Below are 57,671 nucleotides of genomic sequence, written 5' to 3'. Positions count from 1 at the left end.
TAGGGTGAAATTCATTAAATGAAAACTTTAAACCTGCACCGATAAAATGAGATAAACCACCGGAATGGTCATTATCAAGGTGACTAATTACAGAATGAGTCACTGCAATATTATTTATATCAATAAAAGGTAACAAAATACTTTTAGCACGGCTAAAACGATTAAAGTAACTAGGTCCAAAATCATAAATAAACCCTTTATCATCTTTTTCAATAAGAGCCATAAGACCGTGCCCAACATCGAATACATGTAATTTCCATGTAGGCTTATCAGCAAGTAAATAATCAATATAGAGCATGGCTATAGGTAAAAAAGCGAGCCGCCTATATGGCGAAAAATAAAAATTAAAAGAGTAAGATAAGCATAAATAATGACACTTAGACCAATAATTCCTATGTTTAGCCAACCAAAACCTGCTGGTAATTTATTTAAACAGGTAAAAATAAAAGCTAGACCGCTATCGATAAAAATAATCACCATACTAATATCAAATACGGCACTTATAGCCGTTAATAAAATTAAACAAGGCATTAAAATAAATGAAAGAAATGGAATTGCGACTAAGTTTATGACTAAGCCAGCAACACTCACGCCATTAAAAAAGTAAAAAGACAGAGGCAGTAAACCAATAAATAGTGCAGCCTGAATAGTAATTAATGCAAAAAGTACCTTTAAAAATGAATTGGTAAAGTGAGGTACATTTTTAATAACTAAAAAAATAACCACGACTGCAAAAAATGAAAAATATAATCCAGGATTAAGGGTATTGAACGGATTAACAACGAGTACAATAACAAGCGCAAACAAAATACTGCGCCATCTCATTAGCTGCCTTTGAAAATAATATAGAAGTAAATAACAGCCAAGCATTATTAGTGCACGAGTCGCTGAAACCAAAAAGTTACTTAAATAAACATAAACAAACGCTGATACAAAACCAATCGCACTGTAAGCAATTGAAAAATTGATCGTTTGATTATTAAACAATTTAACGTGGATAAATACCCACTTTGTAATGAAGAAACCAAAACCGAACACCAACCCAATGTGTAAGCCTGAAATAGCAAGTAAATGGCTTAAACCCAGTGATTGCATCAGCTGCTTATCACTCGGTGTCATTAACGTCTTATCCCCTGTTAATAAAGCATAGTAAAGCCAATTTAGTGTTGTATTTTCGTATGTATTTTTAATGAAGCTTTTATAACTTTGAACACTATTTTGTTCTGAAGTGCTTTTGATTTTTAATTCTTTATTAAGAACTTTGCCTTTAAAGAAAATTCGCTGCTTAAATGCATACAGTTCGTTATCAAATACATTAAAGTTTTTATTACTTCTAAATTTTTTTAAATTAACACTTGCCACAAAACGATCATTAGCACGCATTGGCTGATCTAAATTAACGCTTAACATCGCGCTAGGTGCACTCAAATTAGAATAGTATTTACCATTAATACGCACTAATTTTGCTTTGACATATTGGGGAGCTTTGTTTGAGATGACTTCTTGGATTACAACTTCGACTGGATATGCGTACTTTTCATCATTAATTATGTGCTCAAAGTTATAAAAAATATGATAATGCGCTATAACGATACAAATTCCACAAATAAAGCCTAACAATAAAGACAAAAACGGCTTAAAATAAGCGCCTATTATTACAATGGACACTGTAATAATAATAAATTCGAGAGTTTCGTAATAAAACACGGTTGAAATACAGCCAATTACAAAACCAAGACTGATCAACACTGATGTAAATGGTTGCTTTAAATGGCTAAGAAAACTATCCAAAGATTTTTACCCGATCCGAATAAAATAAGACATCACAAATCGTTAAAAATTTTTGGTAAGCTTTTGCAAGATGCAAATCTTTGGCACTTAAACAGACGTTCGGCTCGAGGAGCCTTTGCGGTTGGTTTATTTTTTGCTTTCATCCCTGTTCCCTTTCAAATGGTTTTAGCCGCAGCGACTGCTATTTTATTTAGAGTTAACTTACCTATCTCAGCAACACTTGTTTGGCTTACTAATCCGTTAACCATGCCACCTATTTTTTATGGGTCTTACCTCGTTGGCACTCTTGTTTTAAATCAGCCAGAACAACACTTTGCCTTTGAGCTTAACTGGGCTTGGTTTGAACAGAGTATCGAAACCATTGGCCCTGCATTCTTAGTAGGCTCGCTTGTATGCGCCTCTATAGCATCAATCATAGGCTATTTTGGCATTGATATTTTATGGCGCCGCTCGGTTGTAAAGGCAAGAGCTGCACGCAAATAATATCGATCCTCTGAATAGTATAGACGAAAAAAAACCCAGCTAGAAAGACTGGGTTTTTTATTTAAAAATAATTAAAAACGAAATACCCGTCGAATACCAATTAATGGTAATAAAAATAACGCTAACCAAGAGATACTAGCTGAACTTCTTTCATAAATTTCAGCCTCTGGCGGTGCACAATTTTCAATTTCACCATTTTCTAATGGTGTTAGTTTAACTGCAACGGCGACGGTTTCAAATTCAATATTACCGTTAATATCTGTCACTACACCACCAAGTGTGTCACGCTTTTCTACTGTTTTAGTGGCAACACCAAACACTTCGTTATTCTCATTGATAACATTAGCTTCTACTACAGTATATGGATAATCAGTTTCACCGTCGGTTTCATAGCATGGTAATAAGTCATTGAGATTAGTTATTTTATCTTCACCAATTTTATAAATAAATGCGGCTTTATCTCGTGAACTATCCGATCCACCTACTTCCCCTTCGCCTACTATATAACCTTGGTTATTGATATCATTTGCTACAGAACTTGACCCCGTGAAATAGTCATTTGGAAAAACAGTATTTCCAGTCGCAACGTCATGATAGAAGAATTTGTTCCTAAAACTGCTTTCAATCACTTTAGTAGCATAACCTACCACTACGTCGTTATCATTTAGAGCAGATGCAATACCATTTTCCCAACCATCTTCTTGATCAATAAAATCTACAACTTCACCATTTTTAAAATATACAGGCATAGATATTATAGAATTATCATTCCTGTAATAGCGTGTGTTTGAGTAGCCAGCAATAGTACCTTTAGAATTAATAGCAAAGGCAGTACTCACAAAATTATCATCTTCCACTTCATCTTCATCGGGTGTTAAAGCTAAACCTAGGTTTTCAACTGAAACAACATTTAATGATTCATCTAATTCCCATTTAAATGCACTTTTATTAAACAAACCTTGAGATGAAGTTGAATTATTTAAATTAATACAAGCTGAAACTGGTGAATCTTCATTGTCACAACTTTCGTCGATATCTTCTTGTATTTCAATCGGAATACTTATTGAAGCGTTTCCTACAACAGTGTAGCCACTATTTGTTTTAATAATATCATTTGCTCGACTTGTGCCGCCATAATCGTCAAACTCAGGCGCTAATGAAACTTTTACACCATCTGCACTAATAACAATTGCTCGCTCTACAAATTCATTTGTAAACCAAGTTTCTGCATCATCTTCACCCTCTGGTGTAAAAGAAACCTTGTCATATGGAGCACTACCCCAACCAACAGATACACCGTCTTCACTAACAGCATTGTATAAATTAAATGTTGAACGAGTTAAACCATCGTAGTCGATAGCTGCTTCATCAAATAAAGTTTGCTCAACGACACCTGACTCTGTGAATCGAACGCCTATAAATTGATTTTGCTTCTGATACTCATAATTACTTGATCTACTACTAAGGAAAGAAACCATGAAGGAATGTGCGTCAGGGTTTGTTAGTACAGCTTCATTATTTTGTATATCATCTAGTGTAAACGTAATTACTTTATCAATCTGTTCATAGTTAGACTCAGTAGTGTCGTATGCACTTTTTATAAGGCTATCATCAAAGTCGATATAGCTAATATCTATAGGTAAGTTATAAAGTCCGTTAGCAAAACCAATTATGTGCCCGCTTTCACTTGCATCAGTAACGTAAGAAAATTTTGCATTATCGAGTGTGCCTAATTCACTTAATTGATATGTTGCACTAATAGCTGATGTACTCAATGTCGCTAGGATACTGGCAGCGAGTAATTTATATTTCATTTTAGTCCTTACTACTGATTCTGTAATTCTTCAAGTTCTTCCCATCGCTCAAAAGCGGCTTCAAGGTCAGACTCAAGTTGTGCTAAATGGTTCAATGCTTTGGTTGTTATGTCACTGTCTTGTTTAAAAAAGTCAGGATCGCCTACCACATTTTGCTGGGCTTCTACGTCAGCTTCAAGTTGCTCCATTTTATTAGGCAACTGCTCTAATTCAAGTTTTAATTTGTAAGAAAGCTTATTCGTTTTAGCGGCTGGCTTTGCAACAGGGGTCGGTTGCTTTTCCACTTTTTTTGCTGCTGGTTGAATAGCTTGTTTTTCTTGTTCTGCTAAATAACTTACATAAGCTTCATAGTCACTATAACCGCCGACTATATCTGTCACTTTTCCGTTACCTTCAAATGCCCATACACTAGAGCATGTATTATCGATAAATTCACGGTCATGGCTTACAATAATAACGGTACCTTGATACTGATTAATAATGTCTTCTAACAGCTCAAGTGTTTCAATGTCTAAATCATTGGTTGGCTCATCCAATACCAGGATATTCGATGGTTTTAAAAATAGCTTAGCAAGTAATAATCGGTTTTTTTCGCCGCCAGATAAGGCCTTAACTGGTGTTCTAGCGCGCGCAGGTGGAAACAAAAAGTCTTGTAAATAACCTAATACATGACGAGAGCGCCCACCCATCATGACTTCTTGCTTACCTTCTGCAACATTGTCTTGTACTGTTGCTTCTTCGTCTAACTTTTCACGGTATTGATCAAAGTAAGCAAATTCTAGATTAACACCCTGCTTAGTTTCACCGCTGTCAGGTGCTAAGTCACCAAACATTAGTTTTAATAGAGTTGTTTTACCCACACCATTAGGACCGACTAAACCGATACGGTCGCCACGCATAACTAAAGTAGAAAAATCGCTTACAATCGTTTTCTCTTTAAAAGCATGAGATAAATGCTTAGCTTCAAAAACTAATTTACCTGAGCGGTCTGCGGTTTCAATATTGAAGTCTGTTTTACCAACTTGATCAACTCGTTGCTTGCGCTCATTACGTAATTGTTTTAATTCACGAACACGGCCTTCATTACGAGTTCTCCGGGCTTTTACTCCCTGACGGATCCACGCTTCTTCTTCAGCTAATCGTTTATCAAAGAGTGCATTTTGACTTTCTTCTACTTTTAAGTCATGCGCTTTTTGTTCTAGATAAGTGGCGTAGTCACCTGGATATGAAATAAGTTTGCCGCGGTCTAAATCCAAAATACGTGTAGCAATTGCACGAATAAACGCACGATCGTGAGATATAAATACAATCCCACCTTTAAAGTCTTTTAAGAACTGCTCTAACCACATCACACTTGTCATATCTAAGTGGTTTGTTGGTTCGTCTAATAGCAACAAGTCTGGCTCACTAACTAATGCACGTGCCAGTGCAACCTTACGTAACCATCCACCTGAAAGCGATTCAAGTTTCGCATCAGGTGTCAGCTCAAGCTTAGTTAATACTAATTGAATACGGCTATCGAAGCGCCAGCCATCAGCGGCTTCTAGCTTATTAGATAAGCGCTCAAGTTTATTTAATAATTGATCGGTACATTCAGTTTGCAGTTCATTACTCACATGGTGATAATCGATAAGTAAATTAGCAATTTCTGGCATACCTTGGGCAACATAATCAAATACGGTACCGCTGGCCCCTTTAGGTGGATCTTGTTCAAGACGAGAGATCTTTAAACCACCGAGCTGGTTTATTTCACCATCATCCAATATTACTTGGCCGTCTAATACTTTTAACAGCGTTGATTTACCTGCGCCGTTACGCCCCACAATACAAACTCGCTCACCACTTTCAATAACAGCATCTGCGTTGTTAAGTAACGCATGTGTACCAAAGGCAAGCTGTGCTTTCGAAATTCTTATTAAATCCATAATTCTACAATGCTCTTAATCTGCCAGTGCTAAAAATATTTGCACTTGTTCTGCAGTAAAAGGCCAAAATAATTGTTGGCCATGTTCATTTTTTAAAACAGGAATACTTACCTGATATTGCGCAATAAGCTGTTTGTCAGTCATTATGTCTGTTAACAATAAACTGCCTTCGCTCATTAATAACGGTGTTATTAATGCGTGGGCTTGTTCACATAAATGACACCCTTCCGTATGGTATAAAGTCCACTTAGCCATGAGTAATTAACCAGCTGTTATGAATTTTTTTATTACGCTTAAAGTCTGGTGAGAGTGTTTTCTCAGAAATATTAACGGCTTTTAAACCTAAACCAATCAATCCAACTTCATCCATAACAAAGCCACGTTTGTTGTTAGAAAAAATCAATGTTCCAGACGGGCTAAGAATTTTTTTAACCCAAGTTAGTAACTTAATGTGATCGCTCTGAACATCAAACGCATCTTTCATTCGCTTTGAATTTGAAAATGTTGGAGGGTCAAGAAATATTAAGTCATATTGCGCAGTCGCATGCTCTAGCCATTTAAGGCAATCTGCTTGCTCAAAACGGTAACGCGTGTTGCTAATATTATTTAAATCAAAATTATCTTGGCCCCATTTTAAATAGGTTTTGGATAAATCAACTGTGGTTATAGCCTTTGCCTCACCAATGGCTGCATGAACTGATGCACTTCCTGTGTAGGCAAATAAATTTAAAAAACGTTTGTCCTTGGCATTTTCTTGAATGTAGCGACGAACCAAACGATGATCTAAAAATAAACCCGTGTCTAGATAATCAAATAAATTAACCTTAAATTTAGCACCAAACTCTTCAACAACCATCGTTCTATTTTGCTTAGCCATAGGGGTGTATTGCTCTTCACCTTTTTGCTTTTTGCGAACTTTTACGGCTATGTTTTCAGGTGCTATGTTTAGTTGTTGCGCTGTTAAGCTAATGACGTCCTGAAGGCGCTTATCAGATACTTTTTCATCTATTTCTTTCGGTGCCGCGTACTCAAAAATTACAGCGCTGTCGTTATATACATCAACCGCTACATTGTATTCTGGAATATCAGCATCATAAACGCGATACGCGTCAACTTTGTTTTGCTTTAACCAATTTTTAAGGCCTTGTTTATTTTTTTTAAGACGGTTAGCAAACGACATTGAACCTTCATAATTAAGGGCTTTTTTGTCATCAGTCGTCAAGCTGACTTGCTTGTCATCTAGTAGATATAAGTTAAGCTCTACATCTAATGGACCATTTTTAAATTTATAACGTTTTAATTTAACAAGCTTTAAAAGTTTAAATAAACTCTCATCCATGCCCAATAACGCCAGTTTCCAATGGTTAAAATGCTTTTTAAAGCCAACACCTAAATTACGGTGTAAATCAACTAACTCAGCCATAGAGCCAATACGTTCACCATAAGGCAAATTTGAAATAACCACACCTGGTAATTTAGCTACTGCGGTTAACTTGGTAGCGTCGCTTTGCTTAAATTTAATTATGTCATCAAGCTCTGCACGCTTTGCATTATCAATGGCTTTACTTAATACCTGAGCATCGTAGTCGTGGCCTATTAACCAAAGTTTCGGGTCGGTTATATTTGCAAGTAGTTCTTCTTTTAACGCTTTAAATTTTGCCACTCTAAAACTAGGTAAACGCTCAAAAGCAAAGCCTTCACGAAACAAACCTGGCGCTTCATTACGTGCCATACCTGCGGCTTCTATTAAAATAGTACCCGCACCACAACAAGGGTCAAACAGAGGTTGTTTAACGTTATCTAGCCATCCGCTGCGTTTAATAATTGCAGCCGCTAAATGCTCTTTTATTGGCGCTTTACCTTGTCCCTGTCTGTAGCCACGTTCAGATAGTCTTGGTCCTGAGTAGTCAATATATAAAGAAACACCGTGACGATTTAAACGTGCAACAACACGAACATTGGCATCCTGTTTATCAACATTAGGGCGTTGCTCATACAAATCATTAAAGTAGTCAACAATAGCATCTTTAATTACTAAACCAGAAAACTGTGTATTCTTTAACGAATCATTAGTACCGTTAAAATCTACAGCAAATGTTTGCGTTGGGCCAAACCATTCTTGCCAAGGTTGAAAACGAGCAAATTTATACAAGCTATCTTTATCATCAACACCTTCTTTTTCTTCGATAAGCATAAGCACACGCGTTGCAAAACGGCTTGATAAACAAACCTTTTGCGCCAGTAATGAGTCAGCCTCAAAACGAACAGAACCAACAGTTTGCTTAGACACAGCAGCGCCAAGTTCTGTTAACTCATCAACCAATAAATTTTCGATTCCAATAGAAGTAAGTGCGATAAATTGCAAAGTAGTAACCCTTAATAGCTAATTGCGCAGGATTATACCATAGGTTGAGGGACAAACACGCCATAACACATGCTTAATAGCGTAAATTACTTAGGCAGTTTTAAATTTAATTTGCTGAGGTAAGATGGGATGAACGCGATTATTTAAAATTTTGATAACTTCAAATTGAGCAAGAGATAAATTTTCGTCTAATTGAAAATTCTCGCTTAAATTTAAGCAAACCGAGGCATCACTACAGTGATCGACAATCAAAAAGTCGCCCGTTTGCGCCTTAGAGACTAATTTAACGACTGCTTCAACACTTGGTTGGCTGCCGGTATATTCATTAAAAAACCAGCTTTTTGCTAGCACAGGTTTTAAATGAAACTTAACCGCTGTAGCATTTAATGCTATTTGACATATTTGTGCACCAGACCAGATTTCAAACCCGTCCAGATAATTATAAACTTGTTCGTAAAATGCAGCATCTTCTAAACTAAAGTTAGGGTTTTTGATAACTAAATCTGTTAGCTGCCTTATTTTATAAGGTGTGCAAAGCTGCATTTCATCGTTCAAATCAAGTAATAAACGATTTTTATTAGGACAAGCAATCCACTGCCATTGCTTTGATGCTTGTAACATTTGCTCCTCCTTGTGGGCTTTATTAAAAATAGTATCAGTTCAAAGTATAACTGCTTTTGACCATTTTATACATAAATGCTTAGAACATTTATCGAACGATCAAAAGCTTAGATAACTGATCCTTATAAGCCGTTTACGATCGATTTTACCAATTCAGGGCCTTTATAAATAAAACCTGTATAAACTTGGACTAAACTAGCACCCGCATTAAGCTTCTCTTTAGCTGAATTAGCATCATCAATTCCGCCAACACCAATAATAGGTAACTGGCCTTTTGTTAATCGTTTTAATTCACTAACTACTTCTGTAGAGCGTGTTCTTACAGGGTGTCCTGATAAACCACCGGCTTCCTCAGCATACTGCTGACCGATCACATCACTTCGTTCTAGTGTTGTATTAGTTGCAATTACCCCGTCAATTTTATTGTTTAGCAGTGATTCACTTACCTGTTCGATTTGAATAGGATCAAGATCCGGCGCAATTTTAACAAGCATAGGAACTTGCTTATTATGTTTTGAAATTAAATCTAGCTGCTCATTTTTAAGACTTTGCAATAAATCATCAAGTGCAGCACCGTATTGTAAATCTCTCAGGCCGGGTGTGTTTGGTGAAGAAATATTCACGGTAATATAAGAGGCATGCTCAAAAACTTTTCTCATACAGTGTATGTAATCGTCTTTACCTTGCTCATTAGGGGTATCTTTATTTTTACCTATATTAATACCTAATATGCCGTTGTACTTTGCTGCTTTTACATTACTAATTAAATTATCAACACCTTTATTATTAAAACCCATACGATTAATAATAGCGTTTGATTCTGGCAATCTAAATATACGGGGTTTATCGTTACCTGCTTGCGGGCGAGGTGTAACAGTACCCACCTCTATAAAACCAAAACCCATTTGGCTAAATGCATCTATGCACTCTGCATTTTTATCTAAACCTGCAGCTAAGCCAACCGGATTTTTAAATTCAAGACCTAAAAAGTTAACGGGCTTATTTGCTACAGATTGCGACCATGCGGCACTCAAAGGCGTATTAGCAAAGCGGCTTAAATTATTAAGAGCAAATTCATGTGCCCACTCCGCATCACGGGTAAACATAAAACGGCGAGCTAAATCGTAAAACATGAATATATTCCTCTTTAAATTACAGACAAAAAAATACCTCAGTCAAGGCTGAGGTATTATATAACATTTTTAATAATTAGCTTATTACTTAGTTAATAAATAATAATGCGCAAAATTATTTATTTTGCTGGTGTATCACAATTGTGACTCAATAGCATTAGTTCACGCAATGCCACTGAGAACTTGGCAAAATCATGACTTTGCGACGTTTTAAATTCAGCCAGCATTTGCTTCCAACGGGTAAGTAATAACTCTTGCTTATCCATCCACTCATCAATTTGGTAATCAACGTCTTTTTCATCTGCTTCAAAGCTATTTAAAACAACCTGAGCCAATGTTCGTTGCTGCCAATCTAACTCTTCACGATAAGATGAACGGGCCAACGCTTGCCAATGGTTAGCAACAGGTTGGTTAGTTATTTGATCTAAGAACCAATGTAAGCCCATTCTTGCACCAAGCTTAAAGTAAGTATTAGACACCATAGCAATGCCTCTACGCGAATTATTTGCAATTTCTGCTAGGTCCATCACCGAGAACAAGCTAGATAATGAAACGATGCGCTTAGCTATATCTAATGGTACTCCACTATCTGTTAACTTAGTTGCAGCTTCATCTATGCGAGCACTTTCCTTTTCAACAATATAAGTGTTCAAGTTATCGCTCAAATCACTAAATGTTGGTGAGAAGTACTCAATACCTTGCTCAATCGTTTGTGATTTATTGCGATGACGCAAGAACCAACGAGTTGCTCTGCGAACAGTTCTACGAAGCTGATAAAGCATTTCTGTTTGTACAGCCGCTGGAATTTTATTATCTAAAGCGCTGATTGATGACCACGTATCACGCATTTCAAAAATTTCACTGGCTATTGAGTAACACATCGCAATTTCTGCTTCGCTTGCACCTGTTTCTTCGTGCATACGAACCATGAAATTTAAGCCCATGTCATTAACAATATTATTAGCAAGTTTAGTCGCTATAATTTCTTTACGAAGTGGGTGATTATTCATTGCGTCATTAAATTTCTCACGAAGTGGACGTGGGAATGATTTAACTAGTAATTGGCGATAATATGGATTCTCAGTAATATCATCCGTTACAAGCGAATCTTTTAACACCATTTTAGCGTATGAAACCAATACTGATAACTCAGGACGCGTTAGATCTTTGCCTGATGCTGCTCGCTCTGCTAACTCTTCATCACTTGGAATAAACTCTATAGCACGGTCTAATTTGCCATCTTTCTCAAGGGCATGAATAAAGCGAATTTTTTCCTTAAGTGTCGATGTACCACGAGATTGCGTGATTGAAATTGTATGTGTTTGACGATAACAGTCTTTCAATACCAGCTCTGACACTTCATCAGTCATAGAATAAAGCAGTTCATCACGTTGTTTAAGTGTTAAATCACCTTCAGCAACTAAACCATTAAGTAAAATTTTAATGTTTACTTCATTATCTGAACAAGCAACGCCGCCAACGTTATCAATAAAGTCAGTATTTACGCGTCCGCCTTGTTCAGCAAATTCTATGCGTCCAAGTTGCGTAGCACCTAAGTTACCACCCTCACCTAGCACTTTAGCACCCAGTTCTTTACCATTTATACGTAGCGCGTCGTTTGCACGGTCGCCAACGTCAGCATCGGTCTCTTTTGTGTGCTTGATGTATGTACCAATACCACCATTCCAGAGCAAATCAAACTCCATCATTAATGATGCTTTCATTAACTCGTTAGGTGTCATGCTTGCTTTTTTTGTACCCAGCATTTTTTTCATTTCTGGGCTAAGGGTAATCGATTTTGCAGCTCGAGAGAAAATACCACCGCCGGCTGAAATAAGATCTTTGTTGTAGTCTTCCCACGAAGAACGAGGCATATTAAATAAACGTTCACGCTCTACATACGATTTTGAGGCATCAGGATTAGGGTCTACAAATATATGCATATGGTTAAATGCAACTTGTAAACGAATGTGCTTAGACAGCAACATACCATTACCAAATACGTCTCCAGCCATATCGCCAATGGCAACTACTGTAAAATCAGTACTTTGACAGTCAATATCCATCTCACGGAAGTGACGCTTAACAGACTCCCATGCACCTTTAGCGGTTATGCCCATTTTTTTATGGTCGTAACCTACAGAACCACCCGATGCAAAGGCATCACCAAGCCAAAAGTTGTACTCATTTGCAATACCGTTAGCTATATCAGAAAACGTTGCTGTTCCTTTATCGGCAGCCACTACTAAATACGCATCATCTTCATCATGACGAACAACATTACTTGCTGGCACTATTTCACCACGTGCAATATTGTCAGTGATATCTAGCAAACCTCTAATAAAGATTTTATAACACTCTTGGCCTTCTTTAATGAAAGCATCGCGCTCTGATGGTAGCTGTTTACAAACAAATCCACCTTTAGAGCCAACAGGTACAATTACGGTATTTTTAACTTGTTGCGCTTTAACTAATCCCAAAACCTCTGTTCGGAAGTCTTCACGACGGTCCGACCAACGTAAGCCACCGCGAGCTACCTTACCAAAGCGTAAATGTACGCCTTCAACACGAGGCGAATAAACAAATATTTCAAAAGCAGGTAACGGTAACGGTACGTCAGGGATCAAACTAGGTTGTATTTTAAATGATACGTAAGATTTAAACTGGTTCTGAGCGTCTTTTTGGTAGTAGTTAGTGCGCAGCGTAGCCACAATCATATCTACGTATAAACGTATAATGCGGTCATCATCAAGGTTGGCTACGTTTTCAAGCTCAAGATAAATTTGTGCTATTAACTTGTCCAGTGTTTTAGAACTCGCAGGGCTCTTAACAGAAAAACGTTTAGCAAATAAGTTAACGATTTGAGACGCAATATGTGGGTAGTTAGCAAACGTACTTTCAATATATGTTTGAGAAAAAGTAACACCAATTTGGCGCATGTATTTAGCATAAGCACGCAAAATAGAGGCTTCACGACCCGTTAAGCCGCCCATTAGCACTAAACGGTTAAAACCGTCATTCTCTAAACGGTTATTCCATACATTGGTTAAAGCCGCACGAAAACGAGCAGACACTTTATCAAAATCATCCATCCCTTTACTGTCAATCAGCATAGAGAAATCCATGATCCAGTTGATTTTGCCATCGCTTGTTTTAACCGAGTAAGGTGTTTCACCTATTACACGTAAACCAAAGTTTTCTAGCATTGGCATTACATCTGATAAATGAATTGGCTCATCTTTATGAAATAAGCTCAAACGGACAATATTTGTATTCGCCTCTTCTTGAGGGCGATAAAAAAGCATCTCAAGCTTGTTTTCTTCACTTAATAGCTCTAGTTTTTCAATATCTACTACTGCGGCACTCGGTAACACTTCATCTTTGTATGAACGGGCAAACGCGTTACAATATTTACGGTTTAAATCATTTCCACGCGCTTCACCTGCAGACTCTAAAAGTGCAGATTGTAGTTTGTCTTCCCAAGTACGGGCAGCTTCTATTAAATTATTTTCGATGTCTTTCACATTAAATTCGATATTGTTGTCAGTCACACGAACAGTGTAATGAGTACGTGCTAGTGTTGACTCGGAGAAGTAAGTGGTAAATTCGACTTTTTCGTCAGAATTAAATGCATTGCCTAAAATATCTTGAGTTTCCCTGCGCAGGGCTGTGTTGTAGCGCTCGCGAGGAACATAAACCATACAAGAGAAAAAGCGACCATAGGCATCTTTTCGCACAAATAAGCGACACATATCACGCTCTTGCACTTGTAATACACCGGTTGCAACTTCAAGTAACTCATTTTCGCGTGCTTGTACTAACTCATCACGCGGGTAAGTTTCTAAAATATTTAATACCGCTTTGTAAGCGTGTGTGCCTTTTGCAAAATCACACATATCCATTATGCGAGTAATTTTGCTTTTTAAAACAGGAACATCAGCAGCACTATTATTATAAAAATTAGATGAAAATAAACCAATAAAACGGTCTTCACCAATAACATTCCCTTCATCATCAAAACGTTTTACACCAACATAATCGATATAAGCGGGACGATGAACACGAGACTGTGAATTAGTTTTAGTTAGGATCAATAAATTACTGCTGCGTGCTTCCTGGCGAGCCACCTCAGGTAACTCAGAAAGCAAGCGAGTATGCTCTTCAGTAGAGTTTTTTAACAACCCTAAACTTGTATCCATTTTACCTTTAAGCTGATAGTCCCCCTGAACAGGACTTAACTCGTATTCACGATAGCCCATAAGGGTGAAATTATCGCTAACTAGCCAATCTAAAAATTCAACGGTTTCTGCCACTTCACTTTTATTTTTGCCGTGGCGGCGCTTAGGTAGCTCTTTACTTACTTCAATTAGTTTTTTCTTATTGGCTGCCAGTCTTCAACAGCAACAGACACATCAACAAGTACGGATTCTAATTCTTTTTTGAAAGACTCAATGGCAGACGAATCTGTTTGGCGATCAATTTCTATGAAAAAAACTGTTTTTGTAGATGTAGATTCTTGCTCTGCTTTTAAATTAGATAAGCCTGAGATTTTAGCGTTGTCGTCGCGTTGAATTTTAAGAGGGCTATGAAGTAATAAGTGAGAGGCGATATTTTCACGAGTCATGGCCATACGAACAGAATCAACTAAAAACGGCATATCTTTAGCAATAATTTCTACGATGGTATGTGATGACTGCCAGCCATCTTTTGCCACTTCGGGATTGAAAACGCGAATAACGGCGTCGTCAGTAGTATTTTTTTCTAGCGAATTCCAAAGGCTGAGTGCAGCACCGTATAAGTCACTGTCGTTTCGATTTGCCAAATCCTCTTTAGACATATTGCTGTACAAGGCTTTGGCGAATTTCTCAACGAGTAACACATTATCAGCGTGAACTTTTTTCTGGATAAGCTTACAGACATTATCTAGGATAACCGAGGCTTGGCCTTCATTTCGTGTCATTGTATGTTCCTTAATCTATTACTGCTCAAGAGCAGGAATTTGTACAGCCATTTATTAGTGTGGAGTCAGATAAATTCTAACCCTTTTACAGCTAATAAACAGCTTTTTCGATGAAAACATTTCAAGCTTTTCAGCTATTTGGTCATCTATTCACAAATTATAGATATAAATGGCCAATAGTGGCCATTTAGGAGCAATATTATTCACATTATTTTTTCTGGTCGGTCCACAGAAGACTTCCAATTGCAGGTAATAACAGCACTGCACCTAACATATTCACTAAAAACATGAAGGTAAGAAGTATTCCCATATCAACTTGGAATTTCAAATCTGAAAAAATCCATGTGCTTACACCAATGGCGAGAGTAATACCGGTAAATAGTACCGCACTACCGCGTTCAATGAGTGCATTACGATAAGCAATCGACAATGGTACATTTTGTTTAAGCTGCCCCATCATCGACGAAAGTATATAAATACCGTAATCCACACCAATACCTACCCCTAGGGCAATAACTGGTAAGGTTGATACTGTTAGGCCAATTTCTAGCTGTACCATTAACGCTTGTGCAAGCGTTGATACTATATAAAGCGGTAACACCACAGCAATAGTCGCTTTTACGCTTCTAAAACTCAGTAAGCATAATGCAATAACAGCACCGTATACATATAGCATCATTGGTATTTGAGCCTCAGACACTGACTCGTTTGTAGCGGCCATTACGCCGACAGGACCAGACGCTAATTTAAAGGCAAGCTTTTCTGTCCCTTCTTCATTTGCGAACTGTTTAACGCTTGCAATAACGCGGTCGATAGTCTGCGCTTTGTGATCATCTAAAAAGATAATAACAGGCATCACAGAACAATCACCGTTCAGTAACCCTGTGCTTGTTTCAACACGCGCAGTTGACTGCACTAATGAAGCCGAATTACGCGGCAAGCTCTGCCATTTTAAATTACCTTCGTTGTAACCCGCATTAACAGACTGAGCAACCGAACTTAAACTAACTGCAGATTGAACACCTGCAACATTTTCAACTTTGTATTGAAAACGGCTAATGCGCTCCATTACATCATATTCTGTACATGCTGCTGGATAAGCTTCAACTATCACTTTTAAAATATCTGATGAAATAGTGTACCTGTCCGATATTAAAAAAGTATCCTGATTATAGCGAGCATCTTGATGAAGTGACGGAGCACCTGCATGCAAATCACCTATCCGCATTTTATCAGCTTGCCAGTAACCAAAAGCAAATAAAACAAGCGTAAAGCCAATAATGATTTTAGCTGCTTTAGGATCGGTTGCTTTTACCAATAAATCCCTAACTTTATCAAGCATATTTGGCTTGTTAGCGTCACCTGATTGAATATGAATGCTATTTTCAAATTGCATGTATGAAGCCCAAACAGGCAATAGAATTAAGTTAGTAAATATAATAACCGCAACACCTAAGCTAGCAGTAATTGCAAGCTCACGGATAATACCTATATCAATCGTCAACAAAGTTAAAAAGCCAACAGTGTCTGATAAAAGAGCAATACCACCTGGAATTAAAAGCGCTCTAAAACTTGATTGACAGCAAACTCGCGTACTTTTCCCTTCGCTTACTTTTTTACCTATCGCGTTTATCATTTGTACGCCATGGCTAACACCAATAGCAAATACTAAAAATGGAACTAATATCGACATTGGATCAAGTCCAAAGCCAAGGCTTGAAAGCAACCCTAACTGCCATGCAACCGCAATGATCGAGCATGCAATGGGTAAGATTGTAAGCTTTAAGCTTCCACAGAACAGCCAAACCATAATAAATGTGAAGGCTATGGCAATTGCAAAAAATAACACAACGCCTTTAGCCCCTTCTGCAATATCACCAGCCATCTTTGCAAAACCGATAATATGAATACTTACTTTGTCCGTACTCAGAGGCTCTCTTAACTCTGTTTCGAGCTTTTCTGCAAAGGCTAAGGTGTCTAACTTTTCTTGCGTTTGTGGGTCAGTTTCTAATAATTGCGCTGTTACCATTGCACACGAATAGTCGCTTGCAATCATACGACCAACAACTTTTGCTTTTTCTATATTTTCTTTAACAACGGCTAAGCCACGTTCGTTTGCCTTAAAGTTTGCAGGAATAATTGGGCCACCGGCAAAACCATCCTCAACCACTTCGACAAATCGGGCGCTAGGAGCAAATATAGAGTTTACGAGCGGTCTGTTTACACCGGGTATAAAATAAAGCTGATCATGAACAGCTTTTAACTGAGTAAAAAATTCTGGATTGAATATGTTACCACTGTCATCACACACTGAAATTAAAATACTATTCGCACCACCAAACTGCTTTTCATGCTTGGTATACACTTTCATGTATTCGTGATTTAAAGGGATATTTTTATTAAACGAAGCATCTAGTTGAATGTGCGTGGCTTTAAAAATAAGCAAACAAGTAATAATTGCAAAACTTATAAGCACAACTAAGCGATGTCTAAAAATCGCTTTTTCTATAAAATCTAAAATAGTATGCATTAAGGGGTCAACTCCTTCACTTTAATGCCATCTTCAGTAGCCATTACCAATTTATTATTTTTAATCACACCACCAAGTATCGCTTTACCATCGGCAAGTTGCTCATGAGTTAATAAACCATCCTGTAAGTGAAAAATCACCCCGCTATTTGCTAGCATTAACCACTGTTTGTTATTGTAATTAATAATACTGTTTACAGTAGCAGCTTTAGTACTCTCAAGGTGAAGCCACTCATCTTCATCACGCTGCTTGCTGAATACATTACCTCTAAGCCCTGCGACTACTTCTTGAGAATTATCTGAATTAAAAGCGAAGAAAGAACCTGGGTATATTTCTTCAAGACGCAGCCAAGTTTTACCGTTATCTGTGCTTCTCGCTAGTAAGCCCATCTCACCAACAAGCATTAAGCCTTCAGAAGTTTGTTCAATTCGATTAAAATGTGGCAGGATTGATGCTGTTTCGGCCTCGTATCCTTCAGGATCATTGTTTTTTAAGTCGTTTAAATAATCTCTGTCTTCACTGAACAATAGAGAATCTAAAAATCGTTTTTCCCACTGTTTACCACCATCGGTGGTATGGTAAAACATGCCATACGCACCCACGGCAAAGCCTTCTAATTTATCTTTAAATAAAATATCTAAACACGGCTTATCTAAAGAAGGCTTAGCCTGTTGTAATTGCCAATTATTACCACCATCAACAGTGTTAATAATTGTGGCATCGTGCCCACATGCCCAACCGTTGTTTTCATCACTAAAATCAACAGCGGTTAATAACACTTGCGTAGGCACTAATTCTGCTTGTTGCCACATTTCACCATTTGTACTTTTTATAACTGTTCCATGTTTACCTACAGCAACTAATTCATTGCCTGTATTGATAATGTCAGTTAATAGTGTTTTTTGTGCATTAGGCGCACTAATTGCGTTTTTTGGTGTATCTTGAGCAAAACTCGCACCGCTTATAATCAGGCTGGCACATACCAAATACTTCATAAATTTTAATCGCCTTGAACTGAAAGGAGTGTTTGTCTTTGTAAACGAGGAAAGTTTTTGCGTTGAAAGACAAACGCGATGAGAAAGGAAAAAGGCACCTAACTTAAAATTAGGTGCCTAGTTTTAATTTATCTACCTGCGCGACGTAAGGCGCTAGATGTAAATTCATTATCATTAAATGATTTTGAAAAATCGTACATTTTTTCTTGGTTATCTAAACCAATTGCTAAATAACGACGTGAATTCAAATCATGATAAACTTCTAACGTACTCCACTGAGTGGGTACTTCGTAGTAGTTAAGACCGTAAGCCATTGCTACACGATAAAGCTGATCACGGTTATCGTAAATGTCTGTTACCGTTACTTGCCAGCTATCTTCATCTATATAAAACACACGTTTTTTATAAATGTGACGCGTATCATCTTTAAGGTTAGCCTCTACTACCCAAACACGGTGCTTTTCATAACGAGTATGCTCAGGATTGATGTGGCCAGGCTTTAAAATGTCATCATACTCTAGCTTGTCACTGTGAAGCTTGTAGCTATTATATGGAACATAAAGCTCTTGCTTACCTTTAAGCGTCCAGTTGTAACGGTTTGGTGAGCCATTGAACATATCAAAGTCATCAGTAGTACGTAAGCTATCTGCTGCAGTACCCGGTGCGTCATAAGCAACGTTTGGTGCACGGCGAACACGTCGCTGACCAGAATTATATGTCCATGCTTGGCGTGGCGTTAATATTTGGTCCATTGTTTCATGTACTAGTAATGCAGTACCCGCAAGACGTGCCGGTTGAGTAACACTCTGTTTAAACTTAAACAATATGTTTGAATCTTGCAGCTCGGCAGGTGTAGCACTTGGATCAGAATATTTAACAAGTAGCTGTTCATCAAAACCAACATAGTTGTAAGAACCTGATGCTGTAGGTGCAGCTTGTCCACCAAAACGTTCGATTGACTCACCTCTAAAACGTAATAAATGGTTCCAAATTGCTTCTAAACCTGTTTTAGGGATGGGAAATGGAATACCAATAGCCGTATTTTTAATTCCGTTTCCGCCTTCAATCAATTCGGCAGTAGGCGCAAACTCTTTAGTTGCATCATAAACAAACTGAGGATATGAGGCCGAACGGCGTGTCTCATACACTGGCATTTTGAATGTGTCTGGATACGCTTCAAACAAAGCAATTTGGCCTGGGCTCAAGTTAGCTTTATATTTATCGATGTTTGATTTATCAATAGTGAAAAGCACTTTATCACTTGAAAAAGGGTCTAGGTGATGCATGCCAACATCGTACCCTGCAGGAGCTGCAGTAATACCATTGTTCCATGCTGGAATTGAGCCGTCAGCGTTACCTGCTTTTTCGGCGCCCATTGGCGTTAAATCTTGACCTAAACGCGCTACTTCTTCAGCTGATAGTTTTGCTAAAGTAGCATTACTTGCAAACAAGCTAGCAAAAGCTGCTGCAATGAGGGTAGGTTTTTTAATCATAGTAATGTTACCCCTAAATAGAATATTTTAAGTTAAAAGAAACGTAATCGCGGTCTGAGAATGTATTAACACCGCCACCGCCCCAAAACGAGTTATAGCTCACATCAAGTGACCACGCATTTTGGTAGTTAAAGTTCATCGTAGCACCTAATGACTTACGATCTTCAATGAACAAGAACATAGGATCTGGTGTATTACCGTTTACGTCATGAGAAAATACAAAACGTGGTGAAAAGTTAATACCTTTGTAAAAGTTGAAGTAATCGCCTTTCGCAATTAGGCGGTAACCCCAAGACGATGCTGTAGCGAATGATTTCTCTTCAGCGCCATTTGATAGACCAAGTTGCAATGTTGAATAATCAGTAGTACCTGGGCCTGTTATTGTGCCACTACGGCCAGTGCCTGATACATTTAAACGCATTTCGTCATAGCCAGGCATATCGTGAATTTTAACTACACCCACTTCACCAACTACAGCCCAGCTATCAGCACCTAATGAAGGACCAAATAAATGTGTTGCTGTAAATTGAATTTGTGATGTGTCGCGTTCAATGTAGCCTTTGGCAACTTCACCTGCACCAACTGAGCTTACCGCATCGCCTATACTCATTTGCGAAATACCCGCAAAATCAGGACGAATACCAGCAACCGCCAATTGCTCAGGCATAGCTGTGTAAAGTAACTCTACGTCATCAATTTGTAGCGGTTCATCTTGGCGAAAAGCAAATTCACCTGCAAACGCTGTTTCGCCAATAGTCGTATTAAAACTTAAACCATATAACTTAATATCTTCAGGGTACTCGTTTTCAGCTTTAGAAAAAGCAGTTAAATCAGCAACATTATCTGACGTGATTTCTGTTGTCATGATCATCGCTAAATCTTGGGCAATTGCAGCTTGTGAAAAGTTTGATACGCGACCAGATATAAGCGGACGACGGCTATGATAATTCACGTGATAGAGTGCAATTTCAGTATCATTAAATTCAGGTAAAAATACACCTAAACGTAAACCATACTGACCGCCATCTTCAGGCTCTGTTTTACCATTATCTCCTTTACCTTTAAGTGCAACCTTGGTTGGGTGCGCTAGGTACATATTAGCTAGTAGAGCTTGGCCTTCTGCACTTGTAGGATCAATACCCTGAGCCGCAGCTACTTGAGCATAGGTTGCAGTTAAGTTATTTAAACTTTCAGTTAAAAATGCAACATCTATATCAGGGTTAGACGTAAAGCCTAGCTGAACATTTTGTTGGTAACCATTTTCTGCTGCAAAGTCATTAGTCGAAAAATACGTACCAGCTGCTGGTAAACGCGTTTCTTGCCATTGGTATTGGTAGAAACCTTCAAGGGTAATGTTGTCAGTAATGCCAAGCGATGCCCAAAGCATACCAACAGGAATAAATGCTTCTTTAAGCTCAGCACCTGGCGCTTTCAATCGGTCAATATCAACTGGGTTTACGTTAATACCATGAGATAAAAGTGTACTCTCACCCCAGTTAACAACTTGTTGACCAAGACGTACTGAAAGTGGGTTTTTGCCGTCGTTTAAGTCGAAATCAGCCCAAACAAATGCATCAAGTAGGCGAATGTCTGCACAGCTCTGTTCTTTTGTATCTTCATCATCACAAGGATCTACGCTTTGACCTGATGTAGGGTTTGCATAGGCAAAGTCACCATCCATCAACGCAAAGTCATAAAAATACATGAAGCGAGTGAACAAACCGTAGTTATCTTTATTTATTGAAAGGTCGTGTGTTCCCTTCAAAAGTTTTGAAAATGAGTCACCACTGTCAAAATTTAAATTACCAGCATCACCATTATTTGAATAAGAGCCAGGTTGAGCCCATACATCTTGAGATGAGTAAATAGTGTTTAAGGCTGGGTTGTAACCAGTCCAATCAAAAGCAGGGTTATTACTTTTACCTATTAAGCTAAAGTCTCTATCTTCTACACGAATACTTTGGCCGTAAGAAAAAGTTGAATCGAAGGTTATATCAAACCCTCCGGCGTCAAATGTTACAGCCTGTGAACTTGCTGTAGTTAAAGCTAAACTAGCGGCTGCTAAACCTATAGCGATTTTGTTTTTAACAAAAAGCGATCTTCTTATCATTGTGGTTCCCCCCTGTCGCGGGTCATATTGTGTGATCAAGTTATTGTTTTTAGTGTAATCGTAACGATAGAAGCGAATTGTATAAATTACAAATAGTCGCATTCAATCTGTCATATATATAGTGTGTCAGCTGACGTTTACGTATTGGTAAGACGTCATACCAGATAATTTATACACGTTATTTAACAATAGAACAAATTGAAATTAACAAAAAGACAATATTTTTATGGTTTTATAACATAAAAATAGCGCTCTAAGCCACTCGTTCAATACGAATAAATTTATTTTCAGGGGTGAGTAACATTCTAAAACGCCCTCTGACACCTAAACTTGTAACAAACGGTCTTAAATGATCGGCAGAAAACCGAATTGACTTTCCGCCCTCTTCAACCACTTGCACAGAACTATATCGACCGTGGTAGTAATCCATACAGTCGTTATAGCTCAATCTTAAATTAAAGTAATATTCAAGCATTTAATTAAGCGCTTTTTCAACCTTCTCGAATAAGTCGTCACTTAGTCCATCTAAATTAGATAAACGTTCTAATTGCGTTTTCATAAGCGCTGAACGTGTTTTATCATAACGTTTCCAAGACATAAATGGTGTTAGCATTCTTGACGCATTTTGTGGATTTATTGCATTCAGCTTAACAAGTAAATCACCAAGAAATTCATATCCTTGCCCGTCAGCACGGTGAAATTGCTGAGTATTAAAGTAGCTAAAACTCCCCACTAAAGCACGGACTCTATTGGGGTTAGAAAAATCAAAACTTGGGTGCTCGTATAATGACTTAATATTAATAATAGCATCTTCACCTGTTTGCATTGCTTGAAGCGCAAACCACTTATCCATCACAAGTACATCATGTCGCCATTGACTATCAAAGTGCGACAATAAATCATCACAAAGTGGATGAGAGGCTTTAACCACAGCGCTAAGTGCCCCCAATACATTGGTCATATTTGACGAGCTAGCAGCTAGATTAATAAATTTATCTGTTTGTTTGCTCGGCACCTTTGCAAGATAATGCAGGCAAATTTGCTGTAGTGAGCGCACAGCAACCGCTTCGGCGCTTATGCTGCCATCGTCATGTAATGAACCAAAACATGCGATAAGCTCATCATTAAGGCTTGTGGCAATTTGTATTTCGAACTGTGTTACAACACGAATAATTTCATCAACAGGAATAATTTCAAATTCTGCGGCTAAAGTGTCAAAGCTAGGTAATTTTAATAACTCAGCAATTAACGCTAAATCGCCTTGTTTTGAAACAATTAAAACACGCAAGGCTTCAATTATCTCCTCACTTAATTGAAATTGTGTATCTGAGTTAATTGCTGCTTTTACCGCTTTTATAAACAATTGTTGCTGTGCATCCCAACGTGAAAAATCACTTCGTGCAAAACGCATAATATGCAAAAGCTCAAGCTCAGTTGTTTGTTGAGTTAGGATACACGGAGCAGAAAAGTCTTCTAACAACACGGCAACAGGTTTACAAGTCACATTCTCAAAAGTATAACTCTGCTTTTTATCGGTAACATTAAGCACATTACTAACTTTTAAACCTTTGTACTGTAATTCGATACTACTGCCGGATTCGTCCAACAACTCAATTGCAAACGGGATATGCAACGGTTTGTTATCGGGCTGATTAATCGGTGCATATTGCTCTATGGTTAGTGTGTAGGTATTTGAGGCACTATCGTAATGTTCTACAGCATTTAAGCGAGGCGTACCCGCCTGACTATACCAACGCTTAAATTGCTCTAAATTAACACCCGATGCGTCACTCATAGCACTGACAAAGTCGTCACAGGTAACTGCTTGGCCGTCATGGCGTTTAAAATAAAGCGCCATCCCTTTTTGAAAGTTAACCTCACCAAGCAAGGTATGCATCATTCTTATTACTTCAGCACCCTTGTCGTATACTGTTACGGTATAAAAGTTATTCATTTCAATAACTTTTTCGGGTCGAATAGGATGCGCCATAGGCCCTGCGTCTTCACTGAACTGATGCGTACGCATCACCTTAACAGCATCAATGCGGTTGAGTGCACGCGATCCAAGATCACTACTAAACTCTTGGTCTCTAAATACAGTTAGCCCCTCTTTAAGTGATAACTGAAACCAATCTCTGCACGTAACACGATTACCAGTCCAATTGTGAAAGTATTCATGACCTACTATAGACTCAATAGTATGGTAATCTTTATCCGTTGCTGTTTCTTGATTGGCCAAAACACATTTACTGTTAAATATATTTAAGCCTTTGTTTTCCATTGCACCCATATTAAAGAAATCTACGGCTACAATCATGTATATATCAAGGTCATATTCTAAATTAAAACGCTCCTCATCCCATTGCATAGATTTTTTAAGTGATTGCATCGCATGCGGTGTTTTAGGCAAATTACCCTTATCTACAAATAATGCTAAATCAATTTTTCGGCCACTTTTAGTTGTATAGGTATCGTTTAATACATCAAAATCACCAGCAACTAATGCAAATAAATAGCTTGGTTTTTTAAATGGGTCTTGCCATTTAGAAATATGACGGCCGTCAGGTGTCTCACCTTTGTCAATTTGGTTGCCATTAGACAATAAATGCGTGTATCTTGAATCAGCAATAATAGTCACATCAAACGTAGACAACACATCAGGACGATCCATGTAATATGTTATCTTTCTAAAGCCCTGTGCCTCACATTGTGTACAATAGGCTCCACCAGATAAGTAAAGACCTTCTAAAGATGTATTTGTCTCAGGAGATATCTCGGTCACAATACGTAATTTACAACGTTCTGGTAAGTTATTAATAATTAGCTGTTCATCAACAACGCTATAATCTGTTATCTCAATCGCATCTATCGATAAGGACGTTAAACGTAAATCTATGCCATCTAGTATTAGAGGTGATTGATTATCACCAACACGCGTTAACGTCAGTACGCTTGTTACCGTTGTATTTGTAGGCTGAAGATCAAACGTTAAGTCTGTGTGGTCTATTAAAAAATTTGGTGCTTTATAGTCTTTGAGATATTGAGCTTGAGGTTTTTTTGAGTCGGTCATAATTACTCCAAAAAAAGCGCCTCTATATGAAGAGGCGCTACTAAATTTAGGCAGATTGTTTCGGCTTAATACGTAGAATCTTAATACCGAGATACGCATATATAACAGCTAAAACGGGATTAATTAAATTAAAGAAAGCGTAAAGTGCGTAATCGAAAGGGTTTATTAAAAGTACACTTTGCATGTAAGCACCACATGTATTCCAAGGAATAAGTGGACTGGTAATCGTACCGCCATCTTCTAAGGTGCGAGATAAATTAACCGGCTTTAAACCGCGCTTTTTATATTCATCTTTAAACATACGTCCAGGAACCACAATAGCAATATATTGATCGGCTGCAATGAGGTTAGTACCAATACACGTTGCAATGGTAGAGGCAATTAAAGAGCCTGTACTTTTCGCTATTTTTAAAATACTTTTTACGAAAATGTCTAACAAGCCTGTTTTTTCCATAATAGCGCCAAACATAAGCGCAGTCATAATTAACCACGTCGTTGTTAACATTCCCGCCATACCGCCACCGCTAAGTAGTGAGTCCATTTTGTCATCACCGGTATCGATGCTAAAACCGTCAAAAAATGTCGTCCATACTAATTTGAAATACCCAACCACTTCGCCTTGAGAAGTATCAATTTGAGAACCAATTAAGTCAGACTGAAATAGCATAGCCCAAACAGCACCAACCACAGCACCAATAGAAATAGCAGGAAAAGCAGGCATTTTTTTAATTGCTAGCACTAAAAGCACAATTAAAGGAATGAGCATCTCAAAACCAATATTGAAGTTTTGCTCCAAAATTAGCGTAATTTCGTCTAAACGCCCAGCCTCATTAGAAGCCGTTGCGTTAAAGCCCATAAATATAAATATAATAAGCGCAATCACAAAGCTAGGAACTGTTGTCCATAGCATATGCTGAATATGTTCAAATAAGTCAGAGCCAACCACTGCGGGCGCTAAGTTAGTTGTTTCAGAGAGTGGGCTTAGTTTGTCACCAAAATACGCACCAGATATAACAGCACCAGCTGTAACTGTCTGATCTAAACCAAGACCCGTAGCAACACCTAATAAAGCAACACCAATTGTAGCTGCAGTGGTCCACGAGCTACCAATGCTCATAGCCACAATGCCACAAATTAAACAACTTGCTGCATAAAACCAACTAGGGTTAATTACTTGCAGGCCATAATATATTAGCGTTGGTACTGTGCCCGATAACAACCAAGTACCTATCAAAGCACCTACCATTAATAAGATGAGTATAGCGCCAAGAGAGAGCGTTATACCCTCTATCATAGCTTGCTCAAGCTTTTTCCACGTGTAGCCGTTTTTTAGGCCAATTAGAGCAGCTGCGAAGGTTGCAAATAAAAGTGCAATTTGGTTTGGTCCAGATGACGAGTTGTCACCAAATAAGTAAACCGCAGCCCCTAACAAGCAAATTAAAACTGAAATAGGAATTAATGCATCAAGAAATGAGGCGGGTTTTACTGGTTTATCATCCAATGGGTTCAAAGTTGAGACTCCTACACACATACAGCGTGTTTAATTATTATTTTTAGCACTTAGTGCGTATTAACTGAGCATTTCTAAGCCGGCTCAATTTTTAATAGTTAGAGATTATAACAATTTAGGCTGTGATAGGTAGCAAAAAAGGCGCACGAGCGCCTTTTTTGTAGTGGTAAAACCAGTTTTTACTTTTTGGCGATGCGACCAAAGTTAATGTAGTCCTGAGTAATTAAGGCCGCTTCTTCAAGGAACGGGTCAAGCTCATCAATTACATCTGGTACATCATCTAGGTTTTCAACCGGATCTTTACCTAATCGTTTCAAGCGCTCATTTGTACGAACTAATGCACGCGCTTCACCTTCTTCTTTTTCTTTAATACGCGTGGCTTCAACTAAAGAAATCGTTTTACGATCTTTTTCTTCGTTGTACAACGCTATATCATCAAACACGTAGCCGAACTCAGGTTCAGATTTAATACGATCTTTATGCTGCTTTTCTAGGTAAGGAATAACTGGAGTTAAATTTCCTAACTTTTTATATTTTGCTTTAACAATGCTATCCCAAGGAAGTGCATTATCTTGTTTACTTTCACCCCACTCGGCAGGATCTATAGCCGATGGAAATGAAATGTCAGGAATAACACCTTTGTGCTGAGTACTGCCGCCATTAATACGGTAAAATTTAGCTATGGTGTATTGCACGCTACCTAATGGGTTATCGTAAAGATCATACGCTCTTGCAAGACCTTTATGTTGCTGCACAGTGCCTTTACCAAATGTTTGTTCGCCAATAATAACAGCGCGACCATAATCTTGCATTGCAGCGGCAAAAATCTCAGATGCAGACGCACTGTAACGATCAACTAAAACCGTTAATGGCCCGTCGTAATAAGTAACTCCATCACGATCTCTTTGCTCTTCAATTCGGTTATTTAGAGTATGTATTTGTACAACAGGACCTTGATCGAAAAACAAGCCAGAAAGCTGGGTCGCTTCGTATAACGAACCACCACCATTTTGACGTAAGTCGATAATAATACCCTCTACTTTAGCCTCTTTTAATTTAGCTAACTCAACTTTTACGTCTTTAGACAAATTATTGTAAAAACCTGGGATTTCAATAACCCCAATCTTGCTTGATAAATCAGAATATTTAGCTTCAAACACTTCTGACTTTGCAGCTCTGTCTTCAAGACGGATTTTGTCACGAGTAATTTCGACCACTTTAGGTGTGCCATGAGCATCTGCACCTTTCAAATATTGCAAACGTACTTTCGTACCTTTAGGGCCTTTTATTAAATCTACAACATCGTCTAAACGCCAGCCAATCACATCGGTAAAATCTTCACCGTCTTGTGCTACGCCAATAATGCGGTCATCTGCTTTAATTTGTTCGGTTTTGTCTGCTGGACCACCTGGAACAAGACTACGAATTACGGTGTAATCTTCGTCAGGAGTTAGTACAGCGCCAATGCCTTCAAGTTCTAGGTCCATATCCATTTTAAATTGTTCAGCACGTCTTGGTGATAAGTAAGACGTATGCGCTTCAATCGTGCGAGCTAAAGAATTTAAAACAATTTGAAATGCATCTTCTGAGTTAGATTGAACTAAACGTTTCTCAGCGTTTTTGTAACGCTTAGTAAGAATCTCTTTGATTCCTTCCCAATCTTTACCAGTCATTTTTAATCGCAATGCATCGTACTTAACACGCTCTCGCCAGATCTCGTCTAGCTCTGCTTGCGATGTTGGCCACGTTGCATCTTCACGATCAAAAAAGTATTCATCTTGTTTTTCGAACGTCATTTCGTTTTCTAATAAAGAAAGTGAATATTCGTAACGTTCAAAACGGCGCTTTAGGCTTAAATTAAAAATATCAAACGTAAAGCCTAGCTTGCCGGTAGTTAAAGCGTTGTCAAAGCTATCGCGATATTGCTCAAAGGACGCAATATCACTGGCTAAAAAAACGCTTTTATTAAAATCAAGGGATTCGATGTAACGATCGTACACTTTACTAGAAAGTTCATCGTTAAATCGAACCGGGATATAGTGTGAACGAGTAAATAAGCTTGCCACGCGCTTACTGGCAGTGCCATGTTGACTTTCTTGCTTGAGTAGAGGTAAATCATCAATGGTGACAGGCTCTACAGCAGCAAATAATGAACCTGAAAACAGGGCTGCAACTACCGGAATGAGCGTAAACTTTTTACTCATACAAACTCCTTAATTTATGTACAACTTAAACAGTGTATAAGCTGTCTGCTTTGGTTTTAACTTGCATACCAGTCACTAATTCAACATGAACGTCGTCTTTATTTACTTCAGTGATTACTGCATTTACAAGTGCTTGGCCTAGTTTAACTTTAACCTTGTTATTAACCTTGACCTCTGTTGCTGGTAAAGGTTCAATTTTACCTGAACGTTTAGCGGGTGCAGATTTAGTTGCTTTGCTAGCTGACGCATTTTTATCAGCGCCCTTGTTTGCATGTGCAGGCTTCTTCTTAAAGTTTTTAGAATCTGAGTCTTGACGTGGACGCTGTTGTTTCTTGCGCTTCGCCATTTTTGCACGGCTTTCTTCTAGTGCTTTTTGAGCATGATCAATGTGCTCTTGCTCAACTTTTTCACCTTCATTGCCATCAAGGTCAATACGAAACTCCGACTTTGTCACAGCTTCTAAATAACGCCAGTTAGACGTGTATTTTCTTAGTGCTTGACGAACTTGAGTCTTGCTTACTTTTTCAGACCCTTCAATACGCTCAGCAATATCTTTAAAAATACCGACTTTAAGCGGTTTGATACCGTCTTTTTGTTTAAAACATTGTGGAAATTCTTGGTACAAGAACTCCAATACTTCATTAATATCTTTTAGCTTGTTTGTGGTTTCCATTTTAGAACCTATTTTTCACATCTTTTCATCAAGGGACGAATCAACATAGTGTATTACCCAGTCGACCAGTTCTTCGAAATCGGCTTCAAGTACAGCCATATCACCTCGAAGGTGTTCCCAAATACCATTTATTATTTCATCGATTGATTCACAATCTAAATCATCTGGGAGTTTGTCCCAAGCAATGTGAATCAAATCATTGAGCGTTTCCGCTACATGTTCTTCTTCGCCTTCCCAGTCGCCTACATCTTGTATAGCAAATAGGTAGTCTTGAACATTTAGCAAATCTTTCATTACAAGCTAGCCTCAAAGCATTTAACCAATGCTTCTAATCCCGCTTTGTCATCAGTGTCAAATCTAGAAATACTAGGACTATCAATATCTAGCACTGCAAATATTTTACCATGTTTCATGATAGGTACAACAATCTCAGAGTTCGATGCTGCATCACAGGCAATATGCCCATCGAAGGCATGAACATCTTCAATTAGTTGTGTTTGCAATGTAGCTGCAGCCGTTCCACATACACCCTTTCCAACTGGAATACGGATACATGCTGGGTTACCCTGAAATGGGCCTAGCACTAATTCTGACGGCGAATCAATAAAGTAAAAGCCCGCCCAATTTACATCCTCTAAAGAGGTAAATAACAGCGCGCTTATATTTGCCATATTAGCAATTACATTCGACTCACCGGCAATCAGCGATTCAGTTTGTTTAACTAATGACTGGTAAAAATCGTGCTTTTGCATACCAAACTACTTCTTATTAAACATACAGTAGCTAAAGGTACTCTTTGTGATGAAAAATTGGAACCTTTTGCAGGTAAAAAAAAGGAATTTCCGTAGTTTAAAAGCGTCCTTGGTTAATAAAGACGCGATTATGATTTTGAAGTTTTACGAAGACCAAATAAAAACAGCCCTGCCGCTATTGCTGACATAACACTATTTATTAAAAATATTTCGCCTGTGGAGGCACTTAAAAGAAAGCTAAAAATAGCACCACCAAGTAAACCAAGCGTTAAAACACCGGAATAGTTTACTTTTGAATATTTAAACATTAATAAATAGCCTGGGACAACAAATGCAGCCATTGTTAAGCCAACAATATGCGCATTAGATATGGCTGTCATCAATAATGAAAAAAATATAGAGACAAATTCACCTTGTAGCGTTATTGAATAATAAATACCTAATAGGCTACCCACAATCACAGGAGAAAGTAATGAAAGCGCAACGCTTTTTGCTAATTGGTGTTTCATTTAATAGTCCTTAACAACACACTTAAACTCTATTTATAAGCATGCACCAAGAACCCAAAGTTAGAAACAGAGACTATGGTCGTAAATTACGAACAAAAATAAACCACATTACGCCATCAACTCATCACTTTTTATAAGCGTAAAGTTTTAAGCTCAAAACAGCTCAGTTGTCATAACTGAGCTATTTGGCTTGAGAGTTCAAAACGACGAGAAGTTACAATTTCTTCTAGCACCACCAACCTTTCGTTTAAGACTTTTGATTGTTTTTCTAATGCTACGATCTTTGAAGCATCAATAGCACTTTGCAATTTTGCTTGTGTCTCAACCTTTGAGGTTTTATAACTGAAGTAGCGCTTAAGGGCTGCCAATAACAGAACGGGTGAGCTAAATACAATAATAACCATAAATAATTCGAACATAATAACTCCTGCATTTAATATTAATTTACTGCACACGCAGCTGAATGAGCTCGGGTTTGAAGCAATTTAGATAAAACTACTTCGCGTGGTTTACCTTTTCGAATTAGCATCTCTACATACACAATACTTAATACAATTGCTGTTGCCTTAAATAGATTACCTTGTAAATCCCCTGCTGCCCCACCTGACATCCCAAAGATCCCGTAAGCCGCATTCATAAAAATATGCATCCACATTGGGAACCAAATACGGTATCCACATTCGCAATACAGCCACGCAAACCAAGTCCCTGCAATCGTTGTTACCGTAACTGCCATCACTGCAGATAAAGGGTCATTGCCTTGATAAATGTGCCCCATACCAAATATCACAGAACTAACTAACGCTGCAGGTATAAAGCCCCAACGGCAGTATTTAAATAGCACACCAAATAATGCAGCTCTAAAGATAACCTCTTCAAAAAAACCGGCATAAACCGAACCCGTAATGATCGCTGATATCGAAAGATGAAGTTCACTACTTAAAAATGCATACCCTAGAGTCATAGGAATACAACAGAGCAACGCTGCAAGTGTATAATTAATGAATCCATCAAAGCTAAGTCCTATTGACTCAAACAACCTCTCTTGTTTAAACAAAACAATGGCAGCAGCAACTAACGGACCATATAAAAAGGTAAATTTAGCGGGAATGAATAAAATATCAGTTTGGTTATCAATATTAGATAACCAGCTAGACCAACCATCTCCCCAAAAATGCCTCATTACGTAGTGACAAAATATAAATATAGTAATTATTAGAAACGCATGCATAGCGTGTTTCATACCTCTTTTCCTCGTTAAGTTGTTAAATTCAACTTAATCCTGGCAATAGCATAAGCACAAAGCGACTCATTAGGGCTTAGCTGCAGTTTAAGGTATAAAACTCACTGTTTTGGGGTGGTTAACATGTTTTTGGGACTAACAACAAAGTGTCTTTTATTGTTTTAACGTAGGTGCGAGACACTGGTATTGTAACATTTGATTCATTAAGTGATAACTGTAACCCACCTGCGTTACCACTATAATGCTTAACGCTTTGTAAGTTGATCGCATAAGAACGGTGGCATTTTATAGCAGATGTATTGTGAGGTAGTTGTCTTAACAATCCTGTAAGTGATGTTCGTAATAAACTCTGAACTATTTTATCACCATCAAAAATGGTGATTTCACAGTAATTATCAGCAGATTTAATAAATAAGATGTGATGGTGAGCAACTTTAACCTCATCATTTTTATTTTCGCCTTTAAGTGAGATTGTCTCTAACGCAGTTTCTTCTAACCGCGTTTGATTTTCGTCAGCTGCGCTTGAGGGTATTAAATTTTTTTACGTGCCGGTTTACCAGAAGTAAAAATATAAGGGGAAATACACCAATACAAAATATATATCCCACGAAGAGTAATTGATTTTGCCAGTGCCAAGACCCCAGCACTGCAACCACAAAATACCCGTGATTAAATAATGCTGTTATCAGTAAATATGTAAAAGGAATAATAGTTAAATGTTTTAACTTATCATTAAAGTTTATTTTGAGTAATGCGATTTCAATTGCACCCGATAGGAGCAAAGCACAAAAGGTGACTAACCCATATCCAGATAGCCGGAGTAACTTATAGGGTTCGCTATCGTTTGAAGTACCAAACGGTTGAAAAATAAAAAGTACAAAAAGTGTTATAAACGAGAACATAACAGCACGATATATAACTAACTTCCTTGATTCTAAGTCATCTTTTAGCCACAACATCCTATTTTATATACCTTTAGTTTTGAGATATTTAAAAGTAACACACATTAGTATGCGCATTCTATTGCATTTAAACTCTTTTTATAGTGATTTTTAATCGGCAAGAAAGTCAAACATGAAGCTAAATAAACATTGTTTCGTGATGTAAAATATACATATTAGCGTTCAATGAACTTTAGATATGACTCGTGGATAAAAAGCGGGTCATAATTAAGTGAGGAATGTTGTTTCCAATACAAAAAGCCTGCTGTTTAGCGGGCTTTAATATAGTGGTGGAGAGATAGGGATTTGAACCCTAGATAGGCTACAAACCTATGCCGGTTTTCAAGACCGGTGCATTCGACCACTCTGCCATCTCTCCTAAAGTGCTATAAACTACAAGTAAGAGTGTACTCATAGTTATTGTAATAAGTGGTGGAGAGATAGGGATTTGAACCCTAGATAGGCTACAAACCTATGCCGGTTTTCAAGACCGGTGCATTCGACCACTCTGCCATCTCTCCGCACGGCCTGCATAATAGGGAAACCCGTTGGCTTTGTGAAGCTTTTTTTTAAAAAAATTGCTTAAGTGCTTAAAAAACAATTAATTTGTTCAAAGATAAAACAAAAACTTTCTTTTTGGTGGTTAAATGAACTTTAATTAAAAAATTAATGTCTATTGATCCACAAAGGTTTGCCCAAACATATAAGAGTTGGTAATCTAATTTTAGTTAAATTATCGAAACACACGTTTCACTTAAAGGAGCTCTACAATGGCGTTTAATCAATCGTACAATACCGCTAAACCGGTAATGTCTACCATTGAAACAAACAAGGTACTTAAAAACACCTACTTTTTACTTGCGATGACACTTGCATTTAGTGCAGTGACTGCCGGTATCTCAATGGCACTACAATTACCTTACTTTATGGGAATTGTGTTCACACTGGTTTCGTTTGGTTTATTATTTGTTGTAAACAAAAAAGCTGACACCGCATCTGGTGTATTTTGGGTATTTGCTTTCACAGGTTTAATGGGGGCTGGTTTAGGTCCAATGTTAAACCATTACGCTGCCATGCCTAATGGCTCAATGCTTATAATGCAAGCTCTTGGTTCAACAGCACTTATTTTCTTTGGTCTATCTGCATATGCGCTCAACACCAAAAAAGACTTCTCTTTTATGGGCGGCTTTTTAACGGTTGGCCTAATTGTGGTTATTGTTGCAAGCATTGTTAACATATTCATCGGTAGTTCTTTAATGTTTATGGTGCTTAACGCTGCGGTTGTATTAATTATGTCTGGCTTAATTTTATTTGATACAAGCCGCATTATTAACGGCGGAGAAACTAACTACATTCGCGCTACAGTATCTTTATACCTAAATGTGTACAATCTATTTACTTCACTACTGCACCTACTTGGCGCAAGTGATGACTAATTAAATAGTTCTGTTAAAATAGCCCCTTTATTGGGGCTTTTTTATTGGAATTGTTTTGGCACGATTTGTTCTTTCATTACACACACCACCATCAGATCACGACACCAGTCAACGCATAATTAAGTTTGCTAATGCGTGTTTATCTCAAGGGCACACCATAGACGCAATATTTTTGTATCAGCAAGGCGTTTATCATGCATCAACACATTTTGACTTAGCCTCTGACGAACTTCAAATTAGCGCATTATGGCAAGCGCTATCAAGTCAAAATATTAATCTTATGCTGTGTGTAACCGCGGCAGAAAAAAGAGGCTTAGATACGTCAAACACAGGCGTATTTTCTGTTGCAGGTTTAGCTGAATTCGCAATGCTTGTAAGCGACGCTGATAAATGGGTGCAATTTAAATGATTAATGTATTAGTAATGAGTCAAAGTAGCCCATTTGATGATCTTAACCTGCGCGATGCCCTCGATATGACGTTAATTTTTGCAGCTGTCGATCAAAACATAAGCTGGTTATTTAGTGGCCCCGCTGTTTTAGCATTAAAAAAGAATCAAACCCCTTCCACCATAGGTATTAAAGATTTTTTTAAAAACATAAAAACGCTAGAAGTTTATGACGTAGAAAACATCTATGTATGTGAAAAATCGCTCCTTGATTATGGCCTAAGTAAAACTGATTTACTCATAGACGCGCACGCGGTTACATTTGGTGAACAACAAACACTTATCAAAAAGCAACATCACGTGGTGACCTTATGAGCACACTACATATTTTTTCAAAACCATTAAATTACTATTCTGCTAACCAGCTAGAAAACTTAATTTGTGCTGATGACCGTATATTGCTTTTAGGTGACGCATGCTTTGCTAATAAACAATTTAAACAATTTTCAGATACCCTCTTAGTACTTGAAGAGGACGCACTCGTTCGTGCAATTAAGCTATCAAATAACGACACTGCCATTAGCTATGACGAGTTTGTGTCTCTTACTTTAACCTCTACGCAATTAATTACTTGGTAACCCATGCTTGAATTTAACCAACAAACAATAGACACAGATAAACAAGGTTATTTACTCGACCATACACAATGGTCAAAGCAACTAGCCCCTATTATTGCAGAGCAAGAAAACATTTCGCTTAGCGAACAACACTGGGAAGTGATTAACTTCGTCCGCGAATTTTATCTTGAATACAATACAAGCCCAGCCATCCGCATGCTAGTAAAAGCCATGGCAAAAGCACTCGGAGAAGATAAAGGTAATAGTATTTACCTTTATAAATTGTTTCCAAAGGGCCCTGCTAAACAAGCCACCAAAATTGCTGGATTACCAAAACCAGCTAGGTGTATTTAATGAGAAGTAAATCGAGTAACAAGCAAACACCCGTTTCATCAAATAAACGCAATACGGGTCGCACGTATTCTAGAAGTGCAATTAAAAAGCCTACAAACAAAAGAGAAATAAAGCCTCAAATAGACGCTAAAGACAAAAAAATTGTACTTTTTAACAAGCCATTTGATGTGCTTTGCCAATTTACAGACGATGCAGACAGAAAGACGCTAGCTGAATTTATTCCTATCAAGGATGTATATGCTGCAGGACGATTAGACCGCGATAGCGAAGGTTTATTGCTGCTCACAAACTGCGGTAAACTACAAAATACATTAACAGCACCTAATAAAAAAACCAATAAAACGTATTGGGTTCAAGTAGAAGGTGAGCCTTCGACTGAGTCAATACAAGCTTTATGTAAAGGCGTTGAGCTTAAAGATGGGCTCACACTGCCTGCTAATGTAAAAATGATAGAAGAGCCTAACATTTGGCAACGAACTCCCCCTGTACGTGAACGAAAGTCTATACCTACCTCATGGCTCAGTATTACCATTAATGAAGGTAAAAATAGACAAGTTCGCCGAATGACAGCTCACATTGGCCACCCTACTCTTAGGCTAATTCGTTACAGCATAGGTAATTACACTTTAGACGACATTAATACTGGTGAATATAAAATCATTAAAGGTAGCATTAATGCATAAACCAAATGTAACAGTAGCCGCAATAGTTAAAAACCATAACGAATACTTATTAGTAAAAGAACGCGATAAATTTACTAAGCAAATTTGCTATAATCAACCGGCTGGTCATTTAGAAAAGAACGAAACACTAGCTCAAGCAGCAAGCCGCGAATTATATGAAGAAACAGGTTTATCGCTCACCCCTACAGGCTTTTTAGGTGTTTATAACTTGTACGCTGACAACGGCGTTCATTACCTAAGGTTTTGTTTTTTATTTGATGCTAGTGGCACCAACCAACAACTTAACCCTATTGATGATGATATTATAAGTGCCCATTGGTTCAACCTAGAGAAAGTTAAATCTTTACCACTGCGAAGCCCGCTCGTTCAAAAGTGCATTGATGACTCGGTAACGCGTCCGCTATTAAGCCTAGATACTATTTACAACTAATAAAAATTTAAGGCATATTAATGGTGTGTTTTAAAGTTTACTCTGCCTAGAGGGATTACTTAGTGACGTGGGGTGTGTAATTGCTCCAGCCTATTCTTCTGACTTGCATCCATGTAAGGATAAGTAAAAATAGAGCAAAACTTTCACGCCATCGCTACCACCTCACCTAAACCTTTGTAATAAAAATTTAATCTAACTTTCAGAGTGTAATGCAATACAGTTTCGGCCTTGGTCTTTTGCATAATACAGTGCGTTGTCGGCTCCTCTAACAAAGCTTACCTTATCGTCTTGGGAACTAGCCGTTGAGTTAACGCCCATGCTCACTGACAAAAAGCCACTGTAGGTATCTTCATGCACAATTGCTAAAGCTTCAACGGCCTTTTGTATTTGCTCAGCAATAAATAATGCACCTTCCTTATCAGTATCAGGGAGCAATACAACAAACTCTTCACCACCATATCTGGCAACAAAGTCTTCAGGACGATTTACTGTCGATGCAATAGTTTGAGCCACTTCATATAAGCAAGAATCCCCAGCCAAATGTCCGTAACGGTCGTTAAACTGTTTAAAAAAATCAACATCAATAATTATTAACGATATTGCCCCTTCACACTCCTTCGCTTTATCAAATTCATGAGCAAGTTTTTCATCAAATCGACGCCTGTTGGCAATTTTGGTTAATGAGTCCAAAAACGCCATATCCCTTAAAATATCCTCAGCCTCTATTCGCTCGGTTGCATCTTTAAATACGGCTAAAAATTCTTCGCCTATCTTTATGCCCGATACCTCCATAACCACTTGAGTGCCATCACTACGTGCAACTGTGTAGTTATTGGCAGGTATATCGTCATTACTACTTTTCGCTTTTTTCAAAGCTTCAGACCATAAATTTTGAGCTTGCACTCTGTAGTGCGGATCTGGGTAGGCCTTTTTCCACCATGCATGTAGGTTAGGCACATCCTCAACAGTATAACCAAACACATCTACAAACCGTTGGTTTACCCTAATAATATCACCGGTTTTGCTACACACATTACACACTGGCATAGGGAGCACTGAAAATAATTTAGCATAGTGACTTATCTCATGTTTTCGCATTGGGTTTAAGGTACTGCGTGATAAAAAGCTCATCGGCATTTCTTTGCTTTCAGCGCTCAATTGTTCATGCATTTGTAAAGCAAAATACCATTCTAGCCACCAGTGTTCTAATTTATCTAAAAGCTTCATTTCGAGGCTAAGCACTTTTGTAGTGTTTTTAATTAAATTAAACAAATCACTGATTTGGTGATGGGATTGAGCTTGCTGAGCATGCTTGAGTTTTATTAGCTCATAAAAAAGGTGGTAGGCTGACTTTTTTAATTCTTGCAGGTTTATGATTAAAAGCTTATTTGAGATAAGATTTACTTGGTGTTTGTTTTGTTCTACAAACGATCTAATTTTATTAATTTTGTATGCGTGATTCATATATTCATTCCATTGATTATATTTTACAGCTTATTGAATAGGCTAACCCATCAAACTTTATTACTAATGAGTGTATATATACTCTAATCACTTTTAAAGAACTTATTATTAATTTTTAACATATGGCTCGTATTTTGTTCTGTATGTTAAGCGTAGAATTAGAATCAACTTTTATCAAAAAAATATTATGTAAGCGCCTTAGGTATCTTAGCTATTTATTATATTAATAAATTACTCACTAATTGTAAGGTTTGCCTTGTTAGTCTCTTTAAGCGCAAACAAAATACATGCTATAATCGCGGCCTTTCCAAGTTAACAGTAATCTGTATAAGCGAAATTATTCATGAGCGAAAATAGTCACATTAAAGTCATCGTTGGTATGTCCGGCGGTGTTGATTCTTCAGTATCTGCATATTTGTTACAACAACAAGGCTACCAAGTAGAAGGCCTGTTTATGAAGAACTGGGAAGAAGACGACAATGACGAATATTGTGCCGCTGCAGAAGACCTAAAAGATGCGCAAGCCGTGTGTGACAAGTTAGGTATCGAACTTCATACTGTTAACTTTGCAGCTGAATATTGGGATAACGTATTTGAATACTTTTTAGAAGAGTACAAAGCAGGCCGCACGCCTAACCCCGATATTATGTGTAATAAGGAAATCAAATTTAAAGCCTTCCTAGAATTTGCTGCACAAGCACTCGGAGCTGACTTTATTGCGACAGGCCATTATGTGCGTCGTGAGCTTCGGGACGACAAATATGTAATGTGCCGTGGTTTAGATAACAACAAAGACCAGAGTTACTTTTTATACACTTTAAGTCATGAACACATTGCTCAAACGCTATTCCCTGTGGGCGATATCGCCAAGCCAGAAGTTCGCCGTATTGCTGAAGAGCAAGATTTAATTACACATGACAAAAAAGACAGCACTGGTATTTGTTTTATTGGTGAACGTAAGTTTAAAGACTTTTTACAAAAGTTTTTACCTGCACAACCAGGTGTTATTGAAGACACTGATGGTAATAACGTTGGCGAGCACGAAGGCTTAATGTACCACACACTTGGCCAACGAAAAGGCTTATTAATTGGCGGCATGAAAGAAGGCTCAGGCGAACCTTGGTACGTTGTAGACAAAGATGTCGAGCGTAACGTACTTATTGTTGGCCAGGGTAAAGACCACCCTCGCCTATATAGTAATGGTTTAAATGCTAACCAACTTCACTGGGTAGACCGTGTAGGTCCAAAAGGAACAACGCGTTGCACAGTTAAAACACGTTACCGTCAAGAAGATATAAACTGTACTTTGCTTGTTGGTGATGACGGTATGGCCCGTGTGTTATTTGATGAACCTCAAAAAGCGGTTACACCAGGTCAGTCTGCGGTATTTTATGCGCAAGAAGTTTGCTTAGGCGGCGGTATTATTGACTCGGTGATCAAGTAATGAATGAACACCAAGTTATGGCGCTTGCCGCTATGTGCCAAGCCGCTAAACAAGTACAAAAAATAGCGCAATACGGCAGTAATAATGAACACGATTTAGACATATTGCTGTCTAGTATTGTACAAACATCGCCAGCATCACCCGAAGATGTATATCAAGGCACTCATAATTTACGAGATGGCTACAAAACGTTGATGGAACAGCTATCAGCGGGCGCTCAGAAAGACGTTGAGATTGTAAAATATGTAGGTGGCTTAATGCAGCTTGAGCGAGCACTTAGCGCAAACGACAAAAGCTTAAACAAATTAGGTAAACGTATTGATGATATTCATCGTCGTTTAGACCATTTTGCTATAACCGATGACACCGTTGTTGCCGGTTTGGCAGATATATACTCGTCGGTGCTAAGCCCCCTTGGGCACCGAATACAGGTTTATGGTAAACCCGAGTTATTAAAACAGCAACTCACTCAAAATAAAATCCGCGCATTACTACTTGCCGGCATCAGAAGTGCAGTATTGTGGCGACAAATGGGTGGTAAACGCCGTCATTTTTTCTTTGCAAAAAGAAAAATAATCGCCATTGCTAAAGCAAAAATTTAATTATCGTTCAAACAAAAATTTAGGAGTTATTATGGAGCTTTCAGCGTTAACGGCTATCTCGCCAGTTGATGGTCGCTACGGCAGCAAAACCACTGAACTACGCAGTATTTTCAGCGAATTTGGATTAATTAAATACCGTGTAATTGTTGAAGTGCGTTGGTTGCAAGCGTTAGCTGCAGCAAGCGACATTAAAGAAGTGCCCGCATTTAGCGACCAAGCAAATGCACTTTTAAACGCTATTGTTGATAACTTCAGTGAAGCCGACGCGCAGCGCGTTAAGGATATTGAACGAACAACTAACCACGACGTCAAAGCCGTTGAATACCTTTTAAAGGAAAAAGTAGCTGATAACGCAGAGCTACATGCTATTAACGAATTTATTCACTTTGCATGTACCTCAGAAGACATTAACAACCTATCACATGGTTTAATGTTAACTGAAGCACGTGACAGCGTATTACTGCCATACTGTGACCAATTACTCAACGCCATCAAAGAAAAAGCTATTGAGTATAAAGCAGTGCCAATGATGACTCGTACGCACGGACAACCTGCTACACCATCAACTATGGGTAAAGAGTTTGCAAACGTATACATGCGTTTAAAGCGTCAACGCGATCAAATTGCGCAAGTAGAAATGCTTGGTAAAGTAAATGGCGCTGTTGGTAACTATAATGCTCACCTTAGTGCTTATCCAGATTACGACTGGCATACTCATGCAGATAAGTTTGTATCGAGCCTAGGCTTAACATTGAACCCGTTTACCACACAAATTGAACCACATGATTACATTGCAGAATTATTTGATGCAATTGCACGTTTTAATACTATTTTGCTTGATTTTGACCGTGATGTTTGGGGTTACATTGCCCTTAACCACTTTAAGCAAAAAAACCATTGCTGGCGAAATTGGCTCATCAACTATGCCACACAAAGTTAACCCTATTGATTTTGAAAACTCAGAAGGTAACTTAGGTTTAGCAAATGCAATTTTTGCACACCTTGCACAAAAACTGCCTGTATCTCGCTGGCAGCGTGATCTTACCGATTCGACAGTGCTACGTAACCTTGGTGTGGGTATGGGTTATGCGCTTATTGCATATCAATCAACGCTTAAAGGTGTTAGCAAGCTTGAAGTTAACGAACCACGTTTACTTGAAGAGCTAGACCAGAACTGGGAATTGCTCGCAGAGCCTATTCAAACAGTTATGCGTAAATACGGCATTGAAAAGCCATACGAAAAACTTAAAGATTTAACCCGTGGAAAGCGCGTAAATCAAGAAATAATGGCTGACTTCATCGATGGTTTAGATCTTCCTGAAGTTGCTAAAGTAGAAATGAAAAAACTAACACCGGCTAATTACATTGGCCGTGCGGTTGAATTTATTGATGATTTAGTTTAATTATTAATCACCACTATCAAAAAGCGAAAGGGTTATCCTTTCGCTTTTTTTGTATATAAAGCAAAGCAATTACCGGCAGGCAAACGTATGTATCAATTAAAAATAAACGATTTATCTGAACAAGAATTTTTAACCCACTTTTGGCAAAAAAAACCTCTTTTGATCAAACAAGGGTTTAGTCACTTTGAAGATCCACTTGATGCAAACGAACTTGCTGGCTTAGCAATGGAAGACTCTATTGAATCGCGTATTGTTACAAATCACAATAACGACTGGCAAACCCATCAAGGGCCATTCGAGGACTTTGATTTACTCACAGAGGAAAATTCAACGTTATTAGTGCAAGCAGTCGACCACTGGCATCCAGAGGCAGCCCAGCTGCTAGAACCGTTCAGATTTATCCCTAACTGGCGCATTGACGATTTAATGATCAGCTTTTCTACCCCTAATGGTGGTGTTGGCCCGCATTTAGATCAATACGATGTTTTCATTATTCAAGGTGAAGGAAAGCGTCATTGGCGAGTTGGCCTACCCGACCCAACTCTTAAGCAATTTGCTCAAAATAAAAAATTATTGCAAGTTGAAGCCTTTGAAGCAGTCATAGACTGCATTTTAGAGCCCGGTGATATTTTATATATTCCACCAGGCTGCCCGCATGAAGGCTACGCGGTTGAAAATGCACTTAATTACTCTGTTGGATTTAGAGCACCAAATCAGCAAGATTTACTATCAAGCTTTGCCGATCATGTTATTGACACTGAAAGCGGTCAAAAACGCTACACAGACCACAACTTAGTTACAAGAGCCTCAAAAGGTGAGCTTACAAATAATGAAGCTGAAAAGGTTAAGCATCTTATCGCCTCAATGCTAGAAGATGATGGTCTATTCAAGCAATGGCTTGGCAAAACCTTAAGCCAACCCAAACATGAAATGGACTTGGCACCAGTAGAACCTGCTTTTACCCAAGATCAAATAGCAAACGAATTGGCAGAGCCAGATACTATTTTTGAACGTGTAGGTGGAACACGAGCAATTTATCAGCAGTGTGAAAATGAGCTTTTAGTAAGTATTAATGGTGACAATTTCACTCTTCCTATCGGGGACATAGCAGCAGTAAAATTACTAACGGACGAAACCGAGTTTAATACTAATGAATTAGCTAACACTCAAAATAGTCTAGTTTTTGTTCAGATGTTTACTATACTTGTTAATGAAGGCATTTGGTTTAACGCAAACCAAGAGTAACAAGTAGGAGGCAATTGTGGGTTATCGTATAAACAAAGTTGAATGGGATCGACAAAAAAATGAGTTGCAACAAATAAGGGAGCGCGTATTTGTTTACGAATTACATATCCCTAAACGCGTTGAATTCGATAACCTCGATGAATTAGCTTTGCATGTGCTTGTTACAGACGACAGCTTTTGTCCCGTCGCAACAGCCCGCCTATGTAATGATGGCTTAATTGGACGCTTAGCTGTACTGCCTGATCACAGAAACCGAAATGTTTACTGCTCGTTACTTAATTATATTTTTGACATAGCAGTAGAACAAGGTATTGAATCTATTAGCGTTAATTGTGTTCTACACGAAGTTGAACGATTTAAACGTAACGGCTTTATAAAACAAGGTAATGTGTTTATGGAGGCAGGTATACCTAGGCAAAGAATGAAATGCCCTGTTAGGTGTGCTGATACAACACCTTTCACACTAGTTCATTAATTAAGTTGTAAGGGTAATCAAAGATTGATTACCCTTTTTGGATTATTTTGGTTCGTGAGCCCACAGTTTGTCGTTATCGTATAACTCGTAAAGGCCATGTGCTCTTTTCACTAATAGGTTAGCAAAGTCTGCCTGTGTTTTATCGCGCGCGCCCGCACTCATTATCTGATCTGCTTTTAACTGCCATTGCAATGAAAAATAACGCATAGCATCACGCGCATCTGACGCTGCACCCACTTCAGCATGGTCTGTTGGTAATTGCCCTGTAACAACCCAATACGTTTTTCCGTTTTGCGCTTTAAATTTCCACATTGCGCAAATAGGGGCTAAAAACCTGCTGTCTTGCTCAACTACTGATTTAGGCATAATGCCTTTTTCTGCTAAATACTTTTGTGCTGTTTGAAAACATCCACGTTGCCATGCAACACGTTGTTGCTCAGCTAGTGCTTGCTCTTCAGGTGTTAATTGTTTTTGTTGTTGTTCCATTGTAATGACCTTATTACTTCTTTTTAAACACTGTAAGGTCTTAGTAAATAAGGTGCAAGCATAAAACAGGCTGCTTGCACTTTAAAAACTCTGACTGCTTTGTTTTTATACAAATTGCTATTTTATATTATGGTCAAACGAACCAACATCCCCAGGGAACACAACGGGCGACTCAAAACCATCATGACTAACAGATGAAATACCAAAGTAATAATTGTCTATTACTACATTCTCAAGTGTGAAATCAGAAACATTACCAACGTATTTACTAAACTGCCATTGCGGCTCGCTTGTGTAACGCCAATATATTTTATAACCGGCAATTGTGTCATCATTACTTTTTTGCCACGAAAACGAAGTACTAGCCTTTACTGCGCCAGTAATTTTAACGTCTTTAGGAGGGGCTGGAGCCCAAGCCATAGATGCCATAGTTACCGCATTGAGTGATGTTAGTTTAGCTGCATAATCAAAATCAACCCCGTCAATCGTATCGCCATATGTAATGCCATTTTCTGTGCGTAGGTCTTGGTGTTGACGATCATAATGCTCGTTTGTTTCCATTATGCGCACTGCTGCGAACCCAGCATCGTTAAATGGGCGATGGTGCCCGCCCCGTGCAAACCTATCTAGCCTGTAAACAAGCATTGTATCAAGGTTGGGGATGTACCTATCTGCAACAGTGTCAATATAACGGGCTAAATTTCTACTTGCAGAATCAACCTCACCACCCGTAAATCGACGAGTACGAGCCTGTGCTTTTGTTTCAACAACACGTGTACCTTCTGAAAAAATACGTGCGGTTGTATTGTCAGTCACTCCATTTATACCGGTAATATTGCCAATCATGTCATTATTTAAAACACCATGTACTTGCCAGTTATTCTTTTGAGCGTGCGCGGTTAAAATTTTACCACCAAATAACCCCTGCTCTTCCCCTGATAACGCAGCGTAAACGACAGAGCCATTAAATTTATATTTACTCAGTACGCGTGCCGCTTCAATAACACCAGCAACACCCGATGCATTATCATTAGCGCCAGGAGAGTCACTAGTAAAATCCATTACATCGCTTACACGTGAGTCTATATCACCCGACATCATCACCATTCTATTTGGTTCAGTACTGCCGCGCTGAATAGCAACAATATTTACCACCTCAACAGGATCAGGTATGCGTTTTTCGCCTGAAATAGTGTCTGATACCTCAATAATCTCTAGGCAACCACCACATTGTGCGGATATTTTTTCAAACTCAGCTTTAATCCAACGTCGAGCAGCACCAATACCTCGAGTGTCAGATTTAGTCTCTGAAAGTGTATGACGTGTACCAAAGTCCACCAGCGTTTGAATATCGCTGCCAATTCGCTCTGCTGACACACTTCCCGCAATATCATGCAGATTTTGTTGATCTTTATATTGCATATCAGCCGCAATAACGCCACTTGATGCTGAGCAAGCAAACGCAAGCATGCTTAGCTTTAATAATTTAATTGATGGTTTAAGCATTTATGTAGCTCCTTATTTTTATTGGTTTACAATTACCTATGTATTTGAATATCGCAATTAATTTGAGGTAGATACGAAAATAAGCACGCTAAAGCGCAGAAAAGAATAGTACTAATTCGAGTTCAATATAAAAATAGTTACCAAAGCTATAAAGTAAGGTAGCAGACCAAATATCCAAAGTTTTAACCCAAGCGTGTAATGCCTAAGCACTGTTGTATTCAACCTTGCACGAACTCTACTTTTATAATCCACAGCGTTACCCAACGCTAAATGCATACCCCCTAAAATTAACGCTAAATAAAGTGTACTGAACACGATTAAATTATTTCTAACGGAATCAGTAAGTAATTTTACATAATCAAAACAAAAGAAAAGAGCTAATAAACCAATATAAATAGATAGCACCATACCGATTAGGACACTCGCCTTGTGCCCCGTGTACGTATTATTTGGGTCAACTTTTTTCAACCATTGAGCACACACAAAATGTAAAGCGCAAATAAACGATCTCATCTTCTACCCTAGAATTAATGAGTAAGTTGGATATTGTTATAACCTATAAAATGGTCATGTAACCCCACACTTAGTAACACCCCAGCAGAAAACATAAATATAAGTATAAACACCACACAATTAACGGCTGTGCTTGTTTGCATACTAGTAGAAAAAAATGTAAACATAAAGCCAAAACAACAGTGAATATTGCAAACTTGTTGAATACAAAATAGCTGGGTATTTCAAATGCCCACAATGACGTTTCATTTATAAATTGCCTGTAACCATAAAATACAAAGGCAATAGCACCAACTAAAGCAACGGTGAAAGTAATTAGCGTGATGTCTAAAGCCATATTTTTATAAATAAGCAAATAACCGAGTCGAATTGAGTAAATAAAAATAGCGAGCCAAATTAACAGCACAGGGCCTAAAATTAATCCCATTTTTCTCTCCTTGAATGTTTTAAATGATTTAATTTAAACCCAAATACTACACGGTAAAGCAAATCAATAAACTTATAACCAAATAACTTAAGTAAACTTTTTATTTTCGTGCCAAACTAAGAAACTTAGATTCTGGATAATAGAGCGATCCCAAGCACCTATTGCCGGTAAATTCGCCTTGTTTTTATTAAAAATCCCAGACTAGTAAAATTTAATTATCATCATGATTTAACACGTTAGTAAATCACTTAATCAGAGTTCCGATTAAGTAGTCAATTTAAAAAGTAAGAGTATGCGCCAGTTAAAAAATGAAACGTTAAAATGTAACCTTGTACAATTTAAGCAAACCACGCTTGGTCCTATCTATGTTTATGAAAACGCGCAATACCGTTGGTTAACACTAGACGAAAAACGTGAACAAGATGCTGTTATTCAGGGCGTAATGAGTAAAAGCAAATCAGAGCAAGTTTTGGTACCTGTAAATCAGAGCATGCTCCTGTTTTTATTAAAACCAGTAACCAACCTTAAAATGTTAAATTTAGGGTTGGGAACCGCGGGCGTTGAGCGAGTTATCTATTATCTATTCAATAAAACAAAATTTTTAAATACTCTACACACCTTTAACACCGTTGAAATTAACCCTGATGTGGTTGAAATTGCACAAACACATTTTTATTTGCCAAAACCGCACTCTGTATTTTTACAGTCAGCAGAGCAATTTATTCAGCAATGTAAAATTAAATACGATGTGATCACCATCGACATATTCAGTGGAGAGTACCACCAGCCATTTTTAAACAGCGCTCTTTTTTTGGCAAAATATGACGCGCTGTTGCAATTCAAGCAGTCAAATAACACTCAACTTAAACCCTAAAACAGGTCAAGAGTTACAGCTGTTGTTGGCCTTGTTAAGAAAGTACTTTAAAGCAATCGCACTTGTTGAATTTAATGAGTATAAAAACATTGTTATTGTTTTAAGCCCTAGCTCACTAAAACACATTAGCGTCGACAATATTCAAGATTCTGACGTTTTTAAACATCTTGCTCCCAATTTATATCAAGATATTAATCATATTTACCACATTGAATCTTTTTAATTAGCGACCGGGTTCATGCTTTTCATAGCAAGGCAAACTGGTTTCTAACTGTTCCCAATTCGCTTTTGATGTAACAAAATTATGAGATATAGGTTTTTCTGCAATATCTGAATCCAGTAAACCTAATCGAATACGAAAACGGCTTTTATCACTGTTATTTTCGCTATAAATAGGCGAACCACAGCAGGCACAAAAATACCGTGTTCTACCGGGTTTAAACGCGTATCCACTTAATGAGTCTTGCCCTTGAGTGATTAAAAACTCATCAGCGTTTACAAAACCATTTGTAGCAAACGCTGTTCCGCTATTTTTTCTACACAAAGAACAGTGACAGTGAATAATACTGGTAATATTGCCTGTAATTTTCACATTTACTTTTCCACACAAACAAGAGCCTAAATACATAACACTTCCTTATTAATTTCAAAAATAAGCACAGGCGTATGTTAACTATAAAGTTATTTGATATGAATAAGTTTTAGTTATTTACTGAGCGCGACTACAAAATTTATATAGCTTTTGCTTAAACTTAAGCGCGTTAAATTTTTTTGGTTTACAATAAATCAGTTATTGGTTATAAATAAACCGTAATTTGGTAATGTAAAACTTAAGTCATTCAACAAAAAATTATTACCAATAACCATTTTTTCCTGTTTATGCTATCAATAACAATTAAATAAAGAGCAAACAATGCGCCATAAAAACGTTCTTCTGCCAATGTGGTTAATCACATTAGTAGCATGCAGCCAAAATCACCAACACCCTTCCACAAATCAATGGCTGTTAATCGATAATTTTGAAACGCAAACGCTAACATGGCAAAAAGCTGATACTGACAATCAAACCAATCCATACATAGCCAACCCACAAGTGACAAAAATTTCACGAGAGGCTGAATCCTCAAATCATTACTTATTAAAAAACCAGCCGCCGAAGGCATTATTGGTAATCGAAAAGCACTCAGTTTTACTAAGCTACCAAAAGTAGTTGAAGTGGGAGAAACTTATACATTTTTTACGCGCATAAATGTAGAAACGTTTCCTAACAATCACGCTTTTGGCTTAAGTAACTTACAACCCAATGAAATTAAAAAGCATGGTTACAATGCGTTTGAACCTACCTTACGTGTAACAGACAAAGCCGAGTCGAATGGATTTAAAAACGATGGCGCTTTAATGGTCAAAACAGATAAAGGTTATAGCAACATTCAAAACTACAACGCCGCCCAATCAGCAAAGCCCCTTAACACAAATCAATGGTACAGCATCTGGTATGTAGTGAATAACGCGCCTACAAAAATGCAAGGCCAACAATACAATGTGTATGTTCAAGGCGGTGAGTTTACAACGCAAACACTCGTGTATAAAAATGCAAAATTTAGAATGAGACGTGAACAACCACTTATTTACTTTTTGGCAAACACAAATACTGGTCCGGCTAAAAAGCCCTATGGTAACGGCGGTTTAAAATACGACGACTTATATATGAGCCGAGGCATTAACCTTTCAAACCCTGTTAGATAAAAAGCCTGTATAAGTAATAACTAACCTGAATTTTAGATATAAAATCTCTCAACTAAAGCTCATGTTAGTTAATACAAAACTGCATTTAAAAATACTTAAATGGTATGATACGTCACATTATTTGCTATTTAAGTTTTTAAAATGTATCGACTCTTTGAAAGAATGACCAACGCATTTCCTGAGGAAAAACCCACTCAGCCGCCTTCTACTTTATTTGCGTTTTGCCGCCATTACACTAAGGGCATGGAACTCTCGTTAGTGCTTATGTCGATAAGTGCAGCGCTGTTAGCTATTTTAGAAGTATCGTTATTTAGTTATATGGGCCAATTGGTTGATTGGCTAAGTACCCATACACCACAAACCCTATTTGTAGAGCAAAAAACTGAACTAATAAAAATGGCTGTTATGCTGTTAGTCGTTTTGCCTATTGTGGTGTTTTTTCATGCCGCTATTTTGCATCAAGCCTTATTAGGTAATTACCCTATGTCGATTCGCTGGTCAGCGCATCGGTATTTACTACGCCAAAGTGTAAGCTTTTATCAAAATGAATTTGCAGGGCGCATTGCTACCAAAGTAATGCAAACGTCTTTAGCCGTTCGCGAGGCGGTAATGAAACTGCTTGATGTACTTATGTACATAGTGGTTTATTTTGGCGCTATGGTGTTTTTAGTGGCTGAAGCAGACTGGCGCTTGATGATCCCTTTGCTTGTATGGCTTGCCTTATATGCTTCAATACAGGTTTACTTTGTGCCTAAACTTAAAAAAATTGCCAGCTCACAAGCCGATGCGCGATCAGAAATGACGGGCCGTATTGTTGATAGCTACACTAACATTTCAACTATTAAACTTTTTTCGTACACCCAACGCGAAGAGCAATACGCCAAGCAAAGCATGGATGTATTTTTACAACCCGTATATAAACAAATGCGCTTAGTAACCAGCCTTAACTTTGCTATTAATACGCTTAACTATTTATTGGTATTTAGTGTTGCCGCATTATCGCTTTACTTATGGTCAATGAGTGCAATTAGTGCTGGCGCTATAGCCGTTGCAGTTAGTTTATCGCTTAGATTAAACGGTATGGCGCAGTGGATCATGTGGGAAATAAGCAGCCTGTTTGAAAATATTGGCACCGCAACCGATGGTATGAAAACATTATCAAACCCAATAAAAGTAGACGATAAACCAAACGCAAACACCCTTGAAGTAACCCAAGGCAGTATTGAGTTTAAAGATATACATTTTAATTATGGCAAAGCCGCCAACGAAACTAACCGTGGCCCGGTAATGAATGGGTTAAATCTTAATATTAAACCCGGTGAAAAAATTGGTTTAGTTGGCCGCTCTGGCGCGGGTAAATCAACGCTTGTTAACCTACTGCTGCGCTTTTATGATACCGACTCTGGCACAATTAAAATTGACGAGCAAAATATTACTGACGTAAGCCAAGAAAGTCTTCGCCGCTATATTGCTATGGTAACGCAAGACACTTCTCTGCTTCACCGCTCTGTTAAAGATAATATTTTATACGGTCGCCCCGACGCGACCGAAGCTGAAATGTTAAACGCCGCAAAACAAGCTAAAGCGCTCGATTTTATTAGCGATTTAGAAGACTCAAAAGGCAATAAAGGGTTTGAGGCACAGGTTGGCGAACGTGGTGTAACGCTATCGGGTGGTCAGCGCCAACGTATTGCCATTGCACGAGTGTTACTTAAAAATGCCCCTATTCTTATTTTAGACGAAGCGACCAGCGCACTTGATTCAGAAGTTGAAGCGGCTATTCAAGCAAGCCTTGATGATTTAATGACAGGAAAAACGGTTATCGCTATAGCGCATAGGCTGTCTACCATTGCACAAATGGATAGACTCATCGTGTTAGATAATGGTGGCGTCGTTGAGCAAGGCTCACACGATAAACTCATTGCACAAGGGGGCATATATGCAGGCCTTTGGGCTCATCAAACTGGTGGATTTATTGGGGTAGAATAACACTTAATACAAAAAACCGACGTAGTAGTACTAACACTAAAACGTCGGTTTTTATTTATTAAGCTACTAAACGAAAACCTATTAGTACCAACATCACAATGTTGGCAATAAAGCTAATTAAAAAGAAATACGTACGCGGGCTTGGGTTTTTCTCTGTTGCAATCACATAGTATAAAATCATGTGAATTAAACGCGCAACGACATACACCCACACACACATTGCAAAAATTGCGCTTTGGTAATTAATTACAAATGCAAATAACACCGTGCCTATAAATAATGCGCTATTTTCTAATGTATTTTGAAACGTACGGTACGCTCTAAATATAAAGCTATCGTGCGATAAATCGTCGCTAATTTTACCCGGCACAGCACCGGGCTCCTTGGCCTTGCTAAAGGTCGCAACACCCCACTGCACCACCAGCATAATTAAGTAAAAGTAGAACCCTAAATAAGCAGATAAAGACACGTCATTCATTGTTAAATCCTTTATTTTAAAACTAAGTAATTAAAGCTGCATTACTTGTGCAAATTAAATACCAAATAAAAACTCTATTTATTCAGTAGCTTGCAATATGTTGGAAATTACTTTTGTAATAACTACATATTACCAAGTGCCATTTTACAACGGGCTTTTTAAGTTCTGAGGTTTAAAGTAATACACACAACGCCATGGTCAGTGGTTAAGTCGTCTCGCTCATATTCGGGGTTAATTAAATGCCTGTCGTACGTATTATGGTTACTTACTTCAAAAAAACTATCATCGTAGCTTGGGTCAAACTCGCACGACAGTAAAATATAATCAAGCACTGAGCTGCTTGTACCAAAGTAGTGAGTTGCTTTACGCGTTAGTGGTGCTGTTTGAGCAGTGTTTTCACCATCACTGTTACTTGCTTGCTGAGCATCATCAGCGGTAATTACTAGTTTTTCAAATAATGCCCACGAGTCATACAAACAGTACTTAGCTAGGTAGGCTTTGGCATCCATTGCGGGTGCAAACCTTAATGTATTGGTTAACAGGTGGTTAAGTACACCATCAGAAAGGTCGTTGTTAAAATCGCCCATTAATACCATGGGGTTTTGAGTCACTTCTCGTCGGGTGATCATTTGTATCATAATTAAAGTCGCTTCGCTGCCGCTTTGAATTGTTGAGCCCCAACTCCCTGCTACATTCGCTTTTAAAATATCGACAATGTTTTGCTCGGCTGTTACCGCTTTATTGTGTTCGTCTACCTCAAGCATGCCCCGCTTAGATTTAAAGTGTACAACATAGCAATCTGTATCTCCTAAGTGAGGTAACGTAACTGTGGCCCTGAGTACTTTACGACTAAATGAAAACGCCTGTGTTAAACCAAGTGAGCATGCTAGTTCCTCATCATGCTCCACTGCTATTACATCAACAATCGGGTATTTAGAGGCAATACCAACAACAGGGTGCTTAAAAATAAAATCATCTATAACATGGGGTTTATCAACTACAGCAAAATGGTTATAACCTTGGTTTAGCATTAATTCTTTAAGTGACTCAATACTAAATATTTCCTGAAAACCAATTACATCGGGCTGCTGCTCGTTTATGTATTCGGTGATCCAGCGCTGTTTTCTTGCCCATTGTTCAGCGGTGTATATGCGTTCAAACTCATAATAAGCGTTAGGTGGTTCAAGGTAGTTAAACAAATTAAAGGTGGCTATTTTAAGCTCGGTATTATTAATTACAGGCTCTGTGGGCAAGTTGACTGAGTCGTCGTTTATTTTATTTGGGTTATTGATAACTAAACACCTACATTTAATACTGCAATGATTATAACGCAGGAAGGCCATATGTATAAGTCGTGAATTATTCTCATCTATAAATTTACTCCGTTTTTTTACGTTATACTCTTTGCCTAATTTATTAAATGTATTAGGTTTTATGGACTATTCACACTTTGGCAGCAAATTTACTCAACCCAATGGTATTACACAGCTAATGGAAGATCTTGGTAATGCTAAAAGCAGTAATAACCCTAATTTAGTGATGCTTGGCGGAGGCAACCCCGCCTCTGTGCCACAAGTAAACACAGCGTTCATTAACGAGCTAAATCATTTAGTAAAAAATAATAAAATAGCGCAAATAATGGGCCTTTACGATGGCCCAACGGGTAACGATGAGTTTAGAGCAGCCCTTGCCAATCAGTTAACACAAGAATATGCGTGGAATTTAACAGCGAGCAATATTGCATTAGGAAATGGTAGCCAAGCTAACTTTTTTATTTTATTTAACCTATTTGCAGGCAAAATGGCTAATGGCAGCCATAAAAAAGTACTTTTTCCACTCGCGCCAGAATACGTAGGCTATGCCGACCAAGGTTTAACTGACGATATGTTTGTGGCCATTAAACCCGAAATAGAAATACTAAATACACCAAACGGCTCTAAACAGTTTAAATATGTAATTGATTTTGATGCGGTTAAGGCTGTACTTGCCAACGACAACAGCATAAGCGCATTATGTGTGTCGCGCCCTACCAACCCAACGGGTAACGTGATTACCGACGATGAAGTTCATCAACTAGATTTACTCGCAAAGCAATACACTATCCCCCTTATCATTGATAACGCCTATGGCGACCCATTCCCTGGCTGTATTTATACCGATGCAAACCTAACCTGGAACTCAAACATTATATTATGTATGTCACTTTCAAAACTGGGCTTGCCAGGCCTGCGCACCGGTATAGTGGTTGCCAATAACGAGATTATTAAAGCAATTAGCCGCGTTAATGGCGCTATGGTGTTATCACCTAATAGTTTTGGGCCAAGCTTAGTCACTCGCTTAATCAAAGATAATGAACTACTGCCTCTGTGTAAAAATACCATTTTGCCTTTTTATAAAAATAAAGCACAGGTCGCTGTTAGCCTATTTGATGAAATATTTGATGACTTACCTGTTTATTTACATAAGGTAGAAGGCGCATTTTTTATGTGGCTATGGTTTAAAGATTCAAAAATAACCAGCGAACAGCTTTACCAAAAACTTAAAAAACAAGATGTGTATATAATTCCTGGCCACAACTTTTTTATAGGTATTGAAGATAGCTGGGAGCACAAACATCAATGCGTGCGTATTAATTACGCCACCGATGAAGCAACGCTCAAAAAAGGCCTAGAAGCAATTAAAGCACTCATAATGTAAATATTCATACAGTGTCATTATAAGTTTAATTGATGGCCTCATACTCGTTTAAAGTTTATGCAAACGCGTTCTATCCCCTTTAAATTTATATATAAATTGGTATCCTACTCGACCTTTTTTAGCATATGCTTACATAAAAGCCCCCGTAAATAAGCGGCAATAGCTGCACCGTACTTATTTAAGTGGCGGCAATACACAACAGGCTTCGCGTATAATTATTGGTTTTAAACGTTAGGTGTAACTTTAAATAGCAACATGCAATAACACTATTAAGGTAAATTATGCGATTAGGTCCAGGATTACTCGTCACTGCTGCCTTTATTGGGCCAGGTACAATCACCACAGCCAGTGTAGCAGGCGCAAACTTTGGTTTTGCGCTTATTTGGACATTACTATTTTCAGTTATTGCCACTATATTACTGCAATCAATGGCGGCACGCCTTGGCGTTGCAACAGGCAAAGACTTAGCGCAAGCACTTAGGGCAAATATTCAAACCCCGCTATTTAAATCGTTAGCTATATTTTTGGTGATCAGTGCCATAGGTGTTGGCAGTGCAGCATACGAAGCGGGTAATTTAAGTGGTGCGAGTATGGGACTAATTGGCATATTTCCAAACGTTAATCCGCAAATATGGACCCCTCTAATTGCTTTTTTAAGTGCTGGTTTACTTTATAGCGGCAAACATAAAGTGGTAGAAAACGCACTTATAGTATTAGTGATTTTAATGAGCTTGGTGTTTATATCTACATTGATCATGGCTTCACCATCACTGGGGGATATATTGTCAGGCTTTACGCCAAGCTTGCCTGAAGGCTCAATAACAACTGTTTTAGCGTTGGTTGGTACAACCATAGTGCCGTACAACCTATTTTTGCACTCTGGTGTTTTAGCAGCTAAGCACGACAGCAAAAGTGACTTACAAAAAGTAATTAAGCAAACCAATGTTGATACTGGCCTTTCAATTACTTTGGGCGGTGTAATCACATTAGCTATTTTATCTACCGCGTCGGTCGCTTTTTATGGAACAAACGCAGGGCAAATTAGCGCAGCAAACATGGCAGTACAACTAGAGCCCTTGCTCGGTGATGCAGCCCATTACTTTTTTGCTATAGGGTTGTTTGCCGCAGGGTTAACTAGCGCAATAACCGCGCCGCTTGCTGGGGCTTATGCCGTATGTGGTATGTTAGGTTGGTCAAATGATATGGCAAGCACTCGCTTTAAAAGCGTTGCTATTATCATCTTATTATTTGGTGCTGCGGTAGCATCTCTTGGGTTAGACCCTGTCGCGGTTATAATATTTGCCCAAGCGGCTAATGGTTTATTACTTCCTGTTATCACTATTTACTTAGTGTGGTTAGTAAATCAAAAGTCGGTCATGGGGAAATTTACCAACTCGTTTATTTTAAACCTTGTTACTCTACCTGTGTTAATGCTTATTTTTGGCTTAAGTAGTTACAAACTCATTGGTTTAATTTTTTAATAAAGTATAAAAAGGGTTTTAAAAAGCCGTGGTTTTCATTAAACAGCGGCTTTAGCTAAGGAACTAGCCTTAAAAAACACTTAGTTTAACTTTGTGTTTTCAACTACTTTAATTAGTTGTGCAAACGCGTAACCGCCAATAGCGCCTGCAACCAACTGTAAATAAAAACCCCACCCTCTTGCGCCAGCAATAATGGTTATATTCATAATAGACTCAATCGCAATGAGCGCCGTCGCAAAAGCGGCTATACCCGCTATAACAAACAGCCCAGTACTATGTGCTTTTAATTTTTTATTAATAAACCAAGTCACTAAAAAAGCAATAGTGAGTGCAAAGGCAATAATAGCACCATAAGTAGGAAGTAAACCAAACCAATCGTCGAGTGTTAAATTAACACGGTCAGCAAACTCTACCACTACACCTACATTAACTAATTGATTGACAACGTATTGGCTATGAAACAAGCTAGCAAGCGTAAACGTTAGTAACCAAGCAACTAAAAATGAAGGGAGTATGCGTGTTAAAAACAACATGGTTATCTCAATTTAAACTAAATAATTTTTTATACAGTAGCAAAGGCTTGCGCGGTAAACAATGCATCTCGCTTTTTATACTATTCGCACTCTTCTCATTTAACGTCAATGCAAACAATGCATTACCTAAAAAACAATATACAACGCAAACACTCGCTACACAGCTAAACTCGCCTTGGAGTATGGTGCAACTGCCCGATGGTACATGGTTAATAACCGAACGCGACGGCCACGTAGTGGTTATTAAAAATAACGAGCAAAGTAGAATAAAATTACCACTTGAAGGTTTATACGTTGCAGGTCAAGGTGGTTTACTTGATATAGTACTCACGCCGAATTTTGCTAAGTCCAAAGAAGTTATTTTTACCTACGCCCAAGGCAATCTTGATGCAAACAGGCTCTTAATAGCTAAAGCTACTTTCAATGGTACACGTTTTACAACGCCAACAATCATTTACAACGTAGCCACAGATAAAGACACACCACAACATTACTCTGGTCGCGCCCTTATTCTCCCCGATAACACTTTACTGTTTTCAAGTGGCGATGGTTTTGACTACAGAGAGCAAGCACAAGTAGTAACCAGCCAACTTGGCAAAACACTGCGCATTACAGCAAATGGCAAAACACCCAAAAATAACCCTTTTATTGACCACAAAAACCCAACAGCTCATGCAGTGTATTCATATGGGCACCGTAACCTTCAAGGTTTAGTGTACGACTATGACACGCAACAAATTGTAAGCCACGAACATGGCCCCGCAGGTGGCGACGAGCTAAATTATTTAACGGCTGGAAATAATTACGGTTGGCCAGTCATTACAAACGGTGACGATTACTCGCAAGCGCGCATATCTCCATTTAGAGACTACCTGGGCATGCAAAAACCAAGCGTAGATTGGACGCCATCAATCGCTCCATCGGGTATGGCGTATTATGGCTCTAAACACGCCGCATTCCCTTCGCTTCAAAAAAATGTGCTCATTACCACGCTTGTAGATAAAAAACTCTACAGCGTTAATTTAGCGAATGGTAAATTCGCCCAGTCGCATGTATTTCCAGAAGCAACAGGACGATTAAGAGATGTATTTGTAACTACTCAAGGTAATGTAGCCATATTAACCGATGGAAAAAATGCTGAGCTGATGTTGTTTAAAGCTGATTAATTCACAAAGAGGATTTGAGGCGCTTCGCTTTTAGAGAAATATAATGGGTTATATTAGGACGCTTTAGCTATTTGCAGTTTGATGTCTGAAGTCAAGATTTGACCCCTTTATTT

The 57,671-nt window shown here is 38.2% G+C and carries 46 protein-coding genes, 2 tRNA genes and 4 pseudogenes (1 of these 52 running past the window's edge); 19 read left to right on the top strand and 33 right to left on the bottom strand.

Annotated elements, in window-relative coordinates; translation table 11 throughout:
• Positions 1-1,791: pseudogene (locus P20480_RS17650) on the bottom strand (DNA internalization-related competence protein ComEC/Rec2) (it extends 476 nt beyond the left edge of the window).
• On the opposite strand from P20480_RS17650, the gene P20480_RS14550 reads away from it, so the two are divergent.
• Complete coding sequence (locus P20480_RS14550) at positions 1,771-2,274, top strand: DUF2062 domain-containing protein (RefSeq protein ID WP_006792805.1); 504 nt, start codon at positions 1,771-1,773, stop codon at positions 2,272-2,274. The pseudogene P20480_RS17650 and the gene P20480_RS14550 overlap by 21 nt on opposite strands.
• A gap of 71 nt (positions 2,275-2,345) precedes the next feature.
• Here the strand turns inward: P20480_RS14550 and P20480_RS14555 are convergent, their stop codons facing one another.
• The 24 genes and pseudogenes from P20480_RS14555 to P20480_RS14665 all read right to left on the bottom strand — a co-directional run bounded on the left by P20480_RS14555 (position 2,346) and on the right by P20480_RS14665 (position 33,643).
• Positions 2,346-4,088 carry a DUF3466 family protein gene (locus tag P20480_RS14555; RefSeq protein ID WP_008127338.1) on the bottom strand — a complete coding sequence of 581 codons (1,743 nt, stop codon included), beginning with the start codon at positions 4,086-4,088 and terminating at the stop codon, positions 2,346-2,348.
• An 11-nt stretch (positions 4,089-4,099) separates the two neighbouring features.
• Positions 4,100-6,013, bottom strand: a complete 1,914-nt coding sequence (gene uup / locus P20480_RS14560) for an ATP-binding cassette ATPase Uup (RefSeq protein WP_008127337.1) — start codon at positions 6,011-6,013, stop codon at positions 4,100-4,102.
• A 15-nt stretch (positions 6,014-6,028) separates the two neighbouring features.
• Entirely contained in the window at positions 6,029-6,268 is a 240-nt protein-coding gene (locus P20480_RS14565) for a glutaredoxin family protein (RefSeq protein WP_006792808.1), read from the bottom strand.
• Positions 6,261-8,378: a bifunctional 23S rRNA (guanine(2069)-N(7))-methyltransferase RlmK/23S rRNA (guanine(2445)-N(2))-methyltransferase RlmL gene (rlmKL, locus tag P20480_RS14570; protein WP_008127332.1), complete on the bottom strand. Its 2,118-nt coding sequence runs from the start codon at positions 8,376-8,378 to the stop codon at positions 6,261-6,263. Before rlmKL ends, P20480_RS14565 begins: the two co-directional genes overlap by 8 nt.
• A 90-nt stretch (positions 8,379-8,468) precedes the next feature.
• On the bottom strand, positions 8,469-8,999 hold the full coding sequence (locus tag P20480_RS14575) for a cell division protein ZapC (protein WP_008127330.1): 531 nt from the start codon (positions 8,997-8,999) through the stop codon (positions 8,469-8,471).
• A gap of 122 nt (positions 9,000-9,121) precedes the next feature.
• Positions 9,122-10,132: a quinone-dependent dihydroorotate dehydrogenase gene (gene pyrD, locus P20480_RS14580; protein WP_008127327.1), complete on the bottom strand. Its 1,011-nt coding sequence runs from the start codon at positions 10,130-10,132 to the stop codon at positions 9,122-9,124.
• A gap of 119 nt (positions 10,133-10,251) precedes the next feature.
• Positions 10,252-15,092: pseudogene (locus P20480_RS14585) on the bottom strand (NAD-glutamate dehydrogenase).
• Positions 15,093-15,300: 208 nt separating this feature from the next.
• The gene (locus P20480_RS14590) at positions 15,301-17,622 is read right to left on the bottom strand and encodes an efflux RND transporter permease subunit (RefSeq protein WP_008127323.1); all 2,322 of its coding nucleotides are present in this window, start codon (positions 17,620-17,622) and stop codon (positions 15,301-15,303) included.
• Positions 17,622-18,617 carry a WD40/YVTN/BNR-like repeat-containing protein gene (locus P20480_RS14595; protein ID WP_008127321.1) on the bottom strand — a complete coding sequence of 332 codons (996 nt, stop codon included), beginning with the start codon at positions 18,615-18,617 and terminating at the stop codon, positions 17,622-17,624. Before P20480_RS14595 ends, P20480_RS14590 begins: the two co-directional genes overlap by 1 nt.
• Positions 18,618-18,745: 128 nt before the next feature.
• Positions 18,746-20,110, bottom strand: a complete 1,365-nt coding sequence (locus tag P20480_RS14600) for a DUF1329 domain-containing protein (protein ID WP_008127319.1) — start codon at positions 20,108-20,110, stop codon at positions 18,746-18,748.
• Between the two features lie 13 nt (positions 20,111-20,123).
• Complete coding sequence (locus P20480_RS14605; RefSeq protein WP_008127317.1) at positions 20,124-22,220, bottom strand: DUF1302 domain-containing protein; 2,097 nt, start codon at positions 22,218-22,220, stop codon at positions 20,124-20,126.
• A 253-nt stretch (positions 22,221-22,473) separates the two neighbouring features.
• Positions 22,474-22,695, bottom strand: a complete 222-nt coding sequence (locus P20480_RS14610) for a DUF2835 domain-containing protein (protein WP_008127316.1) — start codon at positions 22,693-22,695, stop codon at positions 22,474-22,476.
• Positions 22,696-25,290 (bottom strand): aminopeptidase N, encoded by a 2,595-nt coding sequence (gene pepN, locus P20480_RS14615; protein WP_008127313.1) that lies wholly within the window; start codon positions 25,288-25,290, stop codon positions 22,696-22,698.
• A gap of 46 nt (positions 25,291-25,336) precedes the next feature.
• On the bottom strand, positions 25,337-26,800 hold the full coding sequence (gene nhaC, locus P20480_RS14620) for a Na+/H+ antiporter NhaC (protein ID WP_006792819.1): 1,464 nt from the start codon (positions 26,798-26,800) through the stop codon (positions 25,337-25,339).
• Positions 26,801-26,979: 179 nt separating this feature from the next.
• Positions 26,980-29,004: a carboxy terminal-processing peptidase gene (gene prc, locus P20480_RS14625; RefSeq protein WP_008127311.1), complete on the bottom strand. Its 2,025-nt coding sequence runs from the start codon at positions 29,002-29,004 to the stop codon at positions 26,980-26,982.
• Positions 29,005-29,029: 25 nt separating this feature from the next.
• On the bottom strand, positions 29,030-29,677 hold the full coding sequence (proQ, locus tag P20480_RS14630) for an RNA chaperone ProQ (RefSeq protein WP_006792821.1): 648 nt from the start codon (positions 29,675-29,677) through the stop codon (positions 29,030-29,032).
• Between the two features lie 15 nt (positions 29,678-29,692).
• On the bottom strand, positions 29,693-29,971 hold the full coding sequence (locus tag P20480_RS14635) for a hypothetical protein (RefSeq protein WP_006792822.1): 279 nt from the start codon (positions 29,969-29,971) through the stop codon (positions 29,693-29,695).
• On the bottom strand, positions 29,971-30,429 hold the full coding sequence (locus P20480_RS14640) for a GAF domain-containing protein (RefSeq protein ID WP_006792823.1): 459 nt from the start codon (positions 30,427-30,429) through the stop codon (positions 29,971-29,973). The genes P20480_RS14635 and P20480_RS14640 overlap by 1 nt, the downstream gene beginning before the upstream one ends.
• A 128-nt stretch (positions 30,430-30,557) precedes the next feature.
• Complete coding sequence (locus P20480_RS14645; RefSeq protein WP_008127308.1) at positions 30,558-30,938, bottom strand: hypothetical protein; 381 nt, start codon at positions 30,936-30,938, stop codon at positions 30,558-30,560.
• 170 nt (positions 30,939-31,108) lie between these two features.
• Positions 31,109-31,357 carry a hypothetical protein gene (locus P20480_RS14650; protein ID WP_008127306.1) on the bottom strand — a complete coding sequence of 83 codons (249 nt, stop codon included), beginning with the start codon at positions 31,355-31,357 and terminating at the stop codon, positions 31,109-31,111.
• A 20-nt stretch (positions 31,358-31,377) separates the two neighbouring features.
• On the bottom strand, positions 31,378-32,181 hold the full coding sequence (locus P20480_RS14655; protein WP_008127304.1) for a CPBP family intramembrane glutamic endopeptidase: 804 nt from the start codon (positions 32,179-32,181) through the stop codon (positions 31,378-31,380).
• Positions 32,182-32,299: 118 nt separating this feature from the next.
• Positions 32,300-32,557 (bottom strand): LytTR family transcriptional regulator DNA-binding domain-containing protein, encoded by a 258-nt coding sequence (locus P20480_RS19750; RefSeq protein ID WP_238530281.1) that lies wholly within the window; start codon positions 32,555-32,557, stop codon positions 32,300-32,302.
• Between the two features lie 853 nt (positions 32,558-33,410).
• Positions 33,411-33,501: transfer RNA gene (locus P20480_RS14660), tRNA-Ser, on the bottom strand.
• A 51-nt stretch (positions 33,502-33,552) separates the two neighbouring features.
• Positions 33,553-33,643, bottom strand: a tRNA-Ser gene (locus P20480_RS14665).
• Positions 33,644-33,892: 249 nt separating this feature from the next.
• On the opposite strand from P20480_RS14665, the gene P20480_RS14670 reads away from it, so the two are divergent.
• Genes P20480_RS14670 through P20480_RS14700 form a run of 7 tightly spaced genes read left to right on the top strand, consistent with a single transcriptional unit; the run spans position 33,893 to position 37,029 of the window.
• Positions 33,893-34,558, top strand: a complete 666-nt coding sequence (locus tag P20480_RS14670) for a Bax inhibitor-1/YccA family protein (RefSeq protein ID WP_008127301.1) — start codon at positions 33,893-33,895, stop codon at positions 34,556-34,558.
• Positions 34,559-34,613: 55 nt separating this feature from the next.
• A complete protein-coding gene (tusD, locus tag P20480_RS14675; RefSeq protein WP_006792829.1) occupies positions 34,614-34,967 on the top strand; it encodes a sulfurtransferase complex subunit TusD in 354 nt (117 codons plus the stop codon).
• On the top strand, positions 34,964-35,320 hold the full coding sequence (locus P20480_RS14680; RefSeq protein ID WP_008127297.1) for a DsrE family protein: 357 nt from the start codon (positions 34,964-34,966) through the stop codon (positions 35,318-35,320). Before tusD ends, P20480_RS14680 begins: the two co-directional genes overlap by 4 nt.
• On the top strand, positions 35,317-35,583 hold the full coding sequence (locus P20480_RS14685; protein ID WP_006792831.1) for a DsrH/TusB family sulfur metabolism protein: 267 nt from the start codon (positions 35,317-35,319) through the stop codon (positions 35,581-35,583). Before P20480_RS14680 ends, P20480_RS14685 begins: the two co-directional genes overlap by 4 nt.
• A gap of 3 nt (positions 35,584-35,586) precedes the next feature.
• Entirely contained in the window at positions 35,587-35,916 is a 330-nt protein-coding gene (locus P20480_RS14690) for a TusE/DsrC/DsvC family sulfur relay protein (protein ID WP_006792832.1), read from the top strand.
• A complete protein-coding gene (locus P20480_RS14695; RefSeq protein ID WP_008127295.1) occupies positions 35,916-36,599 on the top strand; it encodes a pseudouridine synthase in 684 nt (227 codons plus the stop codon). Before P20480_RS14690 ends, P20480_RS14695 begins: the two co-directional genes overlap by 1 nt.
• A complete protein-coding gene (locus tag P20480_RS14700) occupies positions 36,592-37,029 on the top strand; it encodes an NUDIX domain-containing protein (RefSeq protein ID WP_008127293.1) in 438 nt (145 codons plus the stop codon). Before P20480_RS14695 ends, P20480_RS14700 begins: the two co-directional genes overlap by 8 nt.
• A 192-nt stretch (positions 37,030-37,221) precedes the next feature.
• Here P20480_RS14700 and P20480_RS14705 read toward each other — a convergent pair whose 3' ends face one another.
• Positions 37,222-38,493 carry a GGDEF domain-containing protein gene (locus tag P20480_RS14705; protein WP_008127290.1) on the bottom strand — a complete coding sequence of 424 codons (1,272 nt, stop codon included), beginning with the start codon at positions 38,491-38,493 and terminating at the stop codon, positions 37,222-37,224.
• 343 nt (positions 38,494-38,836) lie between these two features.
• On the opposite strand from P20480_RS14705, the gene mnmA reads away from it, so the two are divergent.
• From mnmA to P20480_RS14725, 5 genes and pseudogenes are all read left to right on the top strand, one after another.
• Positions 38,837-39,937, top strand: a complete 1,101-nt coding sequence (gene mnmA / locus P20480_RS14710) for a tRNA 2-thiouridine(34) synthase MnmA (RefSeq protein WP_008127289.1) — start codon at positions 38,837-38,839, stop codon at positions 39,935-39,937.
• Entirely contained in the window at positions 39,937-40,539 is a 603-nt protein-coding gene (gene hflD / locus P20480_RS14715) for a high frequency lysogenization protein HflD (RefSeq protein WP_008127287.1), read from the top strand. The genes mnmA and hflD overlap by 1 nt, the downstream gene beginning before the upstream one ends.
• A 31-nt stretch (positions 40,540-40,570) precedes the next feature.
• Positions 40,571-41,942 (top strand): annotated as a pseudogene (gene purB, locus P20480_RS17640) (adenylosuccinate lyase).
• 87 nt (positions 41,943-42,029) lie between these two features.
• Positions 42,030-43,187: a cupin domain-containing protein gene (locus P20480_RS14720; protein ID WP_008127281.1), complete on the top strand. Its 1,158-nt coding sequence runs from the start codon at positions 42,030-42,032 to the stop codon at positions 43,185-43,187.
• Positions 43,188-43,203: 16 nt separating this feature from the next.
• Complete coding sequence (locus tag P20480_RS14725; protein ID WP_008127279.1) at positions 43,204-43,662, top strand: GNAT family N-acetyltransferase; 459 nt, start codon at positions 43,204-43,206, stop codon at positions 43,660-43,662.
• 42 nt (positions 43,663-43,704) lie between these two features.
• On the opposite strand, the gene P20480_RS14730 is transcribed toward P20480_RS14725, so the two are convergent.
• The 3 genes from P20480_RS14730 to P20480_RS14745 form a co-directional block, all read right to left on the bottom strand.
• A complete protein-coding gene (locus P20480_RS14730) occupies positions 43,705-44,148 on the bottom strand; it encodes a DUF4826 family protein (RefSeq protein ID WP_006792842.1) in 444 nt (147 codons plus the stop codon).
• A gap of 117 nt (positions 44,149-44,265) precedes the next feature.
• Positions 44,266-45,654 carry a M28 family peptidase gene (locus tag P20480_RS14735; RefSeq protein ID WP_008127277.1) on the bottom strand — a complete coding sequence of 463 codons (1,389 nt, stop codon included), beginning with the start codon at positions 45,652-45,654 and terminating at the stop codon, positions 44,266-44,268.
• A 583-nt stretch (positions 45,655-46,237) separates the two neighbouring features.
• Complete coding sequence (locus P20480_RS14745; protein ID WP_008127273.1) at positions 46,238-46,594, bottom strand: hypothetical protein; 357 nt, start codon at positions 46,592-46,594, stop codon at positions 46,238-46,240.
• Positions 46,595-46,886: 292 nt separating this feature from the next.
• Here P20480_RS14745 and P20480_RS17635 point away from each other — a divergent pair, with 292 nt between their 5' ends.
• Positions 46,887-47,468 carry a polyamine aminopropyltransferase gene (locus P20480_RS17635; RefSeq protein WP_008127272.1) on the top strand — a complete coding sequence of 194 codons (582 nt, stop codon included), beginning with the start codon at positions 46,887-46,889 and terminating at the stop codon, positions 47,466-47,468.
• 223 nt (positions 47,469-47,691) lie between these two features.
• Here the strand turns inward: P20480_RS17635 and P20480_RS14750 are convergent, their stop codons facing one another.
• Positions 47,692-48,096 (bottom strand): GFA family protein, encoded by a 405-nt coding sequence (locus P20480_RS14750; protein WP_008127269.1) that lies wholly within the window; start codon positions 48,094-48,096, stop codon positions 47,692-47,694.
• Positions 48,097-48,381: 285 nt separating this feature from the next.
• On the opposite strand from P20480_RS14750, the pseudogene P20480_RS17630 reads away from it, so the two are divergent.
• Both P20480_RS17630 and P20480_RS14755 read left to right on the top strand, forming a co-directional pair.
• Positions 48,382-49,214: pseudogene (locus tag P20480_RS17630) on the top strand (hypothetical protein).
• A gap of 141 nt (positions 49,215-49,355) precedes the next feature.
• Complete coding sequence (locus tag P20480_RS14755; RefSeq protein WP_033025012.1) at positions 49,356-51,203, top strand: ABC transporter ATP-binding protein; 1,848 nt, start codon at positions 49,356-49,358, stop codon at positions 51,201-51,203.
• Between the two features lie 58 nt (positions 51,204-51,261).
• Here the strand turns inward: P20480_RS14755 and P20480_RS14760 are convergent, their stop codons facing one another.
• A complete protein-coding gene (locus P20480_RS14760) occupies positions 51,262-51,681 on the bottom strand; it encodes an MAPEG family protein (RefSeq protein ID WP_008127262.1) in 420 nt (139 codons plus the stop codon).
• 158 nt (positions 51,682-51,839) lie between these two features.
• Positions 51,840-52,880 carry an endonuclease/exonuclease/phosphatase family protein gene (locus P20480_RS14765; RefSeq protein ID WP_008127260.1) on the bottom strand — a complete coding sequence of 347 codons (1,041 nt, stop codon included), beginning with the start codon at positions 52,878-52,880 and terminating at the stop codon, positions 51,840-51,842.
• A gap of 235 nt (positions 52,881-53,115) precedes the next feature.
• Between P20480_RS14765 and P20480_RS14770 the strand changes: the two genes are divergently transcribed.
• Positions 53,116-54,378 carry a valine--pyruvate transaminase gene (locus P20480_RS14770; RefSeq protein WP_008127256.1) on the top strand — a complete coding sequence of 421 codons (1,263 nt, stop codon included), beginning with the start codon at positions 53,116-53,118 and terminating at the stop codon, positions 54,376-54,378.
• Positions 54,379-54,659: 281 nt separating this feature from the next.
• The gene (locus P20480_RS14775; RefSeq protein WP_008127254.1) at positions 54,660-55,859 is read left to right on the top strand and encodes an Nramp family divalent metal transporter; all 1,200 of its coding nucleotides are present in this window, start codon (positions 54,660-54,662) and stop codon (positions 55,857-55,859) included.
• An 80-nt stretch (positions 55,860-55,939) separates the two neighbouring features.
• Here the strand turns inward: P20480_RS14775 and P20480_RS14780 are convergent, their stop codons facing one another.
• The gene (locus tag P20480_RS14780) at positions 55,940-56,392 is read right to left on the bottom strand and encodes a hypothetical protein (RefSeq protein WP_008127252.1); all 453 of its coding nucleotides are present in this window, start codon (positions 56,390-56,392) and stop codon (positions 55,940-55,942) included.
• On the opposite strand from P20480_RS14780, the gene P20480_RS14785 reads away from it, so the two are divergent.
• The gene (locus tag P20480_RS14785) at positions 56,377-57,558 is read left to right on the top strand and encodes a PQQ-dependent sugar dehydrogenase (RefSeq protein ID WP_008127250.1); all 1,182 of its coding nucleotides are present in this window, start codon (positions 56,377-56,379) and stop codon (positions 57,556-57,558) included. The two genes, P20480_RS14780 and P20480_RS14785, sit on opposite strands and share 16 nt — an antisense overlap.
• Positions 57,559-57,671: the final 113 nt, after the last annotated feature.

Origin of the sequence: Pseudoalteromonas sp. BSi20480, assembly GCF_000241365.1 — a bacterium.
Taxonomy (GTDB): domain Bacteria; phylum Pseudomonadota; class Gammaproteobacteria; order Enterobacterales; family Alteromonadaceae; genus Pseudoalteromonas; species Pseudoalteromonas marina.
Note: the sequence above shows the minus strand (reverse complement) of the source record. Positions and strands in the feature narration are given on the sequence as shown.

Excerpts from the sequence above, each read along its gene's own strand:
- P20480_RS14550 (WP_006792805.1), top strand. The coding sequence starts at position 1,771 with ATGGCTAAGAAAACTATCCAAAGATTTTTACCCGATCCGAATAAAATA.
- P20480_RS14555 (WP_008127338.1), bottom strand. The coding sequence starts at position 4,088 with ATGAAATATAAATTACTCGCTGCCAGTATCCTAGCGACATTGAGTACA.
- uup (WP_008127337.1), bottom strand. The coding sequence starts at position 6,013 with ATGGATTTAATAAGAATTTCGAAAGCACAGCTTGCCTTTGGTACACAT.
- P20480_RS14565 (WP_006792808.1), bottom strand. The coding sequence starts at position 6,268 with ATGGCTAAGTGGACTTTATACCATACGGAAGGGTGTCATTTATGTGAA.
- P20480_RS14575 (WP_008127330.1), bottom strand. The coding sequence starts at position 8,999 with ATGTTACAAGCATCAAAGCAATGGCAGTGGATTGCTTGTCCTAATAAA.
- pyrD (WP_008127327.1), bottom strand. The coding sequence starts at position 10,132 with ATGTTTTACGATTTAGCTCGCCGTTTTATGTTTACCCGTGATGCGGAG.
- P20480_RS14590 (WP_008127323.1), bottom strand. The coding sequence starts at position 17,622 with ATGCATACTATTTTAGATTTTATAGAAAAAGCGATTTTTAGACATCGC.
- P20480_RS14595 (WP_008127321.1), bottom strand. The coding sequence starts at position 18,617 with ATGAAGTATTTGGTATGTGCCAGCCTGATTATAAGCGGTGCGAGTTTT.
- P20480_RS14600 (WP_008127319.1), bottom strand. The coding sequence starts at position 20,110 with ATGATTAAAAAACCTACCCTCATTGCAGCAGCTTTTGCTAGCTTGTTT.
- P20480_RS14605 (WP_008127317.1), bottom strand. The coding sequence starts at position 22,220 with ATGATAAGAAGATCGCTTTTTGTTAAAAACAAAATCGCTATAGGTTTA.
- P20480_RS14610 (WP_008127316.1), bottom strand. The coding sequence starts at position 22,695 with ATGCTTGAATATTACTTTAATTTAAGATTGAGCTATAACGACTGTATG.
- pepN (WP_008127313.1), bottom strand. The coding sequence starts at position 25,290 with ATGACCGACTCAAAAAAACCTCAAGCTCAATATCTCAAAGACTATAAA.
- prc (WP_008127311.1), bottom strand. The coding sequence starts at position 29,004 with ATGAGTAAAAAGTTTACGCTCATTCCGGTAGTTGCAGCCCTGTTTTCA.
- proQ (WP_006792821.1), bottom strand. The coding sequence starts at position 29,677 with ATGGAAACCACAAACAAGCTAAAAGATATTAATGAAGTATTGGAGTTC.
- P20480_RS14635 (WP_006792822.1), bottom strand. The coding sequence starts at position 29,971 with ATGAAAGATTTGCTAAATGTTCAAGACTACCTATTTGCTATACAAGAT.
- P20480_RS14640 (WP_006792823.1), bottom strand. The coding sequence starts at position 30,429 with ATGCAAAAGCACGATTTTTACCAGTCATTAGTTAAACAAACTGAATCG.
- P20480_RS14645 (WP_008127308.1), bottom strand. The coding sequence starts at position 30,938 with ATGAAACACCAATTAGCAAAAAGCGTTGCGCTTTCATTACTTTCTCCT.
- P20480_RS14650 (WP_008127306.1), bottom strand. The coding sequence starts at position 31,357 with ATGTTCGAATTATTTATGGTTATTATTGTATTTAGCTCACCCGTTCTG.
- P20480_RS14655 (WP_008127304.1), bottom strand. The coding sequence starts at position 32,181 with ATGAAACACGCTATGCATGCGTTTCTAATAATTACTATATTTATATTT.
- P20480_RS14670 (WP_008127301.1), top strand. The coding sequence starts at position 33,893 with ATGGCGTTTAATCAATCGTACAATACCGCTAAACCGGTAATGTCTACC.
- P20480_RS14680 (WP_008127297.1), top strand. The coding sequence starts at position 34,964 with ATGATTAATGTATTAGTAATGAGTCAAAGTAGCCCATTTGATGATCTT.
- P20480_RS14685 (WP_006792831.1), top strand. The coding sequence starts at position 35,317 with ATGAGCACACTACATATTTTTTCAAAACCATTAAATTACTATTCTGCT.
- P20480_RS14690 (WP_006792832.1), top strand. The coding sequence starts at position 35,587 with ATGCTTGAATTTAACCAACAAACAATAGACACAGATAAACAAGGTTAT.
- P20480_RS14695 (WP_008127295.1), top strand. The coding sequence starts at position 35,916 with ATGAGAAGTAAATCGAGTAACAAGCAAACACCCGTTTCATCAAATAAA.
- P20480_RS14700 (WP_008127293.1), top strand. The coding sequence starts at position 36,592 with ATGCATAAACCAAATGTAACAGTAGCCGCAATAGTTAAAAACCATAAC.
- P20480_RS14705 (WP_008127290.1), bottom strand. The coding sequence starts at position 38,493 with ATGAATCACGCATACAAAATTAATAAAATTAGATCGTTTGTAGAACAA.
- mnmA (WP_008127289.1), top strand. The coding sequence starts at position 38,837 with ATGAGCGAAAATAGTCACATTAAAGTCATCGTTGGTATGTCCGGCGGT.
- hflD (WP_008127287.1), top strand. The coding sequence starts at position 39,937 with ATGAATGAACACCAAGTTATGGCGCTTGCCGCTATGTGCCAAGCCGCT.
- P20480_RS14720 (WP_008127281.1), top strand. The coding sequence starts at position 42,030 with ATGTATCAATTAAAAATAAACGATTTATCTGAACAAGAATTTTTAACC.
- P20480_RS14730 (WP_006792842.1), bottom strand. The coding sequence starts at position 44,148 with ATGGAACAACAACAAAAACAATTAACACCTGAAGAGCAAGCACTAGCT.
- P20480_RS14735 (WP_008127277.1), bottom strand. The coding sequence starts at position 45,654 with ATGCTTAAACCATCAATTAAATTATTAAAGCTAAGCATGCTTGCGTTT.
- P20480_RS14745 (WP_008127273.1), bottom strand. The coding sequence starts at position 46,594 with ATGGGATTAATTTTAGGCCCTGTGCTGTTAATTTGGCTCGCTATTTTT.
- P20480_RS17635 (WP_008127272.1), top strand. The coding sequence starts at position 46,887 with ATGCGCCAGTTAAAAAATGAAACGTTAAAATGTAACCTTGTACAATTT.
- P20480_RS14750 (WP_008127269.1), bottom strand. The coding sequence starts at position 48,096 with ATGTATTTAGGCTCTTGTTTGTGTGGAAAAGTAAATGTGAAAATTACA.
- P20480_RS14755 (WP_033025012.1), top strand. The coding sequence starts at position 49,356 with ATGTATCGACTCTTTGAAAGAATGACCAACGCATTTCCTGAGGAAAAA.
- P20480_RS14760 (WP_008127262.1), bottom strand. The coding sequence starts at position 51,681 with ATGAATGACGTGTCTTTATCTGCTTATTTAGGGTTCTACTTTTACTTA.
- P20480_RS14770 (WP_008127256.1), top strand. The coding sequence starts at position 53,116 with ATGGACTATTCACACTTTGGCAGCAAATTTACTCAACCCAATGGTATT.
- P20480_RS14775 (WP_008127254.1), top strand. The coding sequence starts at position 54,660 with ATGCGATTAGGTCCAGGATTACTCGTCACTGCTGCCTTTATTGGGCCA.
- P20480_RS14780 (WP_008127252.1), bottom strand. The coding sequence starts at position 56,392 with ATGTTGTTTTTAACACGCATACTCCCTTCATTTTTAGTTGCTTGGTTA.